The sequence below is a fragment of the Winogradskyella vincentii genome (assembly GCF_020166345.1).
GTDB classification, from domain to species: domain Bacteria; phylum Bacteroidota; class Bacteroidia; order Flavobacteriales; family Flavobacteriaceae; genus Winogradskyella; species Winogradskyella vincentii.
This window is the reverse complement of the sequence record NZ_JAIUJS010000002.1, coordinates 1-57,671: the sequence shown is the minus strand read 5'-3', so window position 1 is coordinate 57,671 and position 57,671 is coordinate 1. Positions and strand designations below refer to the sequence as shown.

46 protein-coding genes (1 of these 46 running past the window's edge) are annotated in these 57,671 nt (G+C 33.3%); 24 read left to right on the top strand and 22 right to left on the bottom strand.

What is annotated here, in order from left to right; all coding sequences use genetic code 11:
- Together LBV24_RS03430 and LBV24_RS03425 are read right to left on the bottom strand one after the other, a co-directional pair.
- On the bottom strand, positions 1–747 hold the 5' portion of the coding sequence (locus tag LBV24_RS03430; RefSeq protein ID WP_224477198.1) for a DMT family transporter. Its footprint begins 147 nt before the window's first position; the window shows 747 of its 894 coding nt (coding positions 1–747); its start codon is at positions 745–747; its stop codon lies off the left edge, out of view.
- Complete coding sequence (locus LBV24_RS03425; RefSeq protein ID WP_224477197.1) at positions 740–1,093, bottom strand: arsenate reductase family protein; 354 nt, start codon at positions 1,091–1,093, stop codon at positions 740–742. The genes LBV24_RS03430 and LBV24_RS03425 overlap by 8 nt, the downstream gene beginning before the upstream one ends.
- A gap of 83 nt (positions 1,094–1,176) precedes the next feature.
- On the opposite strand from LBV24_RS03425, the gene LBV24_RS03420 reads away from it, so the two are divergent.
- Positions 1,177–1,632, top strand: a complete 456-nt coding sequence (locus tag LBV24_RS03420) for a DinB family protein (protein WP_224477196.1) — start codon at positions 1,177–1,179, stop codon at positions 1,630–1,632.
- Positions 1,633–1,636: 4 nt separating this feature from the next.
- Positions 1,637–2,890: a cation:proton antiporter gene (locus LBV24_RS03415; protein ID WP_224477195.1), complete on the top strand. Its 1,254-nt coding sequence runs from the start codon at positions 1,637–1,639 to the stop codon at positions 2,888–2,890.
- On the opposite strand, the gene LBV24_RS03410 is transcribed toward LBV24_RS03415, so the two are convergent.
- Positions 2,883–3,602, bottom strand: a complete 720-nt coding sequence (locus LBV24_RS03410) for a DUF3298 and DUF4163 domain-containing protein (RefSeq protein ID WP_224477194.1) — start codon at positions 3,600–3,602, stop codon at positions 2,883–2,885. The two genes, LBV24_RS03415 and LBV24_RS03410, sit on opposite strands and share 8 nt — an antisense overlap.
- A 148-nt stretch (positions 3,603–3,750) precedes the next feature.
- On the opposite strand from LBV24_RS03410, the gene LBV24_RS03405 reads away from it, so the two are divergent.
- Positions 3,751–4,890 carry a cystathionine gamma-synthase gene (locus LBV24_RS03405; RefSeq protein ID WP_224477193.1) on the top strand — a complete coding sequence of 380 codons (1,140 nt, stop codon included), beginning with the start codon at positions 3,751–3,753 and terminating at the stop codon, positions 4,888–4,890.
- A gap of 67 nt (positions 4,891–4,957) precedes the next feature.
- Here LBV24_RS03405 and LBV24_RS03400 read toward each other — a convergent pair whose 3' ends face one another.
- Positions 4,958–5,764 carry a THC0290_0291 family protein gene (locus LBV24_RS03400; RefSeq protein ID WP_224477192.1) on the bottom strand — a complete coding sequence of 269 codons (807 nt, stop codon included), beginning with the start codon at positions 5,762–5,764 and terminating at the stop codon, positions 4,958–4,960.
- Positions 5,765–5,984: 220 nt separating this feature from the next.
- Here LBV24_RS03400 and gdhA point away from each other — a divergent pair, with 220 nt between their 5' ends.
- The 4 genes from gdhA to LBV24_RS03380 all read left to right on the top strand — a co-directional run bounded on the left by gdhA (position 5,985) and on the right by LBV24_RS03380 (position 13,018).
- Positions 5,985–7,328 carry an NADP-specific glutamate dehydrogenase gene (gdhA, locus tag LBV24_RS03395; protein ID WP_224477191.1) on the top strand — a complete coding sequence of 448 codons (1,344 nt, stop codon included), beginning with the start codon at positions 5,985–5,987 and terminating at the stop codon, positions 7,326–7,328.
- A 124-nt stretch (positions 7,329–7,452) separates the two neighbouring features.
- Positions 7,453–9,840 carry a type IX secretion system anionic LPS delivery protein PorZ gene (porZ, locus tag LBV24_RS03390; protein WP_224477190.1) on the top strand — a complete coding sequence of 796 codons (2,388 nt, stop codon included), beginning with the start codon at positions 7,453–7,455 and terminating at the stop codon, positions 9,838–9,840.
- A gap of 1 nt (position 9,841) precedes the next feature.
- Entirely contained in the window at positions 9,842–10,561 is a 720-nt protein-coding gene (gene recO, locus LBV24_RS03385) for a DNA repair protein RecO (protein WP_224477189.1), read from the top strand.
- 27 nt (positions 10,562–10,588) lie between these two features.
- Positions 10,589–13,018, top strand: coding sequence for a TonB-dependent receptor plug domain-containing protein (locus LBV24_RS03380; protein WP_394371111.1), 2,430 nt, complete (start codon positions 10,589–10,591; stop codon positions 13,016–13,018).
- A gap of 50 nt (positions 13,019–13,068) precedes the next feature.
- On the opposite strand, the gene LBV24_RS03375 is transcribed toward LBV24_RS03380, so the two are convergent.
- Positions 13,069–15,441 carry a T9SS type A sorting domain-containing protein gene (locus LBV24_RS03375; RefSeq protein WP_224477187.1) on the bottom strand — a complete coding sequence of 791 codons (2,373 nt, stop codon included), beginning with the start codon at positions 15,439–15,441 and terminating at the stop codon, positions 13,069–13,071.
- Positions 15,442–15,576: 135 nt separating this feature from the next.
- On the opposite strand from LBV24_RS03375, the gene LBV24_RS03370 reads away from it, so the two are divergent.
- On the top strand, positions 15,577–16,002 hold the full coding sequence (locus tag LBV24_RS03370) for a regulatory protein RecX (protein ID WP_224477186.1): 426 nt from the start codon (positions 15,577–15,579) through the stop codon (positions 16,000–16,002).
- 49 nt (positions 16,003–16,051) lie between these two features.
- Here the strand turns inward: LBV24_RS03370 and LBV24_RS03365 are convergent, their stop codons facing one another.
- The 7 genes from LBV24_RS03365 to LBV24_RS03335 all read right to left on the bottom strand — a co-directional run bounded on the left by LBV24_RS03365 (position 16,052) and on the right by LBV24_RS03335 (position 22,731).
- Entirely contained in the window at positions 16,052–16,543 is a 492-nt protein-coding gene (locus LBV24_RS03365) for a DUF6646 family protein (RefSeq protein WP_224477185.1), read from the bottom strand.
- A 58-nt stretch (positions 16,544–16,601) separates the two neighbouring features.
- Positions 16,602–17,465: a cupin-like domain-containing protein gene (locus tag LBV24_RS03360; protein ID WP_224477184.1), complete on the bottom strand. Its 864-nt coding sequence runs from the start codon at positions 17,463–17,465 to the stop codon at positions 16,602–16,604.
- A gap of 72 nt (positions 17,466–17,537) precedes the next feature.
- Positions 17,538–18,011 (bottom strand): hypothetical protein, encoded by a 474-nt coding sequence (locus tag LBV24_RS03355; protein ID WP_224477183.1) that lies wholly within the window; start codon positions 18,009–18,011, stop codon positions 17,538–17,540.
- Between the two features lie 55 nt (positions 18,012–18,066).
- On the bottom strand, positions 18,067–19,485 hold the full coding sequence (locus tag LBV24_RS03350; RefSeq protein ID WP_224477182.1) for a flotillin family protein: 1,419 nt from the start codon (positions 19,483–19,485) through the stop codon (positions 18,067–18,069).
- Positions 19,486–19,514: 29 nt separating this feature from the next.
- Positions 19,515–20,159: a hypothetical protein gene (locus tag LBV24_RS03345; RefSeq protein ID WP_224477181.1), complete on the bottom strand. Its 645-nt coding sequence runs from the start codon at positions 20,157–20,159 to the stop codon at positions 19,515–19,517.
- 298 nt (positions 20,160–20,457) lie between these two features.
- The gene (locus LBV24_RS03340; protein ID WP_224477180.1) at positions 20,458–22,284 is read right to left on the bottom strand and encodes a TonB-dependent receptor plug domain-containing protein; all 1,827 of its coding nucleotides are present in this window, start codon (positions 22,282–22,284) and stop codon (positions 20,458–20,460) included.
- 33 nt (positions 22,285–22,317) lie between these two features.
- A complete protein-coding gene (locus LBV24_RS03335; RefSeq protein ID WP_224477179.1) occupies positions 22,318–22,731 on the bottom strand; it encodes a putative signal transducing protein in 414 nt (137 codons plus the stop codon).
- A 101-nt stretch (positions 22,732–22,832) separates the two neighbouring features.
- Here LBV24_RS03335 and LBV24_RS03330 point away from each other — a divergent pair, with 101 nt between their 5' ends.
- The 3 genes from LBV24_RS03330 to LBV24_RS03320 are packed head-to-tail and all read left to right on the top strand — an operon-like array spanning position 22,833 to position 24,078.
- Positions 22,833–23,342, top strand: coding sequence for a DUF2975 domain-containing protein (locus tag LBV24_RS03330; protein WP_224477178.1), 510 nt, complete (start codon positions 22,833–22,835; stop codon positions 23,340–23,342).
- A gap of 2 nt (positions 23,343–23,344) precedes the next feature.
- Positions 23,345–23,869: a DUF2975 domain-containing protein gene (locus LBV24_RS03325; RefSeq protein ID WP_224477177.1), complete on the top strand. Its 525-nt coding sequence runs from the start codon at positions 23,345–23,347 to the stop codon at positions 23,867–23,869.
- A 2-nt stretch (positions 23,870–23,871) separates the two neighbouring features.
- A complete protein-coding gene (locus tag LBV24_RS03320; RefSeq protein WP_224477176.1) occupies positions 23,872–24,078 on the top strand; it encodes a helix-turn-helix domain-containing protein in 207 nt (68 codons plus the stop codon).
- Here the strand turns inward: LBV24_RS03320 and LBV24_RS03315 are convergent, their stop codons facing one another.
- Genes LBV24_RS03315 through LBV24_RS03305 form a run of 3 tightly spaced genes read right to left on the bottom strand, consistent with a single transcriptional unit; the run spans position 24,079 to position 29,066 of the window.
- The gene (locus tag LBV24_RS03315; RefSeq protein ID WP_224477175.1) at positions 24,079–24,810 is read right to left on the bottom strand and encodes an SOS response-associated peptidase; all 732 of its coding nucleotides are present in this window, start codon (positions 24,808–24,810) and stop codon (positions 24,079–24,081) included.
- 25 nt (positions 24,811–24,835) lie between these two features.
- A complete protein-coding gene (gene dinB, locus LBV24_RS03310; RefSeq protein ID WP_224477174.1) occupies positions 24,836–26,053 on the bottom strand; it encodes a DNA polymerase IV in 1,218 nt (405 codons plus the stop codon).
- Positions 26,043–29,066: a DNA polymerase III subunit alpha gene (locus LBV24_RS03305; RefSeq protein ID WP_224477173.1), complete on the bottom strand. Its 3,024-nt coding sequence runs from the start codon at positions 29,064–29,066 to the stop codon at positions 26,043–26,045. The genes dinB and LBV24_RS03305 overlap by 11 nt, the downstream gene beginning before the upstream one ends.
- A 76-nt stretch (positions 29,067–29,142) precedes the next feature.
- On the opposite strand from LBV24_RS03305, the gene LBV24_RS03300 reads away from it, so the two are divergent.
- The 4 genes from LBV24_RS03300 to LBV24_RS03285 all read left to right on the top strand — a co-directional run bounded on the left by LBV24_RS03300 (position 29,143) and on the right by LBV24_RS03285 (position 34,550).
- Positions 29,143–29,910 carry an XRE family transcriptional regulator gene (locus tag LBV24_RS03300; protein ID WP_114302040.1) on the top strand — a complete coding sequence of 256 codons (768 nt, stop codon included), beginning with the start codon at positions 29,143–29,145 and terminating at the stop codon, positions 29,908–29,910.
- Between the two features lies 1 nt (position 29,911).
- Positions 29,912–30,886 (top strand): Gfo/Idh/MocA family protein, encoded by a 975-nt coding sequence (locus LBV24_RS03295; RefSeq protein ID WP_224477172.1) that lies wholly within the window; start codon positions 29,912–29,914, stop codon positions 30,884–30,886.
- Between the two features lie 61 nt (positions 30,887–30,947).
- Complete coding sequence (locus tag LBV24_RS03290; RefSeq protein WP_224477171.1) at positions 30,948–34,208, top strand: VCBS repeat-containing protein; 3,261 nt, start codon at positions 30,948–30,950, stop codon at positions 34,206–34,208.
- 165 nt (positions 34,209–34,373) lie between these two features.
- On the top strand, positions 34,374–34,550 hold the full coding sequence (locus tag LBV24_RS03285; protein ID WP_224477170.1) for a hypothetical protein: 177 nt from the start codon (positions 34,374–34,376) through the stop codon (positions 34,548–34,550).
- A gap of 79 nt (positions 34,551–34,629) precedes the next feature.
- On the opposite strand, the gene LBV24_RS03280 is transcribed toward LBV24_RS03285, so the two are convergent.
- From LBV24_RS03280 to LBV24_RS03265, 4 genes are all read right to left on the bottom strand, one after another.
- Entirely contained in the window at positions 34,630–34,908 is a 279-nt protein-coding gene (locus LBV24_RS03280) for a F0F1 ATP synthase subunit epsilon (RefSeq protein ID WP_224477169.1), read from the bottom strand.
- Between the two features lie 17 nt (positions 34,909–34,925).
- Positions 34,926–36,434: a F0F1 ATP synthase subunit beta gene (gene atpD / locus LBV24_RS03275; protein WP_224477168.1), complete on the bottom strand. Its 1,509-nt coding sequence runs from the start codon at positions 36,432–36,434 to the stop codon at positions 34,926–34,928.
- A 156-nt stretch (positions 36,435–36,590) separates the two neighbouring features.
- A complete protein-coding gene (locus LBV24_RS03270; RefSeq protein WP_224477167.1) occupies positions 36,591–38,237 on the bottom strand; it encodes an SGNH/GDSL hydrolase family protein in 1,647 nt (548 codons plus the stop codon).
- 11 nt (positions 38,238–38,248) lie between these two features.
- Positions 38,249–41,068 carry a TonB-dependent receptor gene (locus LBV24_RS03265; RefSeq protein WP_224477166.1) on the bottom strand — a complete coding sequence of 940 codons (2,820 nt, stop codon included), beginning with the start codon at positions 41,066–41,068 and terminating at the stop codon, positions 38,249–38,251.
- A 354-nt stretch (positions 41,069–41,422) separates the two neighbouring features.
- Here LBV24_RS03265 and LBV24_RS03260 point away from each other — a divergent pair, with 354 nt between their 5' ends.
- Together LBV24_RS03260 and LBV24_RS03255 are read left to right on the top strand one after the other, a co-directional pair.
- Positions 41,423–42,730 carry an arylsulfotransferase family protein gene (locus LBV24_RS03260; RefSeq protein ID WP_224477165.1) on the top strand — a complete coding sequence of 436 codons (1,308 nt, stop codon included), beginning with the start codon at positions 41,423–41,425 and terminating at the stop codon, positions 42,728–42,730.
- Between the two features lie 154 nt (positions 42,731–42,884).
- Entirely contained in the window at positions 42,885–44,273 is a 1,389-nt protein-coding gene (locus LBV24_RS03255; protein ID WP_224477164.1) for a sulfotransferase family protein, read from the top strand.
- Between the two features lie 31 nt (positions 44,274–44,304).
- On the opposite strand, the gene glmS is transcribed toward LBV24_RS03255, so the two are convergent.
- From glmS to LBV24_RS03240, 3 genes are read right to left on the bottom strand one after another with little or no spacing between them, the layout of a single operon-like run.
- Positions 44,305–46,152 carry a glutamine--fructose-6-phosphate transaminase (isomerizing) gene (gene glmS / locus LBV24_RS03250; protein WP_224477163.1) on the bottom strand — a complete coding sequence of 616 codons (1,848 nt, stop codon included), beginning with the start codon at positions 46,150–46,152 and terminating at the stop codon, positions 44,305–44,307.
- A gap of 11 nt (positions 46,153–46,163) precedes the next feature.
- The gene (locus LBV24_RS03245; RefSeq protein ID WP_224477162.1) at positions 46,164–47,846 is read right to left on the bottom strand and encodes a DUF4270 domain-containing protein; all 1,683 of its coding nucleotides are present in this window, start codon (positions 47,844–47,846) and stop codon (positions 46,164–46,166) included.
- Positions 47,847–47,853: 7 nt separating this feature from the next.
- On the bottom strand, positions 47,854–48,666 hold the full coding sequence (locus tag LBV24_RS03240) for a glycogen/starch synthase (RefSeq protein WP_224477161.1): 813 nt from the start codon (positions 48,664–48,666) through the stop codon (positions 47,854–47,856).
- 110 nt (positions 48,667–48,776) lie between these two features.
- Between LBV24_RS03240 and panC the strand changes: the two genes are divergently transcribed.
- The 7 genes from panC to LBV24_RS03205 all read left to right on the top strand — a co-directional run.
- Complete coding sequence (panC, locus tag LBV24_RS03235) at positions 48,777–49,628, top strand: pantoate--beta-alanine ligase (RefSeq protein ID WP_224477160.1); 852 nt, start codon at positions 48,777–48,779, stop codon at positions 49,626–49,628.
- A gap of 13 nt (positions 49,629–49,641) precedes the next feature.
- Positions 49,642–49,992: an aspartate 1-decarboxylase gene (gene panD / locus LBV24_RS03230; protein WP_224477159.1), complete on the top strand. Its 351-nt coding sequence runs from the start codon at positions 49,642–49,644 to the stop codon at positions 49,990–49,992.
- Between the two features lie 4 nt (positions 49,993–49,996).
- Positions 49,997–50,956, top strand: coding sequence for a lysylphosphatidylglycerol synthase transmembrane domain-containing protein (locus tag LBV24_RS03225; RefSeq protein WP_224477158.1), 960 nt, complete (start codon positions 49,997–49,999; stop codon positions 50,954–50,956).
- A 43-nt stretch (positions 50,957–50,999) separates the two neighbouring features.
- Positions 51,000–52,148 (top strand): alpha/beta hydrolase, encoded by a 1,149-nt coding sequence (locus tag LBV24_RS03220; protein ID WP_224477157.1) that lies wholly within the window; start codon positions 51,000–51,002, stop codon positions 52,146–52,148.
- A 77-nt stretch (positions 52,149–52,225) separates the two neighbouring features.
- The gene (locus tag LBV24_RS03215; RefSeq protein WP_224477156.1) at positions 52,226–53,410 is read left to right on the top strand and encodes an alpha/beta hydrolase; all 1,185 of its coding nucleotides are present in this window, start codon (positions 52,226–52,228) and stop codon (positions 53,408–53,410) included.
- Between the two features lie 194 nt (positions 53,411–53,604).
- A complete protein-coding gene (gene radA, locus LBV24_RS03210; RefSeq protein ID WP_224477155.1) occupies positions 53,605–54,963 on the top strand; it encodes a DNA repair protein RadA in 1,359 nt (452 codons plus the stop codon).
- A 306-nt stretch (positions 54,964–55,269) separates the two neighbouring features.
- The coding region (locus LBV24_RS03205; protein WP_224477154.1) for a LamG domain-containing protein at positions 55,270–57,671 on the top strand (2,402 nt) is incomplete at its 3' end.

Genomic DNA, 57,671 nt, shown 5'->3' with positions numbered 1-57,671 from the left:
ACCAACTGTAGATGCTTTTAATTTATTCAGTGCCAAAGGATTTAGGAGATAAGTTCCAAAAGTTGCTCCTATTATTACAAAAAGAACAGAATATGTAATATTTGGGGTAAAAGTTTCCCATTGCACTTCAGTTAATTCTTTATATCCAAAAGGAATAAGTATAATTAACCCAAACAAAAACAACCATTTAATAAAGGAGAATGGATGGTATTTAGCCGTTAATTTTTTAATTAAAATAACATAGATACTATAGGAAATAGCGTTTAAAAATATTAATAAGTTACCTAAAGGGACATTATCACCTGCTCTAGCAGATTTTCCGTAAATAGTTAATATTAAAGCGCCGATTAACCCTATTACTACTCCTGCAATTTTAAGAGATGTTATTTTTTCACCTAATACATAAGCCGATAAAACAAGTATGATTATTGGTGTAATTGTCATTATTGCAGAAGCATGTATAGGAGATGTAAATTCTAAACCTTTAAAAAAGAAAAGCATATTTATTACTACACCGAATAAAGCTGCAATAAAAAGTTTGAAGAAATCTTTTCTCTCTATTTTTTCTTGAGGAACAACAAGACTTACTAACCAAAACAACAATGTAGCGCCCGCAACTCTGAGTAAAACAAAACCAAATGGTTTTATAAAATTGCCATTCATAACCAATTTGGCAATTGTGTAATTAAGGCCGTATAACAATTGCACCATAAACAGTGCAAAAATTGCAAAGCCTCTGCTACTCATGTATTGCTTTTTTAGTAGCTTCAACTACTTTTTTTGAATTACCGATGAAGATTTGGTCATTAATTATCGTAACAGGACGTTTAAGAAATGTATAATGTTCTAAAATGAATTTTTTGAAATCATCTTCAGTAAGATTTTTTTCTTTTAACCCTAACTCTTTATATAATCGTGCACGCTTACTAAAAAGACTCTCATAACTATCAGTTAAACCTCTCATTTCTTCTAATTGTGATTTTGTAATACTTTCTGATTTAATATCCTGAAGAATAAATTCGTCATTAATTTTTAATTCATCAATAATTCTCATACAAGTATTACAGGAGCTGAGGTAGTATATTTTTTTCATTATGAACAATTCAAAGTTTTTAGCAATGCAAAGTAACCGTATTTCATATTAAAAATAATTACATTTAAGAAAAATATAATTCTATGGATTGGGCTTTTGACATTACTATAAAAACTAGAAAATTTTTAAACAGTTTTATTGAAAATTTGTCATTATCAGAATTAAACAAGGTGCCAGATGGTTTTAATAATAATATCATTTGGAATATTGCTCATGTAGTAGTTACACAACAATTATTGGTATACAATTTATCTGGTTTACCCACAATTGTTTCTAAAGAAATGATTGATTCTTATAGAAAAGGGACTAAGCCTTTGCGTGATTTGAATCAGGCTGAAGTAGATGCAATAGGTAACCTTTTGTTTTCAACCATTGAAAAAACTAAAGATGATTATGACTCAAAATTATTTCAAACTTATAATCAATACACGGTAACAACAAAAAATACAATTAGTAACGTTGAGGAAGCAATTGAGTTTAATAATTTTCATGAAGGTATTCATTTAGGTTATATTTTAGCACTTAGAAAATCAATCTAATACTATGGAATATTACTCAATAGCAACAATCTTAATTGTTATATCTGCTATTTTCGGTTATATAAATGTGAGGTTTATAAAATTACCAATTACAATTGGATTAATGCTTATAACAATTGTGTTTACAGTTGTTCTAGTAATAATAGGTCAATTTGACGATACTTTGTTATTAAGAGAAAAAGCATTTATTAATAGTATTGATTTTGAGACTGTACTGCTTGACATTATGTTAAGTTTCCTGCTTTTTGCAGGTGCGCTTCACACAAATTTTGATCAATTGAAGGTGCAACGTGGGCCAATTTTAGCATTTGCTACACTAGGTGTAATGGTTTCAACAGTATTAGTAGGTACAATTATGTTTTACGTTCTAGGCTGGATTGGTATAGATGTATCATTTATCTATTGCCTATTATTTGGTGCATTAATATCTCCTACTGATCCAATTGCTGTTTTGGGTATATTGAAAAAAGCAGGAGCGCCAAAGAAACTTGAAACCAAGATTGTTGGAGAGTCCTTATTTAATGATGGGGTTGGTGTAGTGGTCTTTCTTACCATTTTTGCCATTGCCGCTAAACCAAATGCAAAAATTGAATTTTCTGATATAGCTACACTTTTTGGGCAAGAAGTTATTGGTGGAATTGGCCTAGGTTTGTTTTTAGGATGGATTACTTATAAATTAATGAAATCTATAGATAATTATGAGGTTGAGGTAATTCTAACTATTTCGGCCGTGATGGGAGGAACAATGTTAGCTCATAGATTTCATTTATCAGCACCATTGGCGATGGTAACGGCAGGTTTAATTGTTGGTAATGACACAATAAGAAGCACTGCGATGTCAGAGACTACAGAAGCCTATGTCGATAAATTCTGGGAATTGATAGATGTACTTTTAAATACAATTTTATTTGTAATGATTGGAATGGAAATGCTAGTTTTAACCTTAGAGGGTAATTATATCTATGCTGGGTTATTAGCAATACCAATTATTTTGTTATGCCGTTATATATCACTTTGGTTACCTGTTAAGTTTTTTGCAAAACGTTTAGATTTTGTACCCAAAACAAATCTAATTATGACCTGGGGAGGATTAAGAGGCGGTATCTCAATTGCATTAGCCCTAAGTTTAACAACTGAAATGCACAGGGAATTATTCCTAGTCATAACATATATAGTTGTAGTTGTTTCAATTGTTGGTCAAGGATTAACTGTAGAACCAATAATTAAAAGATTGACAAGAAATAAAGAAGTTAGTTAAAGTTAATTATTGAATTAACATCTTCAAACGGAATTACAAACTCGGTGTAACCTTGAGCATAACTCGCTATTTCATAAGTGTTATATAGCATAATTAAACCTTCTTCACTATATCCAATATTTTCAGGAAGTTGAAAGGATTTACCATAGAAGTAGTCTTCTATATTTAAATTTTCTTCTTGAGATTTTAAATCTTCAATAAAGTATGTTTTCGCTATTTTTTTTAATGTGATTGTATCATTAATCAAATTGGCATTTTCGATTATGCCACCCGTTTTAGCATTTAGGTTTAAAAATTTGATTTTATCATTTCCATGTGCTCCACCCTTAAACTCATAGGTGTTAATTGCAATAGATATAATTTCATCAGATTGATAAGTCCTTTCTGTCTCGACGTAAAGTTCCCATTTAGGATCAGATTCATCAGGAAATTGAGACTTAAATGCTAAATACTCTTCATTAAATTCATTTAAAACAGAGTTTAAATTTTCAAATTTTGTTTCAGGATTCAACGATTTAATAATTAAGCTTTCAATATTTGAATTTATAGTCTTAGCCAATTCACTACTACCGTTAGCCTTCTCATAGTTTAGAGAAATATCTGCATCATAATCATTTTCAGCGCTGATGATTTTAAACGTAGCTGGTTTAATTTCAGGTTCACAGCCGATAGCTAATGCGAACAAAAAAATGAAAGCTGTAATTGTTTTCAAGATTACACGAATTTGTTAAACACTTAATAAAGGTATTGTATTGATTTGAATAGAACGAATTATGGAGTAAATTTGTTGTGCTTTTAAGACAGAATAATGTTAAGTAAAGTCCTTGGTTGCGTCTAAGGAAATCTAAATAAAAATTTAAATGAAATTTAATACTAAAACTATACATGGAGGTCAAGAGCATGATCCAGCATATGGTTCTGTAATGCCTCCAATTTATCAGACTTCAACTTATGCACAATCGACACCAGGTGGTCATAAGGGATACGAATATTCTAGAACACATAACCCAACCAGAAATGCATTAGAAAACTCCTTTGCAAGTATAGAGAATGGCAAATACGGATTGGCCTTTGGTTCTGGTTTAGCTGCAATAGATGCTGTTATAAAATTATTACAACCTGGAGATGAAGTTATATCTACCAATGATTTATACGGAGGAACCTATAGATTATTTACTAAAATTTATGAAGACTTTGGTATAAAATTTCATTTCATTGGAATGGAAAATGCTAATAAAATCGAAGATTACGTAAATGACAATACCAAATTAATCTGGGTAGAAACACCAACCAACCCAATGATGAATGTTATAGATATCGTTGCTACTTCTAAAATTTCGAAAAAACACAATGTATTACTAGCAGTGGACAACACATTTGCAACACCCTATTTACAACGACCATTAGATCTAGGTGCAGATATTGTAATGCATTCTGCCACAAAATATCTTGGCGGACATAGCGATGTGGTAATGGGCGCATTGGTTGTTAAAGATGAAAAGTTAGCTGAGAAATTATATTTTATTCAAAATGCAAGCGGTGCGGTATGTGGGCCACAAGATTCGTTCTTGGTGTTAAGGGGTATAAAAACTTTACACATAAGAATGCAACGACACTGCGAAAACGGAATAGCAGTAGCAGAATATTTGAATAATCATCCAAAAATTGAAAAAGTATATTGGCCTGGTTTCGAAAATCACCCAAATCATAATATTGCCAAGTCACAAATGAGTGATTTTGGTGGGATGGTTTCATTCACCACTAAGGGCAATAACTTTGAAGAAGCTATTAAAATAGTAGAAAAACTTAAGGTATTTACTTTGGCTGAATCACTTGGAGGAGTAGAATCATTGGCTGGTCATCCTGCAAGTATGACACATGCGAGTATCCCAAAGGAAGAACGCGAAAAGACAGGTGTGGTAGACTCTTTAATTAGACTAAGTGTTGGGATTGAGGATGAAGAAGATTTAATAAATGATTTAAAACAAGCAATTGGATAATGCTGGAATTATTAGAAATAAAAAAACCCAAGTAATTTTTAACTTGGGCTTTTTTTATAAATCTTTTTTAGTCTAAATAATAGATATAGCCAAAGTTGAACCATAAATTCCAGTCATTAGCTTTATTAGAATCCAATTTATGGTCTAGACCATCAATAAAATCATCAAAATAATATTGCCATCTCAATTCTACAAAAAGGTCTGATAATACAGTTAACTTATATCTAGTTCCTGCACTTGCAACAACTGACCATGTAGAACCGCCTTCATCACTTATGAATGGGTCTCCACCAGAATTAGCATTCCAAGGATTATAAAAGTTGTCAAGATTATTAATACCTCCTGGCAAGCCATAAGATGTTTCAACAGTTGGATTAAACGAAACAAAATGCGCACCCAAAGCCGCAAATGGTGCAAATGAGTATGCACCAGCGGAGAAAGCTCGTATACTTTTTGGAAAAAATTCTAACTGCATACCTATATCCCAATTTTGAGCTTCACCAGTGTGGGCCCTCAATTGATCTGCTTCTGGGGTTGTTCTATCATCATCAACCCACTTACCAAAATGTTCTAATTTGGTTTTATTCCATGCAATTTCAGTTCTTAGTTTAAAATGGTCATTAAAAAATGTATCAGTAGAATAACAGTTACAATCTGCCCTATAGGAGAAATTAATATAATGTACAATTCCTACAGCAATACCTGTATTTCCAGAATTTGTCTCAAAATCACTTCTAACACCAAAATCCGATTGGAACGCAACAGGACCAACAAAAGCGCCAATCTCATGCGAAAAGCCTAATTGGGAATATATCGATTGTATCGATAGCATCATTACAATCAGTAGTGTAAGTTTTCTTAAGTCTTTAGCCATAATGGTTTTAAAAGTTGAGGCACCTGCCGAACAAATATATAAAAACTCGATTAACTACAAAATAAAACGGACAAAATGCAAGATTATTCTGTTTTTGCAGAATTCATTGACATTGTAAATATTTCAATTATAATTGAGAATATCAAAAAAATATAGGCCATTTTTTAAAGATAATGTATATTTGTAGCCTGTAAATCACAATTTATTAACAATATTTTATATGAAAAATAAAATAGATGCTTTCATGGACCTTGTTAAGGAACGCAATGGCCATGAACCAGAGTTTTTACAAGCTGTTCAAGAGGTAGCAGAAACTGTAATTCCATATATCGTTAAGCACGATATTTATCACGGAAAGAACATTCTCTTAAGAATGGTTGAACCAGAAAGGTTGATATCTTTTAGAGTGAGTTGGGTTGATGATTCTGGTGAAATTCAAGTAAATAGAGGTTATAGAATCCAGATGAATTCTGCTATTGGTCCTTACAAAGGTGGATTGAGATTTCATCCTACCGTGAATGCTAGTATTTTAAAGTTTTTGGCTTTTGAGCAGGTATTTAAAAATAGTTTAACAACACTGCCAATGGGTGGTGGTAAAGGTGGTTCAGATTTTGATCCAAAGGGAAAATCTGATAACGAGATAATGCGTTTTTGCCATGCATTTATGACTGAATTATATAGACATATCGGACATAATACAGACGTACCAGCAGGTGATATTGGCGTTGGTGCGAGAGAAATTGGTTTTATGTTTGGTATGTACAAAAAATTGAACAATACATTTACTGGTGTTTTAACTGGTAAAGGACAATCTTGGGGAGGGTCTCTAATCAGACCTGAAGCAACAGGATACGGTACCGTTTATTTTGCAGAAAGTATGCTTAGTACACAGAGCGATTCATTTAAAGGAAAAAATGTAGTGATTTCCGGCTCTGGAAATGTGGCTCAGTTTGCTGCTGAAAAAGCAATTGAACTCGGTGCTAAAGTTTTAACTTTTTCTGACTCAGGTGGTTATATTCATGATGAAGATGGGATTGACACAGATAAACTTAAGTTTGTAATGCATCTTAAGAATGAAAAACGAGGAAGAATTAGTGAATATGTAGATAAATATCCAAATGCAAAGTATTTTGCAGGTAAAAGACCTTGGTCTGTCAAATGTGATATTGCTTTACCATGTGCTACACAAAACGAATTAAACGGAGAAGAAGCTAAACAATTGGTTGATAATGGTTGTATATGTGTTTCTGAAGGTGCAAACATGCCTTCAACTCCTGAAGCAATACATGAATTTCAAAATGCAAAAATATTATTTGCACCAGGTAAAGCATCAAATGCTGGTGGCGTTGCGACGTCTGGATTGGAGATGAGCCAAAACTCACTTCGTTTGAGTTGGACAAGAAAAGAAGTTGACGCAAGATTAAAAGATATTATGGAGGATATCCATGATTCTTGTGTTAAATACGGAAAGAATGAAGATGGTTCTATTGACTACATAAAGGGTGCAAATATTGCTGGCTTTGTAAAAGTTGCTGACGCAATGTTAGCACAGGGTGTGATATAGTAAAAAGAAAAATAATTTGATCAAAAGCCTCTAACAAATTTTAGAGGCTTTTTTCGGTTCTATTCATATTATAAACTTAAATATTACGTTTGTAATAAATATATTTGAACAAATGAAAGAATTGATGAGTAGAATTGCGATAAAGTTATTTGCTATAGTTGTTTTCTTTTGTCACTATGGCTTCGCTCAAGAATTTTCAGCACTTTGGGAATCTCACTATTCATATAACAACATTGTTGATGTTGTAACTGGGAATAATACCATATATGCTGCTGCTGAAAATGCTGTTTTCAGCTTTGAACCCCTAACAAATGAACTCTCAACCATTACAACTGTCGAAGGATTATCAGGTAGAGAAATAACCACAATTTACTTCAGCAGAGATTTTAATTATTTATTGATTGGCTATGAAACAGGTTTGATTGAATTATATTCAACATTGGATCAGTCAGTTTTGTCCATAGTGGATATATTAGATAAAGAAAATATTACTCCTGACAAAAAGCAAATAAATCACTTCTATGAGCATGACGGCTTTATTTATATTTCGACCAATTTTGGTGTTTCGGTTTATGATTTAGAAAGATTAGAATTTGGTGACACTTATTTTATTGGGAATGGAGGTTCACAGATAAGAGTTAATCAAGTTTCGGTTTTGGATAATTTTGTTTACGTCGCATGTTTAGATGGGACTGGATTAAAGCGAGCAGCCTTGGATAATCCAAACCTAATTGATTTTCAGCAATGGGAAACAGTTTTAGGGGGAAACTTTAGAACTGTTAATACTCTGAACGAAAAAGTATATGCAACTCGTTTGAATAGGTCATTATTTGAGATTGATATCAATGGATTTATCGAATTATTTCAATTTGACACATTACCAAAAGACAGCAAGGTTTCTGGTAATAATATTGTATTTACTGCGAATGACGAAGTACTCCTATATGACGTAAACATACAACTAGTAAACATTTTTCAAGCATCTACGGAATACATGTCAGTTTTTTCGTCGGCGACATATTTAGATAATAGAATTTATATTGGAACTAATGATTTCGGAGTTATAAGTAGTGAAATTTCGGATGGAATTGACTATTTGCAATTATTGCCCAATGGACCCATTGAGAATAACATTTTCAGACTGGACGCAACCTCTGAATCTGTTTGGGCCACATATGGGGAATACACAGAAGCATTGAATCCCTTTCCTTTAACATCCAAAGGAATTAGTTACTTATATGAAGATGAATGGTATAATATTCCTTTTGACAGTGTCCTCGGGACGAGAGAATTAAATGAAATCACACCGAATATTTTTAATCCAAGCCAAGTTTTCATCAGTTCTTATGTAGATGGTATATTAGAACTAAATGATTTTTCTCCAACTGAATTACTAGATGAAACTAATAGTGGTTTAGAAACAATTGTAGTGCCTAATAATCCAAATGCAAGTGATATAAGGGTATCTGCGACTGAATTTGACACAAATGGTTTACTTTGGTCATTAACTAGTAGAGTAGATCGTGCATTAAAATCTTTTGACCCAATTTCGGGAAATTGGCAAGGCTATAGTTTTTCTGACTTAATTGATGATCCATTATCTGGTGAAGTAGGATTTTTTGACATGGAAATTGATAACAATGGAACCAAGTGGATAGGATCATATAATAATGGATTGTTAGCATATAACGAAAGTATTGGTAACAATCCATTGAGAAATTTAAATTCTGAATCTCAAAATGTGTTGCCATTTACAAGGTTTACTGCATTAGCTTTGGATAATAGAAATCAGTTATGGTTAGGAACAACCAAAGGATTAAGAGTATTATTTAACACATTTGGGTTTTATGATGATCCCAATCCTACATTACGTTCCATAATTATTCTTGAGGAGGGTATACCTAAAGAATTATTAGCTAATCAAGGTATAACAGATATAAAAGTGGATGGTTCTAACAATAAGTGGGTGGGTACAGCAGATTCAGGTGTTTTCTATTTTTCACCAGATGGTCAGAATACAATTTATCATTTTACTATTAATAATTCTCCTTTGCCTTCCAATACAATTAATGATATATCAATTGATCCAAATAACGGGATTGTATATTTTGCTACTAATAGAGGTTTAGTAGCTTTTACTTCTGGAGGTTCTTCTACCAAGGAAGATTTGGAGGAGGCGTATGTTTATCCAAATCCGGTAAGACCAGAATACGACATACTTGGGTCTAGTGACCTTAATGATATTAATAAAGGCATCAAAATTACGGGCCTTACCGAGCGTGTAAATATTAAAATTACCGACGTAGAAGGTAATTTAGTTGCCGAGGCTCAATCAAATGTAAATTTAAGATCATCACAGGCGAATTACAATTTTGCAATTGATGGAGGAACTGCTATATGGAATGGTAAAAATCTTGCGAATTCTATTGTTAGAACAGGTGTTTATTTAATTATGATTTCAGATTTAGACTCCTTCGAGACTAAAGTTCTTAAGGTTCTTATTGTTAGATAAAATGCTTAGATCAAATAATTGTATAGTACTTTCAAAATTAAAATATCGTGATTATGATCTCATTGTTAAGTGTTATACAGAGGAGCATGGCATAACAAGTTACATGCTTAAAGGAATTCTTAAGTCCAAAAAAAGTCAATCGAAAACTATTTATTTTCAACCTTTATCATTACTTCAAATTGAGGAAAATTATAGGCCTAATCAGTCTTTACAATTTATTAAGGAAGTTAAATTTAGTCATGTTTATAAATCCTTACACACCAACATCTACAAAGGCTCAATTGTATTATTTCTTGCAGAGATTTTATCAACGGTTCTAAAAGAGGAAGAGCCAAACAAAGATTTATATAATTATATCTCAATTGCATTTCAGTATTTGGATGCAGAAGATAATTTTTCAAATTTTCATTTGTTGTTTTTACTTAACCTAACAAAATATTTAGGTTTTTATCCTGAAAAAACTCACCAAAAACATCCATTTTTCAACTTAGAATCTGGTGTTTTTGAATCCGATAATAAAGGAAAACACTCAATTTCTGGCGAAAATTTATTGCTTCTCAAACATATGTTGGGCATAAATTTTGATGCTCTTTATTTGGTCAAAATTAACGCAAAGCAAAGACGTGAGTTTTTAAATATGTTATTGCATTATTTTGAATTACATTTGGAAGGTTTTAAAAAACCTAAGTCATTGCAGGTGCTTAACGACGTATTTCATTAAGCCAATTTTTGAAAAGATTTAATGCTGATGCCTCTAAAATTGAAATACAATTTTATTTACACCCTTATACTGGTTTTATTTCTTAAACCAATATGTGCTCAAACAATTACGGTTTTAGAAAAATCGTCTAATGAGCCTGTACCTGGAATAGCTCTTTATAATCTCAAGAAAACCAAATCACTTGTTACAGATTTAAACGGTAAAGTGTCTATTGATATATTTGAAATTAATGAATTAATATTTTTTCAAAATTTTCTGTATGAGAAATTACAAATTAGAAAATCAGAAATATTAAACAACAACAATATTGTCTATATAATACCAAAGGTTGAAGATTTAAATCAAATTGTTATTTCGGCTACAAAATTTGAGCAAGAAAAAAGAGACATTCCACAAACTATTGTAAGTATAGGTGCTGAAGAAGTAGCATTTGTTAACCCACAAACAAGTGCGGACTTATTAGAAAACACTGGTAATATTTTTGTACAGAAAAGCCAAATGGGTGGAGGGAGTCCTATGATAAGAGGATTTTCTACAAACCGTTTACTAATAACCGTAGATGGTGTTAGAATGAATAATGCAATATTCAGGGGAGGTAACATTCAAAATGTAATCTCCATTGATCCATTATCCATAAAAAATACAGAAGTCACCTTGGGAGCCGGATCTGTTGTTTATGGTAGTGATGCAATTGGTGGCGTGATGAGTTTTTATACTAAAAAACCACAATTATCATATAAGGACGAAATATACCTTAATGGTAGTGCTCTTATCAGGTACGCAAGTGCAAATGAGGAAAAAACCGGTCATTTTGATTTTAATTTAGGGTATAAAAAATGGGCATTTTTAACAAATGTTAGTTACACGAACTTTGATGACCTAAGAATGGGAAGTCATGGACCAAATGAGTACTTACGAAATCAATATGTTGTTAGACAAAATGGTGAAGATGTTTTAATGAACAATCCAGACCCTCAAGTACAATTACCTACAGGATACAATCAGATAAATTTAATGCAGAAAGTTCGTTATGAACCGTCTGATAATTTAAATTTTGATTTTGGCCTTTATTTTACAACAACTTCAGATTATCCAAGGTATGATCGATTATTGAGGCCAGATGAAGATGGGTTAAAATCAGCGGAGTGGGATTATGGTCCTCAGCAATGGTTTATGACCAATTTTCAAGTTACCAAAACAAGTAGCAGATCTAACTTGTATGACAAAATACAATCGACATTGGCCTATCAAAATTTCAAGGAGAGCCGAAAAGTTAGAGATTTTCAATCTCCTCTCAGAGAAATAAGAAAAGAGAACGTTAATGCATTTTCATTTAACCTTGATTTAGAAAAATCACTTAGCCCAAAGACCTCTTTCTTTTATGGACTTGAATACCTATTCAATAAAGTAGGATCAAATGGTAAAGAAGAGAATATTGAAACTGATGCGAGTGTTAGAAATGTCACACGTTATCCAGACGGTTCAACTTGGCAATCCATTGCAAGCTATGCGAGTTTAAAATATAAGCCTAATAAAAAATTCGTGTTCCAAACAGGTTTGAGATTTAATCAGGTTATCGCAAAAGCAGATTTTACTGAGAATAATGAATTTTTAAATTTACCATTTGATAATACAGAAATAAATACTGGTGCACTTACTGGGACGGCTGGAATTACTTGGTCTCCAAATAACGTGATTCAGTGGAAATTAAATGCTTCTACTGCTTTTAGAGCTCCCAATATTGATGATATAGGTAAAGTTTTTGATTCAGAACCAGGATCTGTTGTAGTACCAAATAATGATTTAAAATCAGAATATGCATATGGTGGTGAGCTTGGATTGAAACTAAACTTCAAGAATAAGATAGTGCTGGATTTAGCTACTTATTATACATTTTTAGATAATGCTTTAATTCGGAGAGATTATGATATAAACGGTGAGACAGAAATTATTTATGATGGTGAATTAAGTAATGTACAGGCCATTCAAAATGCGTCAAAAGCATGGATTTATGGTTTTGAGGCTGGAATAGATATAAATTTCTCTGAAAATTTGAAATTAAGGTCTCAATATAATGTTATTGGCGGTACGGAATATAATGATGGAATTGAAGTTCCTGTTAGACACGTCGCTCCTATTTTTGGAAGGACACATTTAATATGGAAGAAAAATAACTTTTTACTCGATGGATTTCTAGTCTATAATGGTTCTTTATCTTTTGATCAATTAGCACCTTCAGAATACTCTAAAGCATACTTATATGCTATTGATGAGAATGGTAATCCTTATTCGCCATCTTGGCATACAATTAATCTTAGAGCGCAATATCAATGGAATAACAATTTAAGTCTCACAGCAAGTCTTGAAAATGTAACTGACCAACTTTACCGACCATATTCCTCAGGTATTTCTGCACCTGGTAGAAACCTCATTCTAGCCTTGAGATATATGCTATAAAAAAAAGCCTAATTCATAAAAACTAGGCTTTTCTTTCATTGTTGTTTATTTTATAAACGTTTTATAGCTTTTTTGGAAATGGTTTGTCCATTAGATAGTGTTACTCTGGCTATATAAGCAGATTTATTCAAATTATCTAAGTTATAAATCTCGGTTGAGTCTTCACCTTTTAGATTATAAATGGTTCTACCAACTAGATCAATAATTTGCACATTGGTGATATAGTGGTTTGAATTGACTGTGAATTTAACTTCACCATTTGATAATTCTGATATCGAAAGTTGGCTTTCATTTATATTGTTTTCGTCTATTGACAATACTTGAGCATTGAAAACAATATTAAATCTTTCATTAAAGGCACCAATTTCTGATGTGAAAGTGTAATCTGATTCTTTTAGGTTGTGAATTGTATTTAATAAGTTATCTCTTAAATAAATATCATTGTCTGTATAAAAGTCGCCTTCAAATTGTGCAATCGAAATAGTGAATATTGTAGGAGATTCGATAATTGTATTAAATCCAAGATTAATTATCTCATTTATGTCTAGACTTAAATTACTTCTACCTTGAATTACAAATTCGTCATCGCTATTTTCAATTGTTGAATATAAACGTGCGTAACTTTGAGATGATCCATTTCGTTTTACATCATAAAAAGTACCATCGTTCCCATCTGTTGCTCCAACCAAATGCGCCATTGCAATTTGATTATAAACGCCATTGTCAGAAGTTAAGTCTAACCATAATACATTTCTACTTCCAGACCCTGAACTTGGATTAGTATTTCTAAAAAACTGAGTATTATTACCAGTATCTCGCATTGAATTATTGAATGTAACATTTGCGCCACCTAATGCCTCAACAAAGAAACCTTGACCAGAAGGAATAAAGTTATCAGGTATTACACCAGAACCGCCTGCTGTATTAACTCCACTTGCTGAGAGTACAGCATAGTCCGCCGTAGAAAAGTTGAACCCTTCATTTCCTTGGGCATTTGCATTCAATGGAGTTGCCTGACTCCATAGATAAACAGCATCAACAATACCTGCGTTGGTACTAAAGAATTTACTTGCATCAACAGCGCTCGGATAAGGATTACCAATAAAATTCCAGTCATTATATGCACCGCCAGAGTTATTTACTATAGCAGGTTGGTAAATGCCATTATTTAGTGGGCCAACAAAAGTAAATTGTTGAGCAGCAGGAAAAGGACCAAAGGTACTTGGAGTTGCAGCATAACCAACTCCTGGAGTCATTACACCTGTTGCAAGTTGCCATGCATTAGCATCATCATCTATATCATCTTGGCCTGGATTATATACACCTGTATTACCGACTTCTGCTTGCAAATCAACAAAGTTATTTGCATCAAAATAATAACGTCTATTTGCAGGTACGATGGCAAAAGCATTCTCAATGGTTTCCCCTGTTACTGGCGAACTCCAATAGGTATAATCTAATGAACCATTTAAAATTGAAGTTTCTTTTTGAACAGTTACTGAGCCAGCGGTAGTATTTACACTAGCATCATTTTTTTGAACTATTGCACCTTGAGACTCAAGGATTATATCTCCATTTGTAATAATTTCATTTTTGATATTGATAAATGAATTATCAGTTATTCTTAAAGTACTTCCTGCATTGATAGTTAAATCACAAGCTGTAATGTTGCCGTACGCTGTGGTGTTATAATCAAAATCTAAGATAACCGAAGTATTAATATCTGGTGCGCCATTATCCCAACCCGTATTGGTCCATGTTGTTGTAGAGGAACATGCTGAAAAGGTTCCCCAAATTTCAATATTATCTATTGCAATATCTTCATCTCCTGCGTCTAGACTAAATTCAATTTCTATATCTATTAGTGATCCCGTGCCAGCTATAGTTTCAGTGAATTGCGTAAAAGCATCCGTTATTTCAGCCCCATCACCTGTACCATCAAAATCTGTATCTAAAAATGGTGGAGAGTTAAAAGTACTTCCATCGTTCTCTATCCATAATAAATTTGTTAATGTTCCAGAATTATCGATATCAAACTTGAAATGAACATAATCAAAATTATCCCAGTCCTGATTAACAGCGCCATCGTCATCTTCGGCCAAGTAAACTCGAAACTCCAAATTTTCATAGCCTGCTATATCAATATTATCCAAATTTAAAGTAACAGGCAGTGGAATCGTGTTTCCACTATCTATGTCTTCAGCTGTAAAATAATAACTGCCTTGAATGTTGGTGAAAACTTCGGTGGTAATATCAGAACCGTCAGTTCTAATAAAACAATCATTTGTTCCATTTGTGAACTCAGGAATACTTGTTGTATAACCTCCAGGGACTTCAAAATTGACTTCAGCAATTTTAACTTGCCCAAAAGAAATTCCAAATAGAATAAAGGAGAAAACGAGGGATAGGTAGTTATTTATCATGAGGGTGATATTTAAATTTGGGTACTATTGTATTTTATATACCATTGTAAATATGCGAATTAAATTGTAAAAATGGCTTATTTTTAAGGTTTGAATCTACAAAAAACATATACGGTCGACGAAGCGCAAAAAAAAATGGAGATTTTTTGCGCATATCAAGAACGTTGCCATAAAGAGGTTAGGGCTAAATTGATGTCAATGAACATGATACCTCAAGTAATAGATACAATTATGGTTCATTTAATAGAGCACAATTATTTAAATGAAGAACGGTTTGCAATGACCTTTGTTAGAGGGAAATTCAGGATTAAAAAATGGGGTAAAAATAGACTAAAGCGGGAATTGAAATTTAGAGATATTTCAAACTATAGTATTACTAAAGCAATTAATCAAATTGGTGAAACAGAATACCTAAAAACTTTAGATGAACTTGTAATTAAGAGAGTTGCCCAAGTAAAGGAAACCAATAAGTACAAGAAACGAAAAAAAGTGGCTGATTACCTTTTATATCGCGGTTGGGAATCTCATCTTATTTATGAAAAACTAAATGAGTACGTATAAAAAAAGCCTTTTCACTGAAAAGGCTTTTTAATTTTATATTACCAATTAATTAAAGATTAAAAGAGGCTCCAATATTAATTGTGAATTGATTATGTAATTCTTCCGCAGGAGTAAGATCGTCAGTATTATACTTAGCAAAAGGTGTATTTAATTCTGTATAAATACCAAAACCATCTGTAAAGAAATAGCGCATTCCTAAATGGCCTCCAAAATTTTTAAGTCCAAAGCTTAATCCAGGATAAACATCAAAATTTTCATCTATTGCCAAAACGTTACCAATGTTGGCATTGAATCTTGCTCTCACATCAAAACGATCCTTAAAGTCTGCATCTAATTCTTCTTCCACTCCTAGTAAATATGTGGAAGAAAGTCCTAAAGAGATGTTTTCTCCTATACCGTAATCGTAAGAAGCATTCAATCCTGTACCGTTGCTTTGAAAATTAGCACCAACTTGAAATTTGGCATCGTCTTTTCCCTTAAAAGCTTGAGAGTTTCCTAGTCCAAATGATGCTAGGGCAATTATTAAAACTATTTTTTTCATAAGTAAGTTATTTAAAATCGTTGGCAAATATACAAATCCCTATGAATTAGCATATTAATTACAAAATAAAACGATTTGTATTTTCAATTGCTTTTTCATTTTTCCAATCAATCCATTTTTGTCCTTTAATCCGACGCATTACATTATCATAGTTTCGCATTAAAAAAACGTTATACAATGCTTTTCCAAGATTTTTTGGATTTCTGGCGATTGCTCTTAAACTCATTGAGAAACCTGGAGTTATATACCGCATATAATGCCAGTAACCTTCTGGCATGTAAAGAACCTCACCATGTTTAAGATCACAAATATAACCTTCAACATGTTTTAAAGCAGGCCATTTTTCAAAATCAGGATTCGTCCAATCTATATCTTCTCGCGTTATTAACGAGTGAGGGATTTTATAAAGAAATTTATTCTGTTTTTGATCAAATAAGATACATTGCTTTTTACCTTCAAAATGAAAATGAAAAATATTGGCTAAATCTATATCATAATGCATAAAGGTATATGAGTCTGTACCTCCAAAGAAGAGCATGGGTAAACCCTTCATTAGCCGTAATCCAAAATTTGGATATTTAAAGTCTTTTTGAAGTTGTGGTACTTCCTTTAATATATTCCAGAGAAAAATTCTAAACTTGGTTGGTTCACGCTTGAGCAAATCTACATAATCACTCATTTTCATTGTTGCATGAGCTTCGTTAAAACCGTCCTTGTAATCTACTGGTCTGTCATCGTACAGTGGCACTGTTTTATCACCTGCAACTTCCTTTATATAATCTAAACTCCATTTAGAATATGCTGGCCAGTCTTCAATAAAACGCTCGATAACCACAGGTTTTTGAGTTTTAAAATAGTGCTTTAAAAAGTCGGTCTTGGTTATGGTTTTAACACGTGGAATTTGTTGTAGGTTCAATGCCAAAATATTCCGTTTTAAATCAAAGTTAATAAAACGTTTCTAAAACTATAATATTACATTTTCAAATTTTGTTGCTTAAAGCCACTTGGACTCTCTTTCTGTAGCATCGAGAATATCAATATTTAAAAAGCTTGCTATCTGTTTGGCTTTTGCAAAAGCATCGTCTTTTTTATAGGTAGAATAAGCTTCAATTTTTTTGTTTGTGTCATAGAATAAATTAAGTTTTATAATTTCTTTAGACACATTGGTTTCTGCAGTTCTAGATCGTAAGGTGGTGTTTTCGTTCGTTTTAAATACGGACACATATTCAATTTTGGGAATCGGTTTCCATGAACCTAAGGAAACACCTAATATCGATTTAGTCTTTCTGTAAAATCCATTTTTAAAATCAAATTCTGACCCTTCAGTTAGTAGGAGAAATACACCCATTCCAATTAACAAGAATCCTTTAAAACTAGAAAATAATGAAATTACTCCTACAACCAAGGCAAGACTCCCTAGAATGAGTTTCCAGATTGGGAGCTTTCGGTTAATGACAATTTTGTTCATATTATATTGTAAAAAAGCCCACTATATTGAGTGGGCTTTTAATTAATAATTAATTTTATGTTTTTTCAATTTCAGCATCTTCTGCATCAATTTCTTTTTTGTCTTTACCTTTAAGATATTCTGGCAAATCCATACCGGCCATATTGAACATTTCTTGTAAAGGTGGCACTGACTTATACATACCAGAGATAAAGTTAGAGGTTGATGATTTACCATCTTTTCCACCGCCATTTTCCCAAACAGTAACTTTATCAATCTTAATATTCTTTATAGCCTCAGCTTGTGTTTTAACTAATTCAGGTAATTTATCTGCAATTAATAATAGTACGGCATCTTTAGAATTGTTACCAGCAGCTTTTACAATTTCATCTAAACCTGCTGCTTGCTTCGTTAATACTTCATATAACCCTTTTGCTTCAGCCTGTGCTTTAAATAATATGGCATCTGCTTCACCTTTTGCGCGTCTTCTGATACGCTCAGCTTCTGCTTCAGCATCAATTTCCACCTTACGCTTATCTATTTCAGCAGGTACAATAACATCAGCCATTTGAGATGAACGTTCACGTTCTGCTCTTGCAGCTTCAGCCTGTTGCTCTGCGGCATAAGACTCTTCTAATGCTTTAGCTGCTTGCACTTTTTCTGCGGCAATCGCTACACGCTCGGCTTCAGCTTCACGCTGACGACGTAAAGAATCTGAATTTGCTACTGATATTTTTGCAGAGTTTTCACCTTCTACTGCTTGTGCATTAGCAGCAGCAACTTGTGTTCTTTCATCTTGTACGGCATTTGCTTCACCTATTGATCCATCTCTGGTTTTCTCGGCAACTGATTTACGAGCTGCATTTATAGCATGTGCAGCAGCTTCTTTACCAAGTGCTTCTATATATCCAGACTCATCAACAATATCTGTAATGTTTACGTTGATTAGTTTCAGACCAACTTTTTTTAATTCGGTTTCAACTGACTGTGAAATATTGGTTAAGAATTTATCTCTATCATTATTAATTTCTTCAATATCCATAGACGCTACAACTAAACGTAATTGTCCAAAAATGATTTCCTTAGCAAGTTCTTGTATGTCTTGTAATCCTAACCCAAGTAATCGTTCAGCAGCATTTTGCATCACACCTGGTTCAGTAGAAACTCCAATGGTAAAACGCGATGGTACATTAACCCTTATGTTTTGTTTAGATAAAGCATTAACTAAGTTAACTTCTATAGAAATAGGCGTTAGATCTAAGAATTCATAATCTTGAATTACTGGTATTATAAATGCAGCTCCACCATGTATACATTTGGCAGATTGTCCTCCACCAACTTTACCATATACAACTAATATTCGGTCAGAAGGGCAGCGTTTGTATCGTTTTATTAATATTATTATGGTGAGTACAATAAACAGCGCTACAAAAATGAGTAGCATTGGTCCGCCAAAGCCTTCCATGTTTATACTTTCTTGAATGAGTAGTTTCATAGGACAATTATTTTTTAAGGTTAATATTATTATTCGTTACTTAATAGGTGATTACCACCAGCTTCTAGTTCTTTGTTATTTGACTTTAAAGGTTCAATAGGTTTCCGCGTATGATCAACTATTAAAATTCCATTAGAAGTTACATCTACAACTTTAATTATTGTGCCTGATTTAAGGTCTGTTAATGAATCGGTTAAAGCATCTAATTCTCTCACAGTTCCTTGTACGTTTACGGATACCTTACCCATACTAGATCGGTCTGCACCTATAGTAAGGTATACTTCACCAACAGCATCTAATGCATTTTTATATTTTAAAGTGCCACTATCCGATAGCTTGCTAATAAAATAAAAAAGTGTTGCCATTATCAGCATCATTAGTAATCCACTAACAACTGAAATTATAATTGTAAGTGGTTTTGATAAGCCAGCATCTATGCATGCGATTCCGCTCCACCCAAAAATGGTAAAAAAGCCTACTAAATTTTTAAAGCTTATAAATTGAAAACCGGCACCAACATCACCATCAAAATCTGAATCTACATCACCCAAATCATCCGCATCTCCACCTGCAAAGGCCATTATCATAACTACTGCAAATATTAATGAACCTATGATGGCTACTGCCCAATATATCTTAGCCAAAAAATCTAAGTTTGAAAACCAATCTGCCATAACTTTTAATTTTTAAAATGCGTTAATAAAGATACAATCATTGTAAGAATATTCCATCTTAATTTTGAAAGTAAATTAGACATAAAGTCACCACCAAATAAGACGTTATAAGTCTTGGTCTTTTGAAATCTTTTTTTGGACAAGAAATTATCCAAATTAGGAATGTCAATTGTTATATGATGGTTAGTTTAGGTAAGGCCATTACTGTAATGCTCAAAAAGTATTGAGTACTGACCTACTTTCTATATATCAGTAGTAACTGAAAGAATTTTGTTACAAAATATTTAAAAAATATTTTTTATCTAAAGTTATATCTAAATCCAAACAATACGTTACTTGGTGGCATCGGTACAAAACCTGTTTCAATATAATCAGCATTAAAAATATTACTTGCCGTTACAGTAAACTCCATTTGTTTTAAACGCATTACTAAAGATGCATCCCAAACATTATATGTTTGCCCAGTAGTTCTTTCGGCATATTTATAAACTATATTTTGACGTATATTTTTAAATAACTGAGTACTAAACCTTGTAATGTATTGGTGCTTAAGTGTATTAAGCGAGTAACGAGATAGTTCTGGGTTTTGGTCTAAAATATCATCTTCTAAAAATGAATAGCCAAAAGCAAGTGTCTGATTAAATTCTTTAATCTTAAAATTATAAGACGCATCAAACTCTATACCTTTAGTATTTACCTCTCTTATATTCGTTGCTGTAAAAACACCGTCAGTTGTGTTTGGTCTTATGTAATCAATTAAGTTATCGGCATCTCTATTAAATACAGCTACAGAAGCAGAAAACTTAGGTGAGAAATACTTTATGCCTAATTCTTGAGCAAAAGCTTCTTCGGGTTCTAAATCAGGATTCCCAGATGTTGCTGGATCACTATAGTATAAATCAGTATAAGTTGGTATTCTATATGTATAACCAACATTTCCATATAATCTTAAGTCATCAGAAATTGAATATCCAATGTCAATACCTGGAAAGGCATTAAAATCAAAATCTGAGAAATAGGTCATGGCAACACCAGGAGTAATATCTAATTTGTTATCTGCTAGATTGAATTTATGCTCCAAGAAAACTGTCGCCATAAACCTGTTTCTATTGCCTAGATTATTACTGCGCAGATAAATTTTAGATACGTCTACACCAAAACCTGTGATTCCTAATTTTGAATTGTATGATGCATTAGCTTCCGCACCAATTTTATCAGAAATATGAAAATTTCTATAGAATTCAGGTTCAAATCGTCTCAACAAAAACACATCTTGATTACGTTTCCAATATACTCTGGGGCGAATTTTAAAATTATTCTTTCTAAATGTTGTTGTAAAGGCAATTAAGCTATTTTGAGTTTCCTCATATTCGTTAAAAGTTGAATTGGTAGTGTAAAAGTTCTCAGCACCAAACTTTCGTTCCATAAACGTTGCAATCATTTCTATAGGTTGCTTGTCTTTATTGAAAATACTTTTAATGAAATAATTGGAATTATCATAGTCTGAATTATTTCTGTAACCTGCAGAAGTTACTCTGCCAAAGTGTACAATATGCGTTGCATTGTCTTGTTCTAGGCCAACGGTTACATTCCCATTAAGCTGACCAAATGAACCAGCTTCAACATTTGTTGAAACTGTATTATTCAATTTCTTTTTTGTAACTATATTAATAGCTCCAGTAAATGCATTTTGGCCAAACACTCTAGCAGCTGGCCCTTTTATGATTTCAATACGTTCAATTACTTCTATTGGCAAAGCCGCATTCATTGTATGATGCCCAGTCTGTGCATCATCCATTTTAATACCATCAATTAAAAGTAATGTTTGGTCAAAGCCACCACCTCTTATAAATAAATCGGCCTGACTTCCACCTGTGCCTCGTCGTCTTATATCTACGCCAGCAACTTGTTGTAATAGGTCTGCAACATTTACTGCTGCGCTATTTTTGATGTCTGCTGAAGTTATGATATTAACCGTTCTAGAATTCTCCTTAAAAGGAATGTCAATACGCGTTGAGGTTAGAGTTATTGAGTCTAAATCTTGTTGCGGTATTGTTTGCGCATCAATACTATTAATTACTGATAGTAAGGCAACTACCAGAAATAATTTCTTATTAAGGGTCATTTTATTAGTTAGTTTGTTGCCGCAAAGGTAGAATTATTTTACAGGAAAACTAGTCTCGCAAGCCTCACATTTGTATTGATATCTTGCAGTAAATGGTAACGTACCTGAAACAAAACCGATTATAAATGAGATCAAGGATTTAAAATCTGAAATGGATGAATATAAACCTACTTGTTTGTTATTACAATTTGGACATTTTATCAGATTGCCATCGTCGTCCAAAGTATAGTTTGTAATTGAATTTAAAATTTCTCTTGCCTTGTTTTCGTCTTTTACGAGGACTTTTAGTTTAACACCACCAATGGCTTGACTCACTAATGGATCTGTATCTATAGTAACGTTATCTCTAAGAAAAACTTCAATACCATCTGCCTCTAAACGGCCTTTTGCTATTTGAGCTTCGGTTGAGTATGGATAGCGAGCTATGGTCACAAAAGTGTCTTTCATGGTGTAAATATAGTACTTATTGAGTGGCAAAGAGCAAGTAAAATTATTGTTTTACAATAATTATTTTATATTTGTTATTGTTAAACAATAATTTATTAACTATGAGAAAATTAATTATTCTTAAAAGTTTAGTTGACTTTATTTGGATTATCACTTGTATTCCACTGCTTTTTTTAATGGGATTTTTTCTGGTCTATATGTTTGTTGAACCAGAAGCTTTAGATATTGTTTTCGATGAAATCTCTTTTGACAAAACGATACCTAATTATATTAAACAATTTTTTGGATTGTTGTTTATTATTATTACATCAATATCAGTCTATTGTTTATTTGTTTTTAGAAAAACCCTACGATACTTTCAACAGGTAAAACCTTTTCATATTGATGTTATAAATAATTTCCACAAAATAGGTTACATGCTTTGCGGTATTGGTATAGGCGGTACTTTAATAGCATTTGCATCCAGAATATTATTTAAAGGTGAGTTTATAATTAATTTAGGTATTACACCATATCTAGTATTAACAGTTTTAGGGTTGTTTTTTATGGTCCTAAGTGAAGTATTTAAGGTAGCAAAACATGCCAAGGAAGAAAACGAATTAACAGTTTAATTATGAAAGATAATATCAACATTTTAACTATAATAACTTGGGCAGTTTTGCTAGTTGCAGTTTCTGTTTTGCTAAATGATATGCGAGAGTTTGATTTTAATCAATTCGAGAATTTTCAGAATTGGGCAAAAACTGCAGACAGAAATGAATCTTGGTTTACCTCAAAGAATGCCATTGAATGGAGTTACTATGCTATAACTGCTGGAATTTTCTTTTGGAGAGGCTATTTAATTTATGGTTTTAGTTACTTTTTATCAATACTAAAAGAAGTTGAGACCGGGAAATACTTCAGTGATAAGAACATCAAGTACTTTAGAAAGATTGGAAATATTTTCATTAGTTACACCATAGGTATATTGGTACTTAGATTTCTTTTAGCTGCAATAGGAGAATCTACCTTTAACTTTATTAATGAACTCAAGGAAGAATTCACTTTTTTAATTCCTGCAGGCCTGGCCTTTTATATTTTGGCTGAAATATTTGAAAAAGGAAAACAAGCAAAGGAGGATAACGAATTAACCATATAGTCATGCCAATAGTAGTCAATTTAGATAAAATGCTTGTTCAGCGTGGCATGAAAAGCAAAGAACTTGCTGAGTTTATTGGTATTACTACTGCAAATATGTCCATTCTAAAATCTGGTAAGGCAAGAGCAATTCGGTTTTCTACATTGGAGGCTATCTGTAAGGCCTTAGATTGTCAGCCAAGTGATATATTAGAATATGTTGAAGATTAATTAAAAAAGTGTATCCTTTTGTACAGGTTGGATAATATAAGGTTTGTTAGTATCTACATTTCTTTTATATAAATCAGTGCTTACAGGATGTGCAGTAAATGATTTATTTGTCATACCAACTGCCATGAGTTCATTGACTTCTGGGATGCTCAATCCATCGTCTAACCAGTCTTCAAAATAATGCGGATCTAAAACCAAAGGCATGCGTTTGCCTTTGTTATGGACTTCCATAAAAAAATCATTAGCATCGGTTGTGAGTATAGTTGTGCTTAACGTATTGTCATCAATTTCGTTATAAAGTCCTGCAAAAAGAAACAGATCTCCGTCGGGATTTTCAGTTGAGGGTTGGTAGCAGAAGTAGGGAATGGCCTTACCATTTTCATGATGAGGTTCGTAAAAACCATCTGCTAATATTAAACAACGTTTATCTTCTGCACTATTTCTAAAGGAAGCCTTATCAAAAATAGATTCTGAGCGTGCATTTAAGGTGTTGCTTTTTTTTCTGAATGCTTCAGGATCATGTATTGCCCAATCTGGTATTATTCCCCAGCTAGCATCATAGATGGTATTGGGTTCATCCATTTTTATGATTTGAAGATTCCCATGTGTAAATCCGTTGAGGTGGAAATATGGTTTGTAGGTTGAGTTGGCATCAAACTTTACCTTTATTTGATTGCGAAGCTCTTTTTCAATTTTTTCTCGTTCTTTCCGTAATGCTGTAGAGTAACACATGATTCTAAGATAGTGATTTTCCTAATTATTGATGCCTATTTGCCAATAGAGGTGGTGGTTCACCAGTAAAGGGATTCCAACGACTAATGGTTTTTGCTTCCATTCCTGCTGCGCTGATAACAGCTCTATCACCATAACGTTCCCGCATTTTGTCTATGGCTTGTGCTAGGTTGAGTTGTATCTCGTTGTCTTCAAATAAGTTGATTTGATGGCCACCTTCTACCAAATGACTAAAACGCACACCTATTAAACGGACCAATAACCTGCGATTGTATAGTTTATTAAACAGATCTAAAACAACAGGTATAATAGTATGGTCCATAGCGCTATATGGTATACGCTTTTGCTGTGTGTAGGTCTGAAAATCGGAATATCGAATCTTAAATGTCACACAAGCGGTTAACTTATTGCCACGTCTTAGTTGATATGCTAAATTTTCTGCCATAGCAATAACCAATCCTTTTAGTTTATGAACATTGGTGGTGTCTTGCCCAAAAGTGCGCTCAGTAGAAATAGATTTGCGCTCATGATATTGTATTACAGGACTATTGTCTATGCCATTGGCTTTTTTCCAAATGGATAAGCCGTTTTTACCTAGTACTTTATGCATGAGTTCCATCGGCATATCTTGTACGGTCTTAATGCGTTTAACGCCCAAATCACATAAAGCTTTGTAAGTGACATTACCAACCATTGGGATTTTTTTTACTGACAGTGGCGCCAAGAAGGGTTTTTCGGTACCTGAAAGAATTCTAATCTCGTTATTAGGTTTGGCTTCGCCTGTAGCAATTTTTGAAACGGTTTTATTCATTGATAAGCCAAAAGAAATAGGCAATCCTGTTTCTTTAATAATGCGCTGTCGCAACTCTGAAGCTAGTTTGTGGCAACCAAAGAATTTGTCCATTCCGGTAAGGTCTATATAAAATTCATCTACAGATGTTTTTTCGTAAAGTGGCACACTTTCTTTTATAACATCAGTAACATTCTGTGAAAACTTAGTGTAAATACCAGAGTTGCCTCTAAGTATAATAGCTTCTGGGCATAATTGTTTTGCCATACGCATTGGCATAGCAGAGTGTACGCCAAATTTGCGTGCTTCGTAACTGCAAGATGCCACAACACCTCTATCGCTGGTGCCACCAATGAGCACGGGTTTTCCGTTTAGGCTACTATCTAATAAGCGCTCGCAAGACACAAAAAAGGTGTCTAAATCCATATGTACTATAGAGCGATTAGCGTTCATATTGTGCTTTTAAATCTTTAAAACTTTTCTTTCGTTGAAATGTTGGGTTAGATGAATTTATTGAATAGCGTGGATCTTCAATAATAGCCAAACGTTCAAACTTTGACACCTCAATAGAGACACAGTCAAATTCTATCATCACTTTACCAGTAATTTCATAAACACCCTTCCCTCTAAAAGGATATTTACTGGCAATTGGTGGAAAATGAACTGTGTCTATAAAATCACCATCTCTGTCTAGAAATGTACCGAAATACATGCGTTTACCATTAGATGTGCTTGTATTTTTAGTAGTGACCAGATAGCCTTCAATTTTTGCATATTTACCTTCGAGCTGTTTTAAATGTTTAGCTCGTAACTTACTTGTAGATGGTACTTCTAATAAGTGAAATGGATTGCACAACGGAAAACCTAATAGTTCAAATTCATCAAACGCATTTTCTAATGCTGTACTTGGTAATTTTGGTGTATTGTAGTTGATTCGTCTTGTCTTAAACAAGGTAACCACATGTTCTTGTATTACGGTCTTGCTAATTTTTAGGTGTGCTTCCCAAAGCAATTCGCGCTTGTTGATGTTTGTAAATCGAAACGCGTTGATCTTTATCAAGATGCTAATTTGCTCTATTGAAATAGGAACCCGTTCTATAAAATCGTCGAGCGATTTAAAGGTGCCGTTTTGTTCACGCTCTCTAAGGATACGCGCTGTAGTTCTAGACTCAAAAGATTGTAAAAACATAAACCCTAGATAAATGGTATTACCTCTAATAATAGCTTGATTGTAAGAGTTGTTAATACATGGCGATTCAATACTGCCATTATGCATTCTGGCTTCATGAACATAGAGTTCTGTACTGTAAAAACCACCAAAATTATTAATGGTAGCTGTCATGTATTCTAGCGGATAATAGGCTTTTAAGAATAGACTTTGATAACTTTCTACAGCGTAAGATGCTGAGTGTCCTTTGGCAAAAGCATAACCAGCGAAACTTTCAATCTGTCGCCATATTTCTGCAGTAAGTTCTAGAGATTTACCATCGTTTTTACAGTTATCAAAAAACTGTTGTTTTACTTTTAAAAATTCTGCTCTAGACCTAAACTTACCAGACATACCACGACGTAACATATCAGCTTCACCAAGTGTGAGTCCGCCAAAATAGTGCGCTACTTTAATCACGTCTTCTTGATATACCATAACACCATAGGTTTCTGGCATAATATCTAAGAGTACAGTAGGCGCATCCTTTCTTTTTTCTGGATGACGACAACGTAAAATGTACTGGCGCATCATACCGGATTTTGAAACACCAGGCCTAATAACAGAACTTGCGGCCACTAAACCAAGGTAGTCGTCTACACGAAGCTTTTTTAAAAGCATACGCATCGCAGGTGATTCTACATAAAAGCAACCAATAGCTTTGGCATTTTTAAGTAAGTATTTTATGCGTTCGTCTTCTTTAAAACGTTTAATATCGTGAATATCTACAGGTGGTTGATCACTGTAGTTTTTGTCAATAATTTCTACGGTATCTTTAATTTTACCCAAGCCACGCTGACTTAAAATATCAAACTTGTACAAGCCAATATCTTCTGCCACAACCATATCAAATTGTGTGGTAGGAAACCCTTTTGGTGGCATAAACGTAGCACCATAGTAGTGGATTGGTTTTTCTGAAATTAAAATACCACCTGCGTGTATACCAAGATAGTTAGGAAACCCTTCAATATATTGACTGTATTTAAGTACAAGTAATGATAGTCTATCCAGTTTTTTAATATTAAACCTTCCTCTTGTTAGCATATCCATTTCAGACTTTGGCAATCCAAATACTTTCCCGAGTTCTCTAACAGAAGCTCTAAATTTAAAGGTGTTATATACCGTAATAAGTGCCGTATGCTTAAAACTGTTGAAGATAAATTTGGTAATATCATCTCTGTCTTTCCACGAGAAATCAATATCAAAGTCGGGTGGATTTTGTCTAAAGAGATTAATGAAGCGTTCAAAGTACAAGTCGAGCTCAATAGGGTCTACATCTGTAATACGAAGCAGATAAGCGATAATACTATTAGCGCCACTACCACGACCAACGTAGTAGTAATCCTTGCTACGTGCGTACTCTAAAATCTTCCAATTGATTAAAAAGTAAGACACAAAGCCTTTTTGCTTTATAATGTCCAGCTCTTTTTTTATACGGTTGTATATTTTAGAATCTACATTATTCCCATATCGGTAGGGAATACCTTTATAGGTTAGTTTTTCTAAAAGTTGATAATCAGAATCGGCATTTTCTGTGAGGAATCGCTGATTTTTCGGTATTGGATTTTCAAAATCGAATGTAATGGAACAATCATCCAATAAGTTCTCTGTATTGCTAATAAGACTTGGGAATTCCGAATACATTCCACATAATTTGTCATATGGTAGCATTTTATCATCCTCATAGCCTTCTTCGGATTTGGGAAGCTTACTTAATAGGGTGTTATTGTCAATAGCGCGTAATAAACGATGCGTATTGAACCCTTTTTTATTTTGAAAAGAAACGGTTTTTAGAACTACTAATTTCTCTCTGTGTTTATTCCATTTAGAGAATTTCAATTGGTTGAGGTCTTTAGGCGCAATGCCTAAAAATTCATTTGGTTTCAAGTTGAAATCTTTCCCTTTTTGGTATGGGTAAATCACAAAACAATCGCCTAAGACATGTTCTGGTCGTTCAGGAATTTTTAAATCGTGATTATGAAGAAATTTAGACAGATAATCATTTATATTTTGAAAACCCTCATTGTTTTTTGCGATTAAAATAAACTCTTGATGGGCTTTGTTTCTAAAATCTACACCAAGAACAGGTTTCACCTTGTATTTTTTGGATAGACGAACGATATCTAAACAAGCTGAGGTCGTATTAATATCTGTAAGCGCTAAAGTCTGCACACTATTTTCTGAAGCAATGGCAAGCAGTTGCTCAGGTTTTATGGTGCCGTAACGAAGGCTGTAATATGTATGACAGTTTAAATACATGGGACTAACAAAATTAGCTACTATATGTAGTTTTTATTGCTTATATTTGTAGTAAATACTGTTAAAATTAATTTAGTTGAAACCTATACAAGCTAACATAAAGCACCTCAGGTCTTTAAAGAAGTTATCTCAAGAGCGCTTTGCAGATGATTTGGGATGGACGCGTTCTGTAGTTGGGTCTTATGAAGAGGGAAGAAGCGAACCACCTATAGAACGTTTGATAGACCTGTCTAATTATTTCAATATTCCTATAGATATTTTGGTGCGTAAAGATTTACGTAAAGCAAAGGATACTTCGTTTATAGAAGTAGGGAATAAGCGTGTGTTATTTCCTGTAACGGTTAACGAAGACAATGAGGATTTGATTGAGATTATACCTGCAAAAGCTTCGGCAGGCTATTTGTCTGGTTATGATGATCCCGAATATATAGAGCAACTTCAAAAGATAAAGCTACCCTTTCTACCTACAGGAACACATAGAGCATTTCCGATTAAGGGTGATTCTATGTTGCCAGTTAAGGATGGTGCATTTGTAGTCGCGAAGTTTGTTGAAGATATTGAGGATATTAGAAACGGAAAAACGTATATCGTTTTAACTAAGAACGATGGTCTAGTTTATAAACGTATATATCTTACAGATGATGATAGTAATGACTTATTATTAAGTTCTGATAATAAGGCCTACAAACCTTACCTAGTTTCTAAAGAAAGTATATTAGAGCTTTGGGAATTTACCTGTTGTATCAATACGCAAGAATACGATGAAAAAGAATTAAAACTTAGTAGTATCATGACGATGTTTCAAGAACTTAAAGTAGAGCTGGAAGCTGTAAAACAACTGTAGAATGAGGCAAACCATAAGATGGGGAATTATTGGCTGTGGTGATGTTACCGAAATAAAAAGCGGACCAGCATACAAAATGACTGATGGTTTTGAGTTGGTAGCTGTAATGCGAAGAAACCTAGAACTGGCTAAAGATTATGCAAAACGACATGATGTACCGCGTTATTATAATGACGCTGACAAATTGATTAAAGATCCCGAAGTTGATGCCGTTTATATTGCTACACCGCCAGATACTCATCATTATTATGCATTGAAAGTAGCAGAAGCGAGCAAAATATGCTGTATTGAAAAACCTATGGCACCCAGTTATGCAGAGTGTCAAGAGATACAAAATACTTTTGAAAAACAAAGCTTACCATTATTTGTGGCCTATTATCGCAGGTCGTTACCACGATTTAATAAGGTAAAATCCCTTTTAGAAGATCATGTAATTGGAGATGTTAGACATGTGAGTTGGTATTTAAGTCGAACCGCAAGTGATTTGGATAAATCGGATACCTATAATTGGCGAACTGATGTCAAAATTGCGCCAGCAGGCTATTTTGACGATTTAGCAAGTCATGGTTTAGACCTTTTTGCTTACTTGTTTGGTGATTTTAAAAGTGCCAACGGTGTATCAGGAAACCAACAGAACCGATATAGTGCAAAGGATATCATTTCAGGATCATGGGAGCATGAGTCTGGTGTAGTTGGAACTGGTATGTGGAGTTTTGGAACTTATCAAAGAGAGGACAAAGTTAGAATTATTGGAAGCGAAGGCGAACTTTCGTTTTCAATTTTTGGAGAAGTTCCTATAGGAATTACTGTGCAAAATCATCATGAGAATTTAGTTATTGAGAATCCTAAGCATATTCAACAGTATCATGTTGAAAATATGGTAAAACATTTAAATTCAGATTTTCAACACCCTTCAAATGGAGAAACTGCAACTCATACAGCTTGGGTAATGGATAAGATCTTAGGTAAAATTTGAATTGTGTTAGCATCAAATTATTAGTCAAAAAGTAATTAACTTCGTAATTCACGTATTACAAATGAAGTACAACAAGTTTCTTATTTTACTATTATGTGTATTCTTTAGTTGTGGTAAAGATAATGTGCCATATAATGACGGAACCACTACATTATTTACAAATATCCCATCGAGTCATTCCAATATAGATTTCATAAATAGTATTGAAGAAACAGTAGATTTCAATTTCTTAAATTACAGTTATATCTATAATGGAGGAGGTGTTGCAGTTGGAGATATAAATAATGATGGATTAGAGGATATTTACTTCACGTCAAATCAGCAGTCCAATAGATTATACCTTAATAAAGGCAACTTCGTTTTTGAGGATATCACTGAAGACGCTGATGTAATGGATGATCAAGGTTGGTCTACTGGTGTGACCATGATAGACATTAATAACGATGGTTGGTTAGACATTTATGTTTGTAAATCAGCCTCTATCAAAAACAGAAAGGCAAGGCAAAATAAACTCTACATAAACCAAAAGGATAACACTTTCAAAGAGGAAGCTGTAAAATATGGCCTTAAGGATTATAGCTTTTCAACCCAAGCTTACTTTTTAGATTATGATAAGGATGGCGATTTAGATATGTATCTTGTTAATCATAGTCTCGATACTAACAAAGATTTATATCTACAACCTCAGGATCTACCGAGTATAACAAAAGATGACATAGATCGCTTATATCAAAATAACAACGGCAAATTTAAGGACGTGACAAAATCAGCAGGAATTTCGTTTGACAAGGCTTGGGGTTTAAGCGCATCAATTGGCGATTTTAATAATGATACATGGCCGGATATTTATGTGGCTAACGATTTTTTTGAGCCAGACTTTTTATACATCAATAACCAAGATGGGACATTTACAAATTCAGTTCTAGACGCTTTTAAGCATATTTCTAATAATAGTATGGGCTCTGATTTTGCAGATATTAATAATGACTTAAGGCCTGATCTTATAGTATTAGACATGCTAGCCTCAGACAGAAAACGAGGTAAGGAAAATATGGCATCGATGGATATTGCGAAGTTTAATCGCATGGTTAAACAAGGTTACCACCATCAATACATGTCTAATATGTTGCAATTGAATAATGGAAATGGCACCTATAGTGAAATAGGTCAATTCTCAGGTATTGCAAAAACCGATTGGAGCTGGGCGCCTTTAATTGCTGATTTTGATAATGATGGTTATAATGATGTGTTTATTACAAATGGGATTGAAAAGGATATCGCCAATCAAGATTTTAGAAGAACCATGCTTAAAAAAGATTTAAGCACTAATAAAGAAGAAAGATTTAAAGAAGCTCAGGAATTAATCCCATCGGCTAAGTTGGCCAATTTCATGTTTATAAATAATCAAGATTACACATTCAAGGATTCATCTTCAAAATATGGTTTTGGTGAAAAATTGAATTCTAATGGCGCATCTTACGCTGACTTGGATAATGATGGTGATTTAGACTTGGTATTGAATAATCAATCTGATAAAGCCTCAATTTACCGCAATAATTCTGAATCTAATTATCTAAACATTGACTTAAAAGGACCAGAGCATAATATCAATGGTATTGGTGCTAGAATTGAAGTTTTCACAAAAGACAATAATCAGCTTAAAGAGGTATATACAAGTAGAGGTTATCAATCATCGGTGAGCAATCAAGTTAATTTCGGACTAGGTTCATTTCAAAAGATTGATAGTATTAAAGTCACTTGGTCAGAAAACAAATCCCAAACTCTAACCAATATTGATGCTAACCAAAAGTTGACTATTGATTACTCTGATGCTGAGGAGAACATCAACTTAAAGAAGGAGAGTGTCAAATTGTTTGAGTCTGTTTCAGCTGATGAATTAGGGATTGATTATAAACACAAGTCAGTTGATTTTAACGATTATGACCTGCAATTATTATTACCGCAAAAGCAATCTACAATAGATAATGCACTTGTAGTTGCAGATGTTAATAATGATGGATTGGATGATTTTTTTGTGGGAAATACAAAGGGCTATTCAGCTGAAATGTATGTTCAAACTAGTTCGGGAAAGTTTTATAAAAGCAATCAATCTTTGTTTGAAAAGGATAAAAATTATAATGATAATAATGCATTATTCTTCGATGCTGATAATGACAATGACTTAGATTTATATGTGGTTTCAGGTAATTATAGTGAAGATGAAGATAGTCTTTTACTTCAGGATAGATTGTATATAAACGACGGTAAAGGAAATTTTTCAAAAGGAAAACTACCTATAATGCTTACGGTTACCAAGGCTATTGCATCGGGTGATTTTGATAATGATGGTGATTTAGATTTATTTGTTGGTGGACGTGTGGTTCCTGGAAAATACCCAGAAGCACCAGAATCCTATTTATTAGAAAATATAAATGGCAATTTTATTAATGTAACATCCAACAATGGAGATGAGTTGAAAAATCTTGGTTTGGTAAATGATGCTGTTTTTTCGGATTACGATAATGATGGTGATAAAGATTTAATTGTAGTTGGAGAATGGATGCCAGTTAGTTTTTTTAACAATAACGAAGGCATTTTTACTAAGGTCAATCAGGAATCAGATACTAAAACAGGGTGGTATCAAACTATAAGTGCTGTAGATTATGATAAGGATGGTGATGAAGATTATTTTGTAGGGAACTACGGTGAGAATAATAAATTCCATCCAACTCAGGACAAACCATTACACATATATGCTAATTATTTTGACGATAATGAAAGCTATGATATTGCATTGAGTAAGGAAGAAAAAGGAGAATTATTTCCGGTAAGAGGTAAGGAATGTTCATCGCAACAAACACCATTTCTAAATGATAAAATTGGAACTTATAGTGAATTTTCAAGCTCAACTATTATTGATGTATATGGTAAGGATAATATAGAAACTGCTCTTCATTTGAAAGCAACTACTTTTAGATCCTATTACATTGAAAACAAAGGTAATGGTAACTTTCAATTTTTAGCATTACCTAATGAAACACAATTTGGCCCTACATTAGATTTTGAATATTTGAATAGGGATAACACACTAGAAGTTATTGGGATTGGAGGTATTTATGATGCAGAAGTTGAAACTATACGTTATGATGCTTCTAATGGTTATCTAATCAAAAAGGGAAAAGAAGAGCAATTTAATAATGCAATTTTAATTAATGTTTCTGAAGAAGAAGCAAAAAATTTAGAATGTATTACTATTAATGGCAGTGAATATTTAATTATAAAAATTGTGAATAGTGAACTGAAGATAATTAAGCTTAATTAGGAACTAAAAGTCAAAAAATTGTGCATGCTATTTTAGAACGAAGAAAGTGATAATGATAGTAAGAAAATGTAACAAATTGAAAATCAATTAATTAATTTACATATGTTAATGAAAAGTTAAGAAAAAATACTTAAATTGAGGACAACTAACCAACCATCAATTTTTATGGGAACATTAAATCAAGATTTTAAGTACCCTAAATCATTTCAGTTATTTGTAGGACTAGTATTTATTTTGTTCTTAATTATGTTTGTCTATACCATTTCACTGGTAATAGGTGTTTTTGACATTGAGCTCTATTCTCCTGCTGTAGCAGGTATTAGTCCTGAAGGTAATTATTAAAGAATTACGGTTCTTGAATAAAAAATGCGAAGTAAGATACTTCGCATTTTTTTATATAAATTTTAGAAAATAAATATATTTAATCAGCTAATACAATTAGCTTATTATCTTTCATTTCTATTGTTCCAGAATTGATGGCTAGCCAAACACCTCTATCAGACTTAGTAAATTTATCTTCTACTTCCTCTTCTAACTGAATGTTACTACCAGCTACTTTTACATGGCCCTCTTTAAGAATAGATACAATAGGTGCGTGATCTTTTAACATTTCAAACTCACCATTAACGCCTGGAACAGCGACAGAATCTACTTCTCCACTAAATAAGGTTGCTTCAGGCGATACAATTTCTAAATACATAATTCTGAAATTTTAAATTAAGCTTCAGCAAGCATTTTCTCACCAGCTTCAATAGCTTCTTCAATAGATCCTTTAAGGTTAAAAGCTGCCTCTGGTAAGTGATCTAATTCACCATCCATAATCATGTTGAAACCTTTGATAGTTTCTTTAATATCTACTAAAACACCAGGTATTCCAGTAAATTGCTCAGCAACATGGAATGGTTGAGATAAGAATCGTTGTACACGACGTGCACGTCCTACAGCTAATTTATCTTCTTCAGATAATTCTTCCATACCAAGGATAGCAATAATATCTTGTAATTCTTTATAACGTTGTAACAACTCTTTTACTCTTTGAGCGCAATCATAATGATCATCACCTAAGATATCAGCCGTTAAAATTCTTGATGTAGAATCAAGTGGATCTACAGCTGGATAAATTCCAAGCTCTGCAATTTTACGTGACAATACAGTTGTTGCATCTAAGTGAGCAAATGTTGTTGCAGGTGCAGGATCCGTTAAATCATCCGCAGGTACATATACTGCTTGTACAGATGTAATAGAACCTTTCTTAGTTGAAGTAATACGCTCTTGCATCGCACCCATTTCAGTTGCTAAAGTAGGTTGGTAACCTACTGCAGAAGGCATACGACCAAGTAATGCAGATACCTCAGAACCAGCTTGTGTAAAACGGAAAATGTTATCTACGAAGAAAAGTACATCTTTTCCTTGTCCATCACCAGATCCATCACGGAAATATTCAGCAATTGTTAAACCAGATAAGGCAACACGAGCACGTGCTCCAGGAGGCTCATTCATCTGACCAAATACAAACGTACATTTAGAGTCTTTCATTGCAGTTTTATCAACTTTAGTTAAGTCCCAACCTCCTTCTTCCATGGAGTGTAAGAAGTCATCACCATATTTGATAATTCCAGATTCTAACATTTCACGAAGTAAGTCATTACCTTCACGAGTTCTTTCACCAACTCCGGCAAATACAGAAAGACCACCATGCCCTTTTGCAATGTTATTAATTAACTCCTGAATTAATACTGTTTTACCTACTCCAGCACCACCAAACAATCCAATTTTACCACCTTTAGCATATGGCTCAATTAAATCAATAACTTTAATACCGGTAAATAATACTTCAGAAGATGTAGATAATTCTTCAAATTTAGGTGCTTGCCTGTGAATAGGAAGCCCGTTTTTACCTTCTTTAGGTAAATTTCCAATACCATCAATAGCATCACCTACAACATTAAATAAACGTCCATAAACATCATCACCAATAGGCATTTGAATTGCATTACCAGTTGACACAACTTCTGTACCTCTACTTAGACCGTCTGATGAATCCATTGCTATTGTACGCACTGTATCTTCACCAATATGAGATTGTACTTCTAATACTAAGATTGAACCATCCTCTCGCGTAATTTCTAATGAATCGTATATTTTTGGAAGTTCCGTTCCTGCAGCGAATTCAACATCTATAACTGCTCCTACAATTTGTGCAACTTTACCTGTAACTTTTGACATTACTTAACTGTTTTTGTTTTGCTTTAATTTAATTCTGAAAAACATTGTGTTTTTCGCGCTGCAAAGATATAGTTTTATTTAAAAAAACAGTTGATTTTTAGATAAAAAAAACACGCTTTATAGAAGCGTGTTTTTTATTTAATTATTTATAAGAATTTATTGCAATAAAGGCGAATAATTGGTTACATAGTCATCTGCTTTCGCAAGATTACCTGAAGCTTCAAAATTCGATCCATATGTTGTATCAATAGCTTGTAAGAATGCATTTGCCATTAAAGCATATCCTCTTGAAGTAAGGTGAATACCATCTAAACTAACCAATCCACCAAATACTAAATCTGTATTATGAATAAAATCATCAAATTCTACACCAGTTGTAGCTGCTTCTTCTAATATTAAATTTAAATCTACTAAAGCCAATCCATTTGAACTTGCTACAGAAGAAATTGTAGCATTATATGCGTCGGTAGCTTCAGCTATCTCAGCTTGTTCTTCTGGTAATAATGACCACTTATCTTCTAAAGGTAAAGTTACACCTTCTACCGCAAATTGATTTGCAGTAGCTGCAGGTAAACCTTGTGATTGTAAGAATAATGAAAAGTTAGAATTAACTGTTCCAATTACAGATGCACTAGGTAGTACAAATAAATCATCAGCAGTTGCTTGTCTTGCTTGACCATAAACCAATCCTAATAATCCAGCAACCTGTGGTGCTGCTTCAGCAGGAAGACCAAACTGTGCTATAAAAGCTGGGAATGCAGGATTTCCTAATAAAGTTTGAGTAATTAAAGTTGATATGTTATCAAGATTTTCATCTACTATGACCATTGCACTTGCTTCAGAATCTGAAAACACTACAGTACGAGTGGCAGCATCATCAATTGCTCCTTGGAATTGTAAAAATGCATATACATCATTTAATGCACCAAATAAGGTATTTAATGTTGGGATTAATGGTCCGAATGCAGGGTTAGATGGCTCTAATGGATTATGAGTTACTGTTGTAAAGTGTGATAAACTTGTAATGTCTGGAAGATTTCCAATTACTCCTTTAGCACCATTAGCAGTCATACCACCAACGATTGCATTTAGCGATGCATCAAAGGTTGCAGAATCTGTTATTGGGTTTGTACCGTCACCACCAGTAGTAGCATATCCTAATACATCGTTACCTCCAATTTCAGAAATTGAAAAGAATGAAGGATTTTGCGCCAATGCAAGTTCTAAAATAGTTGCATTAGGAGCATTACCTGTTACTCTTACGGCATAAGGATTTGCGGCCGAAGGGAAATTAGAAATATTTCCATATCCAGGTGCTAGTAAATGGAAACTTTTAGCACCAGGAATTCCTAGATTATTAAAAGGCCCAACCGGATTGTTTAAAACAATATCTGTTCCAACAGTTACCGGTCCGATCACTGATTCAAGACCAACTGGCCCAGCACCACCAAAAACCAGTCTTGGATCAGAAATTCTTGTACCACCTGCAGCTAAACCACCAAAATTATCACTAACAAGTGGTTGTGTAAAAGCTCCTCCACCGGCAATTCCAAATTTATTTGCCATAATATTCGGGAATGAATTTTCTTGTGCTGTAAGGAATACAGTTCCATCACTGAATCCTGCAGTAAATGAAGCACCAAGTGCTACATAATTTGAAAAATCAGCAGTGCCAGCTGTAAGTTCTGGTAAAGGTTCGGCATCGGTATTGCCTCTATTTCTAAGATCATCTAATGTATCATTTTCACAAGCCAAAAATCCAATAGCCAGAAATGATAGTATTATATATTTTAAATTTTTCATTGTCAATTTTATTATAGGTTATTGATAGTTATAGATGCGTAATACATTGACCCAATGAAACCAGTTCCAAAGGCGGTAAAGTACTCATCTTGCAATAGGTTAGTAGCACCAAGTTTTAATGTAGTTTTTAAGCTTGGTATTCTGTAATTGATTTGTGCATCTAAAACACTATATGCAGGCACTTCTCCGTCACCAAAAGAGGCTTCCCAAAAGAAATTATCACTCCATCTCCAAGAAGTATTAAAACCAAAGTTTTTAAATAACTCAGTTTTACCAAATGACACTTTTACTTTATGCTCTGGCGTGTTGAAATTTGTTCTAAAATCCGGATTAGCTTCTGTGTCAAAGTCTAACTTAGCATATGTATAGTTTGCACTTAAATCAAAACCATCAAGAACTTTAGTAGATACTTGTATAGCAGCACCGTAAGAGTTTACATTTTCGTCAGCATTAGTATAGGTCTGATATGCTTCGGCATCACCATTTGCAATTGCTGCCACAGCTAATGGTACTCCGTTAGGTAGTGTCTGAGTTAACTGCACATCACCATAAAAAGGAGAAACTACTGTTTCGTTAGCTAAGAAATCTTGGTATTGATTATAATAAGCCGAAGCATCAATAATCACACCATCTAATTTACCTCGATATCCTAATTCAAATGAAGTCACTTGCTCAGGTTTAGCTAGATTTGAATTTGCAATCTCTAAATCTGCAGGATTACCAGAATTAGCAAAATCATTTAATACAGAGTTCGCAAAAAACGAATTGTTATAGGCACCAGATGCATTAATATCTACAGACTGTTGTCCTAAAATAGTAGCTCCTACCGGGCTTAATGTTCCAGCGTTTACACTGTAGTTTCTTACATCTCTTTCTGGATTGTCCTCAGCACCTCCAACCAGTATGGCTCTACCTACATTAAGACCTATGTATAAATCTTGTGTTGTTGGATTTCTAAAACCGGTTTGGAAAGAAGCTCTAATATTATGATCTTCATTTATTGTGAAACCTGCCGACAATCTTGGTGAGAAGAAGCCATCAAAAAGTTCGTTTTTATCATAACGTAAAGACCCTGTTAATTTAAGCTCTACACTTTCTGAGAGCTCTAATGATTTTTGTAATTGTGTGTATAAACCAAATTCATCGTAATTAATTGGACCATCAACATCAGTATAAATTGTTCCAAAAGAGTTTAGGCTATATCTTCTAACCGATCCGCCAACTTGGATTTCAGCGAAATCAACAAGATCACCAAAATTGTAATTCCAATCTCCGTGATAGATTTTAGAATTATCTTGGAATTTAGAACCTGATGTTAAATCTGGGTCGTTTGTTACTCTATCAAACGCACGTTGAAACTCTGGTGTTCCAGGTAGAAAACGTCCCGTGTCTGCGGCTTGTCTCGCAGCAATATGTGCTGCTTCGTCTGTTGCGCCACCTAAGGTAGCACCTGCATAAGCAGCTACATATTCTCCAAACCATGTGTTATTATCTTTCCATGCGTTATTAATATTAATACCAGTAAACACCATATCGTATGAGTCACCTGCCTTATCCTCAGTGATATATCCTCTAACAAAGAAGTTGTCGTTTCTTATTTCTAATTTATGCTGTTGTAAGAAGAAATTTTTAATGTTGTAACGGTTAGCACCTTGATAAATAGTATTACCAGATCCAATTTTACCCACATACTGAATTTCAAAATCATTTTCCCAAGGACGGTAGTATAATCCCCAATCTGCCTTAATACTTTCAGCATTATAGTTGGTAAGCTCTCTTTCGTTATAACCGGTTCTACTTACATCTACCGAAGGCACTAAACCTGAAATTCCTGCAGGTGCTAAGCCTAAGCTCTCAAGTGTCTGTGCGACACCGTTTATATCTGTGCTCACTTCATCACCATAGACATTAATACCATCATAATCAATATCTGCTCTAGTAAGGCCGCGGTTAAGCTTATCTTCCTCGCTGGTTGCGGCCCAGTCCGTACCTTTTAAGTATCCAAAGTTCACTTTGGCTGCAAATTTTTCACTGAACTTATAGGCCATTCTTATACCTAAATCGGTATATTCATTATCGCCGGCAGCTTCTTGAGAAGTGATACCTTTTTTAACATAACCACTTATACCTTGGAAATCAAATGGATTTTTACTGCGCATAAAAAGAATACCATTAAATGCATTTGCTCCATAAAGTGCAGATGCAGCACCTGGTAATAGTTCTACGCTTAGAATGTCAGTTTCAGTCATACCAAGTAAGTTTCCTAATGGGAAGTTTAGTGCAGGAGCAGAATTATCCATTCCATCTACTAATTGCATAAAACGTGTATTTGCAAATGTTGCAAAACCTCTAGTGTTAATAGATTTAAACGTTAAACTGTTAGTGTTAATATCAACACCTTTTAAGTTTTCTAAACCATCATAGAAATCTACCGAAGCAGTATTCTTAATTTCTTTTAGACCAAATCTTTCTACTGTAACGGGTGATTCAAAAATACGTTCAGGTGTACGAGATGCTGAAATTACAACTTCATCTAATTCGTTACCTTCTACTAATGAAACATCAATTGTTTGGTTGTTTGATGTTACTTCGATAATTTGTTCCTTAAATCCAGTGTATGTTACACGGATTGAAAATGGAGGTTCTTGGTCAACCGTCAGTGTATAATTACCATCAAAATCTGATGACGTACCTGATGATGTACCTACTACTACGACATTCGCTCCGGGTAAGGGTAAGCCGGAATTGTCTGTAATTTTACCTTTTACTGTGGTCTGCGCAAAGGAAACCACACAAAAAAGCATTGCTAAAAGCTTTAAAGTTGTCTTCATTTTAGAGAATTAGTTATTTATTTAGAATAATTAGTGAGCAATTTAAATAAATATATGAAAACACAATGAGAAATTCTTAAAAAAGCCTGCACGCATAACATATTTTACAAAAATTAAGGCCATTAATTTGCAACATTCTCAATATTAGAGATTTTGGTATTAATTTTATGAATAGTAATTAACCCCAAGTTCTTACTTAAATCCTTTAGATTTTGAAGGAGTTATTAAATTATGAGTAAATAATTTTCAATTATACCAAAACGTATAAATTTGCTTTACATAGATAAATTTAAGTGGGGAATTGATTTATTCCTATTATTGAAAATTATTACCAATCAAATAAAATAATAAAGAATGAAGACAATAAGAAAATTGGCTTTAATAATTATTGGAATATTCATACTTATGATATGGAGTGGAATAGTTAGAAATGCAGCCTTAGGGCAACGTGCAGCAGGACCTTTTACAGGTGTAATTAAATCCTTTTCCGAAGTACCATCAAATATGAAAATGGCCTATAATCATTTCTTTAATGCACCAGATTATTACATAAAAACGAAAAAGAAAGATGAAGAAGATATTAATAGCCTAAGTTACGATCTATATGGTACTTACGCATATAGAAATGGTGATCAATTCAATATTGAGTTAAAAAATTTTAAGACAGATGAAATAATCAAAAATTGGGATTTACCGGTCGAAACATTATCAAATCATTATGAAGTTGGTCAAAATGATAGAATTTATCCTGCTAAACTAATGCCTAATAGAGATATTATTGCATCTTGTAATGAAAAACCAGGGTTAATTAGAATAGATTCAAGTTCAAAAGTTAAATGGTTTAATGATGAATTTATTTTTCATCATGCCATGAACTTTGATCATATTGGTAACATCTGGATACCTGGTGTGAAACATGAGGGCGGAATTATAATTCCTAAAACCTTGTCTGTGGACGGAAACAAAACTGATTACAGAGATGATCTTGTTTTAAGTGTTGATTCTAATACAGGTAAAACACTTTACAGTAAATCTATGACAGATATTTTTATAGAAAATAATCTCGAAGAATTACTTAATAAGGCCACACATGTTACTGATCCATTTCATTTAAATGATATACAGCCAGTTGTAGCAGTAGATAGCACAAAATATATTGAGAGGGGTGATGTATTCCTAAGTTTCAGACACTTATCTGCGGTAATACAATTTAGACCATCCACTGACAAAGTGATAAAGGTTATTGAAGGCCCGTTTACATTTCAGCATGATGTTGATATTATATCAGATAATTCTATAGCATTATTCAATAATAATTCAGCAGCTTGGGATGTTCATTTCAATAAAAATGAATTTAAACCAAGTAATGGGACTATTCAACGAAAAATAGTCAATTCAAATGTTCTTATTTATAACTTTGAAAGTGAATCCTTTGAGGTACTCTATGAAGAGCAATTCATTGAAAATGAAATTTATACAGGAGCTGAAGGGTTATACGAATTATTGCCCAATGGTGATTTGTTTGTTGAAGAACAAGGTTCCGGATTATTATGGGTGCTAAATAAAGATGGAGTTGTACTAAAAACCACCTTGAAAAGTGATATTGAAGGTTATCATTACCTTACAAACTGGACAACTATATATACAGACATTAATTTTTAAAATCTACCGTTATGCTTAATTATATTGGTCCAGGATTAGGACTAGGAACATTACTAATTATTATTTTTATTTCCCTTCTTGTAATATTTTCGTTTGGAGTGGTATTGTGGATACCCATTAAGCGTTTCTTTCGAAATTTATTTAAGAAAGGATAATGATTTATTTCATAATTGCAGGTGTTTCTGGAGTTACTCTGGCAACGTCTATTATAGCTTCAAGAAAGATTTTTTTTGAACTGCTCGAAGCTTCGGTGTCACTTTCAAATGAAGTACTCTCAAAAGAAGACGAGAGAATTAAACAAAAAAAATTAATAAGTGCACTAAAAAGAATTCTTATTTCATTGCTTAAGCTTTTTGGTGCGGTTGTCTTTATTGCTGGAGCAACTATCTTGCCTATTGTATTATATAGTCTTATTACTAATACAAGTTATGAAAGTCTTGATGTTAGTTCGACATGGTTTTTCATAAGTCTGTCCATAGGGAGTGTTATCCCTTTCCTTTTCAAGAAAAAGAAAAGTGATGATAATTATTCTGAGGCTTCTAAACTATTGCACAAACTAATTCTAAACAATTACAACTTATCCAAATTACTTTTTTCTTTCGATAGAAAATTTAAAAAAGGTGAGAAAATTGAAAATAAATCAGAGTTTGTTATAGTGTCTGGATTGGCTCGGGCGGGAACAACTAGTTTAACAGATCAGTTGTTTAAAGCAGGGAAATTTAGCTCCTTAGATTATTCTAACATGCCATTTCTTTTAGCACCAAATCTTTGGAAAAAAATGTACAATCCAAAGAAAGCTAAACTTAAAGAACGTAAACATGGTGATAAAATGATGTTTGGGTTAAACACTATTGAAGCATTAGAAGAATATTTTTTTAAGGTATTTCTTAATGATAGTTTTATCAGAGATTCAGTTTTAACAAAACATGAAATTAATGAGGAAGTTTATGATAAATATATAACATATCAGTCTTTAATCAGAACAGATAATTCGCATTTTTATTTGTCAAAAAACAATAATTTGATCTTGAGATATCCATCACTAAGATCATTAAACAAAGAATTTAAAGCAATCTTTTTATTTCGTAAACCTGAAGATCATGCGTATTCCTTATTAAATCAACATTTAAGATTTTCTGAATTTCAAACTGATGATGACTTTGTAGAAACTTATATGGATTGGCTTGGTCATCATGAATTTGGCTATAATCAGAAGGTTTTCAGTTTTGATGATAAACCTACTCAAATAAATTATGATAAAAATACATTAGATTATTGGTTGTCAGTTTGGTTGAATTATTATAACTATTTAATTTCTTTAGATGATACAGACTTTATTCTAATTGACTATCAAGACTATTTGTCTTACCCTAAGGAAGTACTTGTTTACTTACAGAATAAATTAAAAATGGAATTTGATTTATCAAATGTTGAGCCGTTTAAAAATAATAAAACGATTGATACCTCGGGTTGTGATAAAAACCTTTTACAAAAGACAGGTTCATTATATCAAGCATTAAAACAAAAAAAAGTGTCTTTTTAATAAGACACTTTTTTTATAAAATTTCTATTTTTCATTCTACAGTTACCGACTTGGCCAAGTTTCTTGGTTGGTCAACATTTTTATCTAACATGACTGCGATATGATATGACAATAATTGAAGTGGAATTGTGGTTAATAAAGGAGTCAAACATTCCAGAGTCTCAGGAACTTCAATAACGTGGTCTGCCAATTCTTTGACACTTTTATCGCCTTTTGTAACGATACCTATTATTTTGCCTTTTCTAGATTTAATTTCCTGTATGTTACTAACCACCTTTTCATAATGTCCTTTTTTAGTTGCTATAACAACAACAGGCATTTGCTCATCTATTAATGCAATTGGGCCATGTTTCATTTCTGCAGCAGGATAACCCTCTGCATGTATATACGAAATCTCCTTCAACTTTAAGGCACCTTCAAGTGCGACTGGGAAATTAAACCCTCTACCTAAATAAAGAAAATTTGTCGCATCTTTATAAATATCAGCAATGGTTTGTACATAGCCATCCGATTTCAAAGCTTCTTCTACTTTTGCAGGTATTGTTTCTAATTCTATTAAATGATGCCTGAATTCTGAACTTGTAATTGTTCCTTTAGCTCTTGCAAGTCTCAATGCCATGAGACTTAGTACAGTAATTTGGGTTGTAAATGCCTTTGTAGATGCGACTCCAATTTCTGGACCAGCATGTGTATACGCACCAGCGTTAGTTTCTCTAGCAATAGAAGAACCAACCACATTACATACTCCAAAAACAAAAGCGCCTTTTGATTTTGCTAATTTTATGGCCGCCAAAGTATCTGCTGTCTCACCAGATTGTGAAATTGCAATAACAATATCATTTTCTGTGATTACAGGGTTTCGATATCTGAATTCAGAGGCATATTCTACCTCAACAGGTATTCTTGCAAGATCTTCAAAAATATATTCAGCTACCAAGCCAGCATGCCAGGAAGTACCACATGCTACAATGATAATACGATCCGCAGCAAGGAACTTTTTCATATTATCCTCAACACCTGCCATTTTTATAATAGCTTGATTGGTTAACAATCTTCCCCTAAAAGTGTCTCTTATAGCTTCTGGTTGCTCATAAATCTCTTTAAGCATGAAGTGGTCAAATCCACCCTTCTCAATTTGTTCCAAGTTTAATTGCAATTCTTGCATATATGGATCAACTAAGGCATCATCCTTAATTTTTCTGACCTTAACTCCTTTGTTTCTTCGAATTATCGCCATTTCTTCATCTTCTAAATAAATAGCGTTTTTTGTATATTCAATAAAGGGTGAAGCGTCACTTGCAATAAAAAATTCATCTTCACCAATACCAATAGCCAATGGACTTCCTAATCTAGCAACGACTATTTCGTTTGGTTTGTTCTTGTCGAAAACTGCAATTGCATATGCGCCTACAACTTGATTTAAGGCAATTTGAACTGCCTTTCCAAGTTTGGTGTCTTCATTTTTTTTAACATCTTCGATAAGGTTGACAAGAACTTCAGTATCTGTATCAGACTTGAATGTATAACCACGTTTGCTCAACTCTTTTTTTAAGGCATCATAATTTTCGATAATACCATTATGAATTATAACTAAATCACCAGAGTTGGAATAGTGAGGATGGGAATTTACATCATTTGGTACTCCGTGAGTTGCCCAACGAGTATGTCCAATGCCTAGACTACCAGATGTAGAAATCTCATCTTCTAATTTATTTTTTAAATCAGAGACTTTTCCCTTGGTTTTTGATAATTTGATGTTGGTTCCGTCATATAGTGCAATACCTGCACTATCATAGCCTCGATATTCTAATCGTTGAAGTCCTTTAATTACAATTGGGTAGGCCTCTCTATGGCCAATATACCCTACAATTCCACACATAGGTTAAAGATTTAGTTATTTGGTTCAGTATAGTATATTTCTAAATATACTTTTTTGGTTTCATCTTCAGTGTTATTACCATGTAATATGGTACCACGTGGAGTAATGACAGAACTAAGAGGTGAGGTTAAATCTTCATCAGATGAGATTACTTGTCGTTGAGCAAAATTTTCTTCTAAATTCACATTGAGTGTTGTTGACAAACCCAATTCCACATTAGTAGAATCTCTCAAAAGTAAATTATTAATATGCTCAGTAATTTCTAATTTGTATTTAATGCCCTCTCCGTCAGGTTCATCGTCAACACGAACAAGTGGACCTAAATGGTTAACAACTGAAAGCGAAGGTATTGCATTTACTATTCCATCTAAAAAATAATCTACCAACGGTGTCTTATTCTCTATATCATACACATAAAGGCGATTTGGTTCGTTGCCTTCAACTAGGTCTTGATCTACATAAAAGACCAAATTAGCTTCATTTACCAACCGTTTTGATTTAACAAATTTACCTTCTTCGTCGGTCTCAACGAAATCATTTTTCCATGTTTCAAAAGCATTAAAGGTGTCATCATCATCATCTAAATCAGCACCTTCAAAAAACTTCAATTTGGCAATAGAGCCATCGCCACCTTTTACATAAAGTCTGCTGTCACCATTGACCTCATCTCCATCTGCTAATGTTAAGTTGAAATCGTTTTCAATAAAGCTCACTCTATTCGGTCCGAAGGTCAATTGGAAAGTTGATTGCTCAGTAGTCTCTTCACTATCTTCATCTGCATTTTCATTATCTCTGGTATAATACAAGGTGATATTTGAAGATACAGTACCAACATTTAGAATTATAAAACTTCCTTCATCATTAATTGGTTCAGCTTTGAAATATATTCCCCTAAAATATTCAGCTAAGTTATTTTGACTACTTAAAACCGCTTCACCTTCTTGATCTAAAATTTTCTCTTGCCAAAAATCTGGTTTTAAAACAAGTCTAATTCCAGGTAATAAGGTTTGAATTACTTGAGGATCTTCATCTTCATCATCTTCAGTGTCTGGCTCAGTCAGTGTATAAACCTCATTTGAAATTGTAACAATATTTTCTGTATTAACGGTTCCATCCTCGTTTAGGTATTCGATTGGTGTTCCCTCAAGAAGTGCCTCTGATATAGGTGAAGAATCAGCAATGGTCTTATTTGAAAAATAAGATTCAGACTCATTAAAATCTCCATCTGGCACAAAATCTCTTAAGAAGTAATCGCTTTCAAAAAGACTAAGTTTAATAGGCTTATCGCCTATCACAGAATCCAATTCGTAAATCAGTTCACCTTCATCATCAAATTCGGTTGCACTCGAAAAAAACGGGATATACATTACCACAGAATCTAAAACTACATTTTCTCCAAATATTGGAGAAAAAGAAGAAGGGGTAACCTGAGTAACAAAACTAGCTGTTGATCTGCCATAAACATCGTCATAAATTCCTATGGAATTTATTCCTAAACCATCAGATTGTACTGGCCCAAGGCGCTTTGAATAGGCTATAATATCGAAACTATCTTTCTTAATAGTAAAATCTGTTGCAACGTCTGAATTTACAACATCAGAATCTAGATTAGCAAAATCTTTATCACAAGCAATAAAGGATATAAATACTAAGCTAAATGTAAATAATTGGATGGCAATTCTATATTTTTTCATAAGTATATTAACCGTTGAGGACAGTATTTGAATAAAACTCTGTGTATGGGTCTGCAAATTCTTCAAGTGAATGGTATTCTAAAACTGGTTTTTCTAAGCCATTTAAGTAATCATCTAATTCAGAGGGTAATATTTCAGAGCCTCTTATTACAGCATCAGAATTATCAATTGCCACTTTCATTAGACTAACATAATCAGGGTTACTTAAAGGTTTTATAGCCTCAGCATCTAATCCATCAAAATCCACTTTTTTTATCATGTCTTTGTTTAACGTACCATCAAAGTTTTGATTGTATACAGATGTAACTATTTTACTTTCTGTAAATAATGGTTCGGTTTTATAATATTCTCTTAAATAAAGAGGTAATAGGGATGCTAACCAACCATTAACATGTATAATATCTGGAGCCCAGTTAAGTTTTTTAACTGTTTCTATGACACCTTTTGCAAAAAATATTGCACGTTCATCATTGTCTGGGAAAAGGTTGCCATCTTCATCAGTCAATGTAGCTTTACGTTTAAAATACTCCTCGTTGTCTATAAAATAAACTTGTATTCTTTCTTTTGGAATTGAGGCTACTTTAATAATCAGAGGCATATCTAAATCATTAATCACTAGATTTATACCAGATAACCTGATCACTTCATGCAACTGATGTCTTCTTTCATTAATATTGCCAAAACGAGGCATAAATATTCGTATTTGGCCTCCTTGCTTATTTACCATTCTAGGTGCTTCAAACGACATAGAAGAAATTTCTGTTTCTGGTAAATACGGAACTACTTCCGAGGACACATACAATATTCGTTTATCTTTCATAAATCAGTTGCTTTTAAAAATTAAAAGTAAAAAACATGCAAAATTACAAAATTTTGTGCAGATTGCCAGTAAAATATTAAGTTTGCACGCGTTAAATTTTACAAAGAGAATTGAAAATTTATCATAAAAAAAATAAGTTGTCAACTCATATCGGTGAGTTAAAAGAAAAGGATAAGACCATTGGTTTGGTTCCTACAATGGGCGCACTTCATGAAGGACATCTTTCATTGGTCGAAAAGGCATTAAGTCAAAATGACATTGTTGTTGTCTCAATTTTTGTAAATCCGACACAATTTGACAATAAAGAAGATCTTGTAAAATACCCAAGAACACTTCAAAAAGATGTTGCTCTTTTAAGCACTGTTAGCGAGAAGAAAATAATTGTTTACGCACCAAATGCTGAAGATATTTATGGGCAAAAAGTAACGTCAGATACTTTTACTTTTGATGGTCTTGAAAATGAAATGGAAGGTGCTTTCAGAGATGGTCATTTTGATGGCGTAGGTACTATAGTGAAGCGCTTGTTTGAAATTGTTAAACCTCATAATACTTACTTTGGTGAAAAAGATTATCAGCAATTGCAAATAATCAAAAAATTGGTGGAATTACATGATATACCAGTTCAGGTAATAGGTTGTTCAATTCACAGAACAGATGATGGTTTGGCAATGAGCTCGAGAAATACAAGATTAACAAATCATCATAGAGAAGTGGCGCCGTTTATATACAGAACTTTAAAATCTGCCAAAATACAGTTTGGCACAAAAAGTGCTAAAAAAGTTACGGAATGGGTTGAAAAGCAATTTAAAATGCAACCGTTGTTAAAATTAGAATATTTCACAATTGCAGATACTTCAACCTTAAAACCAGTAAAAAGAAAGTCAAAAGAAAAAACGTATAGAGCGTTTATTGCAGTTTATGCAGGCGATATAAGATTAATAGACAATATCGCTTTAAATTAATTATTTTTGCCTCATGCAAATTCAAGTTGTCAAATCTAAAATTCATCGTGTAAAATGTACAGGTGCGGATCTTAATTATATTGGTAGTATAACTATTGATGAAGATTTAATGGATGCAGCAAACATTATACAGGGAGAAAAGGTTCAAATTGTAAATAATAACAATGGTGAACGTTTAGAAACCTACTGTATACCAGGACCACGTAATACTGGGGAAATAACTTTAAATGGTGCTGCGGCAAGAAAAGTCGCGGTTGGTGATATTTTAATATTAATCACTTATGCATTTATGGATATAGAAGAAGCCAAAGTTTTTAAACCATCTTTGGTATTTCCGGATGAAGAAACCAATCTTCTAAAGTAATCTTTTGAGTAAAACAAAGCCAATTCTAAAAATTGTATTGCCACTTTTGTTGGGTATATTATTGGTTTGGTATTCGTTATCTCAAATATCAATTTCTACATTAGTTCAATATTTTAAGAATGCTAACTACCTTTGGATTTTTCTAGGGGTTTTTTTGGGTATACTTAGTCATACATCTCGTGCTTACAGATGGCTGTTTATGGCAGAACCTTTGGGATATAAACCAAAACTTGCCAATAGCTTTATGGCAGTGTATTCTGCATATCTCATAAACTTTACTATACCTAGAGCAGGAGAAATTGCAAGAGCTTCAATATTAACCAATTATGAAAATGTCCCATTTGAAAAAGGATTTGGGACAATAGTTGCAGAACGTGTGGCAGACACAATAATGCTACTTATTATAATTGCTGTTGCACTTTTTTTAGAATTTGAATTTATATTCAATTTTTTTGTTGAAAAATTCCGTCCTCAAACGCTCATTATTGGTCTCCTTATTTTGCTATTGATGATTGCCTTGATATTAGGCTTTGTAAAAAGGAGCAAATCTAGTTTTGCCATAAAAATAAAATCCTTCATAAATGGATTGATTGAAGGAGCTCTGAGCATTTTTAAAATGAAGCGTAAGTGGTCTTTCATTTTTCATACTGTATTCATTTGGATGATGTATCTATTGATGTTTTATGTTACTACTTTATCCTTGCCAGATTTAGAAGGGATATCCTTAGCACCTGTATTGATTGGATTTATTCTAGCCAGTTTCAGTATCGCTGCGACAAATGGTGGAATCGGCTCATTTCCTGAAGCAATTGTAATTGCATTTTTACTTTTTAGTTTGCCAGAAGATCCGAGCAGAGCATTCGGCTGGATTATGTGGTCTTCACAAACCATTGTGATTATTATTTTAGGAGGAATTTCATTACTATATCTACCTATCTACAATAGAAAGAAACGCGCTGTTTAGAAATATTTTTTACCTTGCTTTAACTTTATAAGTCAATCTACCAATGAAGAATTTATATACTTTACTCTTAATTATTTTTTCAGTATGTATCACTAATTCACAAGCACTTTATGAAACTATTGAGTCAAAAAAGTTAGATGGATCGAGGGAACTGAAAATACAGTTACCAAGAAATTATGATCCTGAAAGTAAAAGATCCTATCCTTTAGTTATTGTACTTGACGGTGATTATCTATTTGAGCCCGTTGCAGGGAATATAGACTATCAGGCCTATTGGGAAGATATACCTGATTGTATTGTTGTAGGCGTGAAACAAGGAAATACTCGAGAGGATGATTTTTATTATGACGAAGACAACTTTTTACCCATTGCAGAAGGCGCAAATTTCTATGAATTTTTAGCATCAGAATTAATACCATTTATAGAAAATAATTATTCAGCTTCTAATTATAGAATTATAGCTGGTCATGATTTAGGAGCGAATTTCATCAATTACTATTTATTTAAGGATAAACCAATTTTTCGAGCCTTCATTGCTTTAAGTCCGGATTTAGCTCCGAAAATGGCAGATAGATTAAAAGAGAGATTGGCCCTAATAGAACAAGAATCTTTTTATTATATGGCAACTGCTGATGCCGATATTAGATTTCTCCGCAATTCAATTATTGAATGCGATGCAAAACTAAAATTAGTAGAAAATGAAAAGCTTCAATATAAGTTTGATGATTTTGAAGATGCCAATCATTATTCCTTAGTAGGAAGAGGTATACCTAAGGCCTTAAACGAAATATTTGCATTATATAAACCTATAAACGGTAAAGAGTATAATGAAAAAATAATTCCATTTGAAGGTTCTCCCTTTGAATATCTGACCAAAAAATATGAGGATATTGAATATTTCTATGGGTTTGAGAAAAAATTGATAGAAAATGATATTAGAGCAATAGCTTCTGCATCTAACAAAAAAAATGATTTAGAGTCGCTGGAGAATTTAGCAAAGTTGGTAAAGAAGGAATACCCAAATTCAATGCTAAGTGCGTACTATATGGGTATGTTTCATGAGAAAGAAGGAAACTATAAAAGAGCATTGTTGCGCTACAAGGCAGGTTTGTTACTAGAGCCATCTCAGTATATTGATAAAGAAATAATGCTAGATAAAATGTATGACGCCCAAGATGCTTTAAAAAATTAATGCATTTCATCGAAAAAAATTTACAGATTACCGATTAATTAGTATGTTTGGTAGACCAAAACTAAACCTACTTATTAATGAAGAAGACTATTCTAATAGTTTTATTGAATGCCTTTTTGTGTCAGCTATTCGCTCAAATTACTTATGACGAAATTGCATCTTCAAAACTAAATGCAGTTAGGCAATTAAAAATCAAACTTCCGAATGATTATAATCCTGATTCCGAGATAATACATCCATTAATTATTGTATTTGACGGAGATTATTTATTTGAACCAGTAGTTGGTCAACTTCAATTTCAGACCTATTTTGATGATATGCCAAGCTCCATTGTTGTTGGTGTTGTGCAAGCAAACGAACGTTTTTATGATGGATATTGTGATGAGGTTACAGGATTGCCAAAGGAATCCGGACTTCGTTTTCATGAGTTTGTTGCAGATGAGCTAATTCCTTATTTAGACAGTGAATATAAGACTAGTAAATTTAAAGTCGCAGTAGGTCATGACCTTATGGGAAATTTTATTAATTCCTATTTATTCAAAGAAGATCCATTATTTGATGCTTATGTATGTTTAAGTCCAGATTTGTCTGGCACAGTTAAGGATTACTTAGGTGAACGATTAGAATTTTTCAAAGATGACATTTTCTATTACATGGCAACTTCAGACAAGGATTTACCTGGTATAAGAGACGCTGTGATTGACGCAGATGGTCAAATATCACAGGTTAATAATCAATACTTAACCTATTACTTTGACGATTTTAAGAATGACACTCACTACACTTTGGTAACAAGTGCCATTGCAAGATCTTTTGATAAAATATTTGAGTTATATAAACCTCTAAGAGAAAAAGAACTTGAAGAAAAAGTTTTGCCTTACGAAGGCACATTAGACAAGTACTTGGTAGATAGATACAAGAGGATTGAAGATTTATTTGGGATTAAAAAACCAATTACTGAAGAAGAATTTGATAAGGTTGTTAAAATAGCGGAGCAACGTGAAGATTTAGAATCACTTGAGAAAATTGGGAAATTGGCCAAGAAGTTAGACCCAGAATCTCTTTTAGGAACATATTATCTAGCACAATATGCTGAGAAAGTTGGTAAAACTAAAAAGGCCAAAAAGCTATATGAATCAGCATTAACATTAGAGGATGTTAGCCATATAAATAGAGAATTCATTTTTTCGAAAATTGATGAATTAACAGTTGTAGATACAGATAATGATGAAGGAGAGGAGGAGGATGATGAAGACAACTAAAAAAAGAACACCATCAACAGACTATTTTTTCGAAGCTCTTTATGATAAAATCAAGCTATTTATATCGACAAAACTTACATCAAAAATCGCTACTATAAAAATTCTCACAATTATAAATTGGTTTAAAGACATCAACTAAATTTATCTTAATTTAGCCATGCTTTTATCTAAAGCACAGATCATCCAATATTTAAATGGCTAAAGTAAAAACAACTTTTTTTTGTCAAAACTGTGGTAGTCAGTTTGCTAAATGGCAAGGACAATGCACCTCTTGTAAAGAATGGAATACAATTGCGGAAGAGGTCATACAAAAACCTGAAAAAAGCAATTGGAAAACACAGAGTCAGGCTGGTACTAGAATTTCAAAACCATTAAAAATAAATGAAATTGATACGTCTCAAGAAGCAAGATTAGATTTACAAGACAATGAATTTAATAGAGTTTTAGGAGGTGGTATGGTAAATGGTTCCTTAACACTCTTAGGTGGAGAACCAGGGATTGGTAAGAGTACTTTATTACTCCAAATTGCCCTAAATATAAATTATAAAACACTCTATGTCTCAGGAGAAGAAAGTCAGCGACAAATTAAAATGCGTGCAGAACGCGTTAATCCTAGTAGCGAGAGCTGTTATATTTTAACTGAGACAAAAACCCAGAATATATTTAAGCAAATTGAAAGCCTAAAACCTGAAATTGTAATTATAGATTCTATTCAAACGTTACATAGTGATTTTATTGAATCCTCAGCAGGAAGTATTTCTCAGATTAAAGAGTGTACAACTGAACTAATTAAATTCGCAAAGGAAACGGCAACACCTGTTTTATTAATTGGCCATATTACAAAGGATGGTCATATTGCCGGTCCAAAGATTTTAGAGCATATGGTAGATACTGTTTTGCAGTTTGAAGGTGATAGAAATCATGTGTTTAGAGTATTAAGGGCTAACAAAAATAGATTTGGATCAACAAATGAATTAGGAATTTATGAAATGCAGGGTTCTGGTTTAAGGGAAGTTTCTAATCCTTCTGAAATTCTAATTTCTGAAAAAGATGGAGAATTATCTGGAAATGCTGTTGCTGCGACGTTAGAAGGTTTAAGGCCGTTAATGATTGAAGTCCAAGCTTTGGTTAGCACAGCTGTTTATGGTACACCACAGAGATCTGCCACAGGATTTAATGCAAAACGGCTTAATATGATATTAGCTATTTTAGAAAAGCGTGCTGGTTTCAGATTGGGAGCAAAAGACGTGTTTTTAAATATAACTGGAGGAATAACCGTTGATGATCCAGCGATAGATTTGGCGGTTGTAGCTGCCATATTATCAAGTAATGAAGATATGGCTTTACCAAGTGACTTTTGTTTTGCAGCAGAGGTTGGTTTATCGGGTGAGATAAGGCCAGTTCAGCGAGTCGAACAACGTATATTAGAAGCAGAAAAATTAGGTTTTAGTACGATTTTCATTTCAAAGTATAGTAAAATTTCAATTAAGAATACATTAATTGTAGTTCAAAAGGTGTCAAAGATTGAAGATATAATCCATCATTTAACCTAGAATCCTTGAAAACACTAGGTTTTTCAACGATTTTTTTCAGCCTTTCAACTTTTTTCGAATAACACTTTATCGTATAAATAATACGTTTTATCGAAAAAAAATAGCACTTTTCTTGCTTACCAAATTACATTTTGTTACTATTGTATGTATAAGTCGTTGTTTTAAAGAGATTTAAATAACGTCTTTTTTCCCTCTCGCTTTTACCTCCATTGACAAAGAAATAATTTTAGTTCATCATGTTAGATGTGACTCATGTGTGTTATATGTGTCTTATAACTACCCATGAATCTATTTTATTGAATAATTATGAAAACGAAAATTGTTTTTTACTCCTTGTTAACAATGTTAATGACATTTTCATTGTCGGCGCAAAGATCTCCTGTAGATATAGTCGTAAAATGGAGTAGTACCTCATTTAATGGTAAGGTTGAAATCTATAACCCGGCAAATGACCTCATAGCTACAATTTGTGATGATAATCAATGTTACACTGGTACTCTTGATGGTGTTACAGATCAATATGGCTCAAGGTACGATTTAGGTTGTGTAACTAATGGAAATAATTATTATATAAAATTGTACGATTTTAGAGGAAGTGGTTGGGCAAGTGGGTATGTTTCAGTAAATGTTGCAGGTACTCAAGTAATATACGATACTGGCTCATTGGCAAATACATCTGGTCACCAAATCAATTTTAATGTTAGTGGTGGAGATGCAAGTTGTACATCTCAATTGGATACGGACCAAGACGGTTTAGCTGATTATTTGGATTATGACGATGATGGAGATGGCATAAGTGATGGAGTTGAAAATATAGGTGAAGATAGATTTGAATGTACCTTACCAGAATTAGCTTTTGAAAATGGGGTTTATGATCCAGCTGCAAGTTCAGGACCTATCGATACGGTAGGAGCTGTATATCGTTTTGGAAATGCTATACAAGGTTTTGATGTATTAATGGAAATTACTGAGATGACAGGAGCAATAATTTCTGATATTGATGATGATACCGTCGACAATCCAACATATTTACAAACTGAAATAACTTTTACTGGTATAGGTACACCAGGCGTAACATTTGAATTTACTATTGTTAACGCTGGGACAACTACACCATCAACCGAAATTTTCAGAGTTAATGGAATTACTTGGGATTGTGACGGTGGAGGAAGTCTCAAAGAGTCTGTTAAGTATATAAACCCTGCAGCATATGGTACTGAGAATCCTACCTCTTTAGAAACTTCTGTAATAGGTAGTGATGTTCAAATAAGCGCTTCTGGTTTGCAAGAGGGGCCAGGTTTTTCAACATTAAAAGTGCTAAGGGCCTATTATCAATTTATTGGTAATTCTTTTAGTATGAGAATGCAGGCAATAAAGACATCAACTGGCAATAGATTAAGACAATTTGGTATGTCTTTTACGCAATGTGAGTTCTTGGATTTTAATGCTGATGCACTGGTTATTATCAGTGGTGAAGATTTTGACGGTGATGGTAAATTTAATCACTTAGATATTGACAGCGACAATGATGGCATACCTGATAATGTTGAGGCTCAAACTTCAATAGGTTATGTTATTCCAAGTGGTACTAATGATAGTAAAAGTGGTATAGACTTAGTATATGGTAAAGGATTAACACCTATAGATTCTGATGGTGATAAAGTACCGGACAACTTAGATTTAGATACAGACAATGACGGCTTGCTCGACATTGAGGAAAACGGAATGGCTAGTTCTATTGTCGTTTTTTCAGATTCTGATAACGACGGTTTAGATTTACTATTTGAAGGCGGCAACATCAACGACCCGTTGGACGTCAACGACGAGATCAATAGTCCAGAATCTTCCATACTTCCTGATACGGACGGTGATTTATATATTGGTGGTGACCTTGATTATAGAGATGATTTAGATGTGTATTTTGAGTCAGCTACAATAGATTTCGATGGTAGTGACGATTATTTAAGTGGAGATGCGCTTATAGATGGTTTAGGTGAAATTACCGTCATGGCTTGGGTGAAAATAGACAATACTAATAATCTTAATAGCACAATATTAGGAGAAGGCGATGCTTTAAGATTTTTTACAGTTGATGGAAATAATGTGAAACTATCTATGCGCACCAATACTGGCGTTCTATTGGGGTTTAGTGGAGTAGATATTAATTTTGAAGAGTGGCATCATGTGGCTGCCACATTTAATAATGTAACGGGTACTTATAGCTTTTATATAGATGGAGAGTTAAAGAATGAGCAGACCAATTCAAGTTTAATTGGTAATACTCTTGAGCCTTCAGGAATTTGGAATGGAAAATTTGAATTAGGTAGACGCTCCATGAATTACACAAATATGCATTATTTTGCAGGCAATATTGATGAGGTACGAGTATTTAGCAAGGCACTAATCGCAGAGCAGCTGCAGCAGATGGTTTATCAGGAGATTGAGAACAATGGAGGTCTGGTTAAAGGAAAAGTAGTTCCAAAGCCTATTGAGGATACAAAAACCTTGCAAACAGTTGCTTGGACAGATTTGTTGGCCTATTATCCAATGACCGATATAAAGAACAGCACAACCTTAGATTATTCAGACAATAATAGATCACTTACGCTTAAAAACATAAACACGTTACAGGACCAGACTGCACCTATGCCTTACGAGACGGTAGCTGACGGTGACTGGAGCAGCGAGTCCACGTGGCTATACGGCAA

Excerpts from the sequence above, each read along its gene's own strand:
- LBV24_RS03295 (WP_224477172.1), top strand. The coding sequence starts at position 29,912 with ATGAGGCAAACCATAAGATGGGGAATTATTGGCTGTGGTGATGTTACC.
- LBV24_RS03305 (WP_224477173.1), bottom strand. The coding sequence starts at position 29,066 with ATGTATTTAAACTGTCATACATATTACAGCCTTCGTTACGGCACCATA.
- LBV24_RS03260 (WP_224477165.1), top strand. The coding sequence starts at position 41,423 with ATGAAGACAATAAGAAAATTGGCTTTAATAATTATTGGAATATTCATA.
- LBV24_RS03215 (WP_224477156.1), top strand. The coding sequence starts at position 52,226 with ATGAAGAAGACTATTCTAATAGTTTTATTGAATGCCTTTTTGTGTCAG.
- LBV24_RS03220 (WP_224477157.1), top strand. The coding sequence starts at position 51,000 with ATGAAGAATTTATATACTTTACTCTTAATTATTTTTTCAGTATGTATC.
- LBV24_RS03365 (WP_224477185.1), bottom strand. The coding sequence starts at position 16,543 with ATGAAAAAAATAGTTTTAATAATTGCCCTAGCATCATTTGGACTAGGA.
- LBV24_RS03290 (WP_224477171.1), top strand. The coding sequence starts at position 30,948 with ATGAAGTACAACAAGTTTCTTATTTTACTATTATGTGTATTCTTTAGT.
- recO (WP_224477189.1), top strand. The coding sequence starts at position 9,842 with ATGCTTAGATCAAATAATTGTATAGTACTTTCAAAATTAAAATATCGT.
- glmS (WP_224477163.1), bottom strand. The coding sequence starts at position 46,152 with ATGTGTGGAATTGTAGGGTATATTGGCCATAGAGAGGCCTACCCAATT.
- LBV24_RS03285 (WP_224477170.1), top strand. The coding sequence starts at position 34,374 with ATGGGAACATTAAATCAAGATTTTAAGTACCCTAAATCATTTCAGTTA.
- gdhA (WP_224477191.1), top strand. The coding sequence starts at position 5,985 with ATGAAAAATAAAATAGATGCTTTCATGGACCTTGTTAAGGAACGCAAT.
- LBV24_RS03370 (WP_224477186.1), top strand. The coding sequence starts at position 15,577 with ATGGAGATTTTTTGCGCATATCAAGAACGTTGCCATAAAGAGGTTAGG.
- LBV24_RS03340 (WP_224477180.1), bottom strand. The coding sequence starts at position 22,284 with ATGACCCTTAATAAGAAATTATTTCTGGTAGTTGCCTTACTATCAGTA.
- LBV24_RS03415 (WP_224477195.1), top strand. The coding sequence starts at position 1,637 with ATGGAATATTACTCAATAGCAACAATCTTAATTGTTATATCTGCTATT.
- LBV24_RS03245 (WP_224477162.1), bottom strand. The coding sequence starts at position 47,846 with ATGAAAAAATATAGAATTGCCATCCAATTATTTACATTTAGCTTAGTA.
- atpD (WP_224477168.1), bottom strand. The coding sequence starts at position 36,434 with ATGTCAAAAGTTACAGGTAAAGTTGCACAAATTGTAGGAGCAGTTATA.
- LBV24_RS03405 (WP_224477193.1), top strand. The coding sequence starts at position 3,751 with ATGAAATTTAATACTAAAACTATACATGGAGGTCAAGAGCATGATCCA.
- LBV24_RS03270 (WP_224477167.1), bottom strand. The coding sequence starts at position 38,237 with ATGAAAAATTTAAAATATATAATACTATCATTTCTGGCTATTGGATTT.
- radA (WP_224477155.1), top strand. The coding sequence starts at position 53,605 with ATGGCTAAAGTAAAAACAACTTTTTTTTGTCAAAACTGTGGTAGTCAG.
- LBV24_RS03420 (WP_224477196.1), top strand. The coding sequence starts at position 1,177 with ATGGATTGGGCTTTTGACATTACTATAAAAACTAGAAAATTTTTAAAC.
- panD (WP_224477159.1), top strand. The coding sequence starts at position 49,642 with ATGCAAATTCAAGTTGTCAAATCTAAAATTCATCGTGTAAAATGTACA.
- LBV24_RS03400 (WP_224477192.1), bottom strand. The coding sequence starts at position 5,764 with ATGGCTAAAGACTTAAGAAAACTTACACTACTGATTGTAATGATGCTA.
- LBV24_RS03320 (WP_224477176.1), top strand. The coding sequence starts at position 23,872 with ATGCCAATAGTAGTCAATTTAGATAAAATGCTTGTTCAGCGTGGCATG.
- LBV24_RS03315 (WP_224477175.1), bottom strand. The coding sequence starts at position 24,810 with ATGTGTTACTCTACAGCATTACGGAAAGAACGAGAAAAAATTGAAAAA.
- LBV24_RS03255 (WP_224477164.1), top strand. The coding sequence starts at position 42,885 with ATGATTTATTTCATAATTGCAGGTGTTTCTGGAGTTACTCTGGCAACG.
- LBV24_RS03350 (WP_224477182.1), bottom strand. The coding sequence starts at position 19,485 with ATGAAACTACTCATTCAAGAAAGTATAAACATGGAAGGCTTTGGCGGA.
- LBV24_RS03375 (WP_224477187.1), bottom strand. The coding sequence starts at position 15,441 with ATGATAAATAACTACCTATCCCTCGTTTTCTCCTTTATTCTATTTGGA.
- dinB (WP_224477174.1), bottom strand. The coding sequence starts at position 26,053 with ATGAACGCTAATCGCTCTATAGTACATATGGATTTAGACACCTTTTTT.
- LBV24_RS03335 (WP_224477179.1), bottom strand. The coding sequence starts at position 22,731 with ATGAAAGACACTTTTGTGACCATAGCTCGCTATCCATACTCAACCGAA.
- LBV24_RS03380 (WP_394371111.1), top strand. The coding sequence starts at position 10,589 with ATGCCTCTAAAATTGAAATACAATTTTATTTACACCCTTATACTGGTT.
- LBV24_RS03330 (WP_224477178.1), top strand. The coding sequence starts at position 22,833 with ATGAGAAAATTAATTATTCTTAAAAGTTTAGTTGACTTTATTTGGATT.
- LBV24_RS03240 (WP_224477161.1), bottom strand. The coding sequence starts at position 48,666 with ATGAAAGATAAACGAATATTGTATGTGTCCTCGGAAGTAGTTCCGTAT.
- porZ (WP_224477190.1), top strand. The coding sequence starts at position 7,453 with ATGAGTAGAATTGCGATAAAGTTATTTGCTATAGTTGTTTTCTTTTGT.
- LBV24_RS03325 (WP_224477177.1), top strand. The coding sequence starts at position 23,345 with ATGAAAGATAATATCAACATTTTAACTATAATAACTTGGGCAGTTTTG.
- LBV24_RS03265 (WP_224477166.1), bottom strand. The coding sequence starts at position 41,068 with ATGAAGACAACTTTAAAGCTTTTAGCAATGCTTTTTTGTGTGGTTTCC.
- LBV24_RS03355 (WP_224477183.1), bottom strand. The coding sequence starts at position 18,011 with ATGAACAAAATTGTCATTAACCGAAAGCTCCCAATCTGGAAACTCATT.
- LBV24_RS03425 (WP_224477197.1), bottom strand. The coding sequence starts at position 1,093 with ATGAAAAAAATATACTACCTCAGCTCCTGTAATACTTGTATGAGAATT.
- LBV24_RS03345 (WP_224477181.1), bottom strand. The coding sequence starts at position 20,159 with ATGGCAGATTGGTTTTCAAACTTAGATTTTTTGGCTAAGATATATTGG.
- LBV24_RS03280 (WP_224477169.1), bottom strand. The coding sequence starts at position 34,908 with ATGTATTTAGAAATTGTATCGCCTGAAGCAACCTTATTTAGTGGAGAA.